The organism is Microbacterium azadirachtae (genome assembly GCF_000956505.1).
Taxonomy (GTDB): domain Bacteria; phylum Actinomycetota; class Actinomycetes; order Actinomycetales; family Microbacteriaceae; genus Microbacterium; species Microbacterium azadirachtae_A.
In genome coordinates this window covers 113,671-169,577 of the sequence record NZ_JYIX01000035.1, presented here as the reverse complement: position 1 = coordinate 169,577, position 55,907 = coordinate 113,671, and the positions used below count along the sequence as shown (strand labels likewise).

General features: G+C 70.9%; 54 protein-coding genes and 1 riboswitch (2 of these 55 only partly in view). Of the genes, 24 read left to right on the top strand and 30 right to left on the bottom strand.

Annotated elements, in window-relative coordinates; genetic code table 11:
- Both RS86_RS10905 and RS86_RS10900 read right to left on the bottom strand, forming a co-directional pair.
- Positions 1-533 carry the 5' portion of an ATP-dependent DNA helicase gene (locus tag RS86_RS10905; RefSeq protein WP_235281758.1) on the bottom strand. The gene continues 2,989 nt to the left of window position 1, outside the view, so only the first 533 of its 3,522 coding nucleotides appear in the window; its start codon is at positions 531-533; the stop codon falls past the left edge of the window.
- Between the two features lie 38 nt (positions 534-571).
- Entirely contained in the window at positions 572-3,796 is a 3,225-nt protein-coding gene (locus RS86_RS10900; RefSeq protein ID WP_045272256.1) for an ATP-dependent DNA helicase, read from the bottom strand.
- A 177-nt stretch (positions 3,797-3,973) separates the two neighbouring features.
- On the opposite strand from RS86_RS10900, the gene RS86_RS10895 reads away from it, so the two are divergent.
- Genes RS86_RS10895 through RS86_RS10885 form a run of 3 tightly spaced genes read left to right on the top strand, consistent with a single transcriptional unit; the run spans position 3,974 to position 5,030 of the window.
- Positions 3,974-4,198 (top strand): DUF3107 domain-containing protein, encoded by a 225-nt coding sequence (locus tag RS86_RS10895; RefSeq protein WP_045272255.1) that lies wholly within the window; start codon positions 3,974-3,976, stop codon positions 4,196-4,198.
- A 15-nt stretch (positions 4,199-4,213) separates the two neighbouring features.
- Positions 4,214-4,501 (top strand): hypothetical protein, encoded by a 288-nt coding sequence (locus RS86_RS10890; RefSeq protein ID WP_045272254.1) that lies wholly within the window; start codon positions 4,214-4,216, stop codon positions 4,499-4,501.
- 7 nt (positions 4,502-4,508) lie between these two features.
- Complete coding sequence (locus RS86_RS10885; protein ID WP_045272253.1) at positions 4,509-5,030, top strand: hypothetical protein; 522 nt, start codon at positions 4,509-4,511, stop codon at positions 5,028-5,030.
- Between the two features lie 35 nt (positions 5,031-5,065).
- Here the strand turns inward: RS86_RS10885 and RS86_RS10880 are convergent, their stop codons facing one another.
- Entirely contained in the window at positions 5,066-5,380 is a 315-nt protein-coding gene (locus tag RS86_RS10880; protein WP_045272362.1) for a metal-sensitive transcriptional regulator, read from the bottom strand.
- Positions 5,381-5,459: 79 nt separating this feature from the next.
- On the opposite strand from RS86_RS10880, the gene RS86_RS10875 reads away from it, so the two are divergent.
- Positions 5,460-5,645, top strand: coding sequence for a hypothetical protein (locus RS86_RS10875; RefSeq protein WP_045272252.1), 186 nt, complete (start codon positions 5,460-5,462; stop codon positions 5,643-5,645).
- The gene (locus RS86_RS10870) at positions 5,642-7,342 is read left to right on the top strand and encodes an FAD-dependent oxidoreductase (RefSeq protein WP_235281746.1); all 1,701 of its coding nucleotides are present in this window, start codon (positions 5,642-5,644) and stop codon (positions 7,340-7,342) included. The genes RS86_RS10875 and RS86_RS10870 overlap by 4 nt, the downstream gene beginning before the upstream one ends.
- Positions 7,343-7,372: 30 nt before the next feature.
- On the opposite strand, the gene RS86_RS10865 is transcribed toward RS86_RS10870, so the two are convergent.
- On the bottom strand, positions 7,373-8,086 hold the full coding sequence (locus RS86_RS10865; RefSeq protein WP_045272251.1) for a ferritin-like fold-containing protein: 714 nt from the start codon (positions 8,084-8,086) through the stop codon (positions 7,373-7,375).
- Positions 8,087-8,296: 210 nt separating this feature from the next.
- Between RS86_RS10865 and RS86_RS10860 the strand changes: the two genes are divergently transcribed.
- Positions 8,297-9,817, top strand: a complete 1,521-nt coding sequence (locus RS86_RS10860) for a DEAD/DEAH box helicase (RefSeq protein WP_045272250.1) — start codon at positions 8,297-8,299, stop codon at positions 9,815-9,817.
- 149 nt (positions 9,818-9,966) lie between these two features.
- Here the strand turns inward: RS86_RS10860 and RS86_RS10855 are convergent, their stop codons facing one another.
- Positions 9,967-10,857 (bottom strand): PHP domain-containing protein, encoded by an 891-nt coding sequence (locus RS86_RS10855; protein WP_045272249.1) that lies wholly within the window; start codon positions 10,855-10,857, stop codon positions 9,967-9,969.
- 169 nt (positions 10,858-11,026) lie between these two features.
- Between RS86_RS10855 and RS86_RS10850 the strand changes: the two genes are divergently transcribed.
- Entirely contained in the window at positions 11,027-12,061 is a 1,035-nt protein-coding gene (locus RS86_RS10850; RefSeq protein WP_045272248.1) for an endonuclease/exonuclease/phosphatase family protein, read from the top strand.
- 36 nt (positions 12,062-12,097) lie between these two features.
- Here RS86_RS10850 and RS86_RS10845 read toward each other — a convergent pair whose 3' ends face one another.
- Positions 12,098-12,493 carry a DUF3054 domain-containing protein gene (locus RS86_RS10845; protein WP_045272247.1) on the bottom strand — a complete coding sequence of 132 codons (396 nt, stop codon included), beginning with the start codon at positions 12,491-12,493 and terminating at the stop codon, positions 12,098-12,100.
- A gap of 188 nt (positions 12,494-12,681) precedes the next feature.
- On the opposite strand from RS86_RS10845, the gene RS86_RS10840 reads away from it, so the two are divergent.
- The gene (locus RS86_RS10840; RefSeq protein WP_045272246.1) at positions 12,682-14,184 is read left to right on the top strand and encodes a S8 family peptidase; all 1,503 of its coding nucleotides are present in this window, start codon (positions 12,682-12,684) and stop codon (positions 14,182-14,184) included.
- A 110-nt stretch (positions 14,185-14,294) separates the two neighbouring features.
- Positions 14,295-15,725, top strand: coding sequence for an aminopeptidase P family protein (locus RS86_RS10835; protein ID WP_045272245.1), 1,431 nt, complete (start codon positions 14,295-14,297; stop codon positions 15,723-15,725).
- Positions 15,726-15,854: 129 nt separating this feature from the next.
- Here the strand turns inward: RS86_RS10835 and RS86_RS10830 are convergent, their stop codons facing one another.
- The 3 genes from RS86_RS10830 to RS86_RS20805 are packed head-to-tail and all read right to left on the bottom strand — an operon-like array spanning position 15,855 to position 18,549.
- On the bottom strand, positions 15,855-17,033 hold the full coding sequence (locus tag RS86_RS10830) for a MalY/PatB family protein (RefSeq protein WP_045272244.1): 1,179 nt from the start codon (positions 17,031-17,033) through the stop codon (positions 15,855-15,857).
- A complete protein-coding gene (locus RS86_RS10825) occupies positions 17,030-17,785 on the bottom strand; it encodes an alpha/beta family hydrolase (RefSeq protein WP_052680207.1) in 756 nt (251 codons plus the stop codon). The genes RS86_RS10830 and RS86_RS10825 overlap by 4 nt, the downstream gene beginning before the upstream one ends.
- Positions 17,782-18,549, bottom strand: coding sequence for a general stress protein (locus RS86_RS20805; protein ID WP_200892790.1), 768 nt, complete (start codon positions 18,547-18,549; stop codon positions 17,782-17,784). Before RS86_RS20805 ends, RS86_RS10825 begins: the two co-directional genes overlap by 4 nt.
- An 88-nt stretch (positions 18,550-18,637) precedes the next feature.
- Between RS86_RS20805 and RS86_RS10815 the strand changes: the two genes are divergently transcribed.
- From RS86_RS10815 to RS86_RS10805, 3 genes are read left to right on the top strand one after another with little or no spacing between them, the layout of a single operon-like run.
- Positions 18,638-19,924 (top strand): magnesium transporter, encoded by a 1,287-nt coding sequence (locus tag RS86_RS10815; protein WP_045272243.1) that lies wholly within the window; start codon positions 18,638-18,640, stop codon positions 19,922-19,924.
- Positions 19,924-20,448 carry a DUF1003 domain-containing protein gene (locus tag RS86_RS10810; protein WP_045272358.1) on the top strand — a complete coding sequence of 175 codons (525 nt, stop codon included), beginning with the start codon at positions 19,924-19,926 and terminating at the stop codon, positions 20,446-20,448. Before RS86_RS10815 ends, RS86_RS10810 begins: the two co-directional genes overlap by 1 nt.
- Complete coding sequence (locus RS86_RS10805) at positions 20,445-21,572, top strand: Mrp/NBP35 family ATP-binding protein (protein ID WP_045272242.1); 1,128 nt, start codon at positions 20,445-20,447, stop codon at positions 21,570-21,572. Before RS86_RS10810 ends, RS86_RS10805 begins: the two co-directional genes overlap by 4 nt.
- A gap of 6 nt (positions 21,573-21,578) precedes the next feature.
- Here RS86_RS10805 and RS86_RS10800 read toward each other — a convergent pair whose 3' ends face one another.
- Positions 21,579-22,040 carry a hypothetical protein gene (locus RS86_RS10800; RefSeq protein WP_045272241.1) on the bottom strand — a complete coding sequence of 154 codons (462 nt, stop codon included), beginning with the start codon at positions 22,038-22,040 and terminating at the stop codon, positions 21,579-21,581.
- Between the two features lie 96 nt (positions 22,041-22,136).
- On the opposite strand from RS86_RS10800, the gene RS86_RS10795 reads away from it, so the two are divergent.
- Positions 22,137-22,769 (top strand): O-methyltransferase, encoded by a 633-nt coding sequence (locus RS86_RS10795; RefSeq protein ID WP_045272240.1) that lies wholly within the window; start codon positions 22,137-22,139, stop codon positions 22,767-22,769.
- A 71-nt stretch (positions 22,770-22,840) separates the two neighbouring features.
- Here the strand turns inward: RS86_RS10795 and RS86_RS20160 are convergent, their stop codons facing one another.
- From RS86_RS20160 to dapE, 3 genes are all read right to left on the bottom strand, one after another.
- Positions 22,841-23,014, bottom strand: a complete 174-nt coding sequence (locus tag RS86_RS20160; RefSeq protein WP_082076728.1) for a DUF3117 domain-containing protein — start codon at positions 23,012-23,014, stop codon at positions 22,841-22,843.
- Between the two features lie 101 nt (positions 23,015-23,115).
- Complete coding sequence (locus tag RS86_RS10790; protein WP_235281743.1) at positions 23,116-24,387, bottom strand: hypothetical protein; 1,272 nt, start codon at positions 24,385-24,387, stop codon at positions 23,116-23,118.
- Positions 24,380-25,453 (bottom strand): succinyl-diaminopimelate desuccinylase, encoded by a 1,074-nt coding sequence (dapE, locus tag RS86_RS10785; protein WP_045272238.1) that lies wholly within the window; start codon positions 25,451-25,453, stop codon positions 24,380-24,382. Before dapE ends, RS86_RS10790 begins: the two co-directional genes overlap by 8 nt.
- Positions 25,454-25,518: 65 nt before the next feature.
- On the opposite strand from dapE, the gene dapD reads away from it, so the two are divergent.
- Positions 25,519-26,472: a 2,3,4,5-tetrahydropyridine-2,6-dicarboxylate N-succinyltransferase gene (gene dapD / locus RS86_RS10780; RefSeq protein WP_045272237.1), complete on the top strand. Its 954-nt coding sequence runs from the start codon at positions 25,519-25,521 to the stop codon at positions 26,470-26,472.
- Here the strand turns inward: dapD and RS86_RS10775 are convergent.
- The gene (locus RS86_RS10775; protein WP_045272236.1) at positions 26,469-27,038 is read right to left on the bottom strand and encodes a TetR/AcrR family transcriptional regulator; all 570 of its coding nucleotides are present in this window, start codon (positions 27,036-27,038) and stop codon (positions 26,469-26,471) included. The genes dapD and RS86_RS10775 overlap by 4 nt on opposite strands.
- A gap of 138 nt (positions 27,039-27,176) precedes the next feature.
- On the opposite strand from RS86_RS10775, the gene RS86_RS10770 reads away from it, so the two are divergent.
- Together RS86_RS10770 and RS86_RS10765 are read left to right on the top strand one after the other, a co-directional pair.
- Positions 27,177-28,574: an MFS transporter gene (locus RS86_RS10770; RefSeq protein ID WP_045272235.1), complete on the top strand. Its 1,398-nt coding sequence runs from the start codon at positions 27,177-27,179 to the stop codon at positions 28,572-28,574.
- Positions 28,575-28,770: 196 nt separating this feature from the next.
- The gene (locus RS86_RS10765) at positions 28,771-30,132 is read left to right on the top strand and encodes a DEAD/DEAH box helicase (RefSeq protein ID WP_045272234.1); all 1,362 of its coding nucleotides are present in this window, start codon (positions 28,771-28,773) and stop codon (positions 30,130-30,132) included.
- Between the two features lie 171 nt (positions 30,133-30,303).
- Here RS86_RS10765 and RS86_RS10760 read toward each other — a convergent pair whose 3' ends face one another.
- The 7 genes from RS86_RS10760 to RS86_RS10730 form a co-directional block, all read right to left on the bottom strand.
- Positions 30,304-30,657, bottom strand: coding sequence for a cupin domain-containing protein (locus tag RS86_RS10760; RefSeq protein WP_045272233.1), 354 nt, complete (start codon positions 30,655-30,657; stop codon positions 30,304-30,306).
- Between the two features lie 331 nt (positions 30,658-30,988).
- Complete coding sequence (locus RS86_RS10755) at positions 30,989-32,284, bottom strand: citrate synthase (protein ID WP_082076727.1); 1,296 nt, start codon at positions 32,282-32,284, stop codon at positions 30,989-30,991.
- A gap of 144 nt (positions 32,285-32,428) precedes the next feature.
- Positions 32,429-33,541, bottom strand: coding sequence for a succinyldiaminopimelate transaminase (dapC, locus tag RS86_RS10750; RefSeq protein ID WP_045272232.1), 1,113 nt, complete (start codon positions 33,539-33,541; stop codon positions 32,429-32,431).
- Positions 33,542-33,549: 8 nt separating this feature from the next.
- Positions 33,550-33,870, bottom strand: a complete 321-nt coding sequence (fdxA, locus tag RS86_RS10745) for a ferredoxin (protein WP_045272231.1) — start codon at positions 33,868-33,870, stop codon at positions 33,550-33,552.
- Between the two features lie 9 nt (positions 33,871-33,879).
- Positions 33,880-34,308 (bottom strand): histidinol dehydrogenase, encoded by a 429-nt coding sequence (locus RS86_RS10740; RefSeq protein ID WP_200892789.1) that lies wholly within the window; start codon positions 34,306-34,308, stop codon positions 33,880-33,882.
- Between the two features lie 9 nt (positions 34,309-34,317).
- Positions 34,318-34,632, bottom strand: a complete 315-nt coding sequence (locus RS86_RS10735) for an AzlD domain-containing protein (RefSeq protein ID WP_045272230.1) — start codon at positions 34,630-34,632, stop codon at positions 34,318-34,320.
- On the bottom strand, positions 34,629-35,384 hold the full coding sequence (locus RS86_RS10730; RefSeq protein WP_045272355.1) for an AzlC family ABC transporter permease: 756 nt from the start codon (positions 35,382-35,384) through the stop codon (positions 34,629-34,631). The genes RS86_RS10735 and RS86_RS10730 overlap by 4 nt, the downstream gene beginning before the upstream one ends.
- A gap of 65 nt (positions 35,385-35,449) precedes the next feature.
- Between RS86_RS10730 and RS86_RS10725 the strand changes: the two genes are divergently transcribed.
- On the top strand, positions 35,450-35,998 hold the full coding sequence (locus tag RS86_RS10725; protein ID WP_045272229.1) for a helix-turn-helix domain-containing protein: 549 nt from the start codon (positions 35,450-35,452) through the stop codon (positions 35,996-35,998).
- A gap of 101 nt (positions 35,999-36,099) precedes the next feature.
- On the opposite strand, the gene typA is transcribed toward RS86_RS10725, so the two are convergent.
- On the bottom strand, positions 36,100-38,010 hold the full coding sequence (gene typA, locus RS86_RS10720) for a translational GTPase TypA (RefSeq protein WP_045272228.1): 1,911 nt from the start codon (positions 38,008-38,010) through the stop codon (positions 36,100-36,102).
- A 103-nt stretch (positions 38,011-38,113) separates the two neighbouring features.
- Between typA and RS86_RS10715 the strand changes: the two genes are divergently transcribed.
- Both RS86_RS10715 and RS86_RS10710 read left to right on the top strand, forming a co-directional pair.
- The gene (locus RS86_RS10715; protein WP_045272227.1) at positions 38,114-38,911 is read left to right on the top strand and encodes a CPBP family intramembrane glutamic endopeptidase; all 798 of its coding nucleotides are present in this window, start codon (positions 38,114-38,116) and stop codon (positions 38,909-38,911) included.
- A 217-nt stretch (positions 38,912-39,128) separates the two neighbouring features.
- Positions 39,129-40,091, top strand: coding sequence for a hypothetical protein (locus RS86_RS10710; RefSeq protein ID WP_052680205.1), 963 nt, complete (start codon positions 39,129-39,131; stop codon positions 40,089-40,091).
- 152 nt (positions 40,092-40,243) lie between these two features.
- Here the strand turns inward: RS86_RS10710 and RS86_RS10705 are convergent, their stop codons facing one another.
- The 8 genes from RS86_RS10705 to gcvT all read right to left on the bottom strand — a co-directional run bounded on the left by RS86_RS10705 (position 40,244) and on the right by gcvT (position 50,711).
- Positions 40,244-40,810 carry a PH domain-containing protein gene (locus RS86_RS10705; protein ID WP_235281757.1) on the bottom strand — a complete coding sequence of 189 codons (567 nt, stop codon included), beginning with the start codon at positions 40,808-40,810 and terminating at the stop codon, positions 40,244-40,246.
- A 14-nt stretch (positions 40,811-40,824) separates the two neighbouring features.
- Positions 40,825-42,498, bottom strand: coding sequence for a dipeptide ABC transporter ATP-binding protein (locus RS86_RS10700; RefSeq protein WP_045272225.1), 1,674 nt, complete (start codon positions 42,496-42,498; stop codon positions 40,825-40,827).
- Entirely contained in the window at positions 42,495-43,439 is a 945-nt protein-coding gene (locus RS86_RS10695; protein ID WP_045272224.1) for an ABC transporter permease, read from the bottom strand. The genes RS86_RS10700 and RS86_RS10695 overlap by 4 nt, the downstream gene beginning before the upstream one ends.
- Positions 43,429-44,358, bottom strand: a complete 930-nt coding sequence (locus tag RS86_RS10690) for an ABC transporter permease (RefSeq protein ID WP_045272223.1) — start codon at positions 44,356-44,358, stop codon at positions 43,429-43,431. The genes RS86_RS10695 and RS86_RS10690 overlap by 11 nt, the downstream gene beginning before the upstream one ends.
- A gap of 174 nt (positions 44,359-44,532) precedes the next feature.
- Entirely contained in the window at positions 44,533-46,161 is a 1,629-nt protein-coding gene (locus RS86_RS10685; RefSeq protein WP_045272222.1) for a peptide ABC transporter substrate-binding protein, read from the bottom strand.
- A 196-nt stretch (positions 46,162-46,357) separates the two neighbouring features.
- Entirely contained in the window at positions 46,358-49,174 is a 2,817-nt protein-coding gene (gcvP, locus tag RS86_RS10680) for an aminomethyl-transferring glycine dehydrogenase (protein ID WP_045272353.1), read from the bottom strand.
- A gap of 56 nt (positions 49,175-49,230) precedes the next feature.
- A complete protein-coding gene (gene gcvH, locus RS86_RS10675; protein WP_045272221.1) occupies positions 49,231-49,608 on the bottom strand; it encodes a glycine cleavage system protein GcvH in 378 nt (125 codons plus the stop codon).
- A complete protein-coding gene (gene gcvT, locus RS86_RS10670) occupies positions 49,605-50,711 on the bottom strand; it encodes a glycine cleavage system aminomethyltransferase GcvT (protein WP_045272220.1) in 1,107 nt (368 codons plus the stop codon). The genes gcvH and gcvT overlap by 4 nt, the downstream gene beginning before the upstream one ends.
- A gap of 254 nt (positions 50,712-50,965) precedes the next feature.
- A riboswitch (glycine riboswitch) is annotated at positions 50,966-51,059 on the bottom strand.
- Positions 51,060-51,212: 153 nt separating this feature from the next.
- On the opposite strand from gcvT, the gene RS86_RS10665 reads away from it, so the two are divergent.
- The 5 genes in view from RS86_RS10665 to RS86_RS10645 are tightly spaced (at most 1 nt apart) and all read left to right on the top strand, a layout consistent with a single transcriptional unit that may run on beyond the window.
- Complete coding sequence (locus RS86_RS10665) at positions 51,213-51,941, top strand: NUDIX hydrolase (protein ID WP_045272219.1); 729 nt, start codon at positions 51,213-51,215, stop codon at positions 51,939-51,941.
- Positions 51,938-53,257 carry a quinolinate synthase NadA gene (gene nadA / locus RS86_RS10660; protein ID WP_045272218.1) on the top strand — a complete coding sequence of 440 codons (1,320 nt, stop codon included), beginning with the start codon at positions 51,938-51,940 and terminating at the stop codon, positions 53,255-53,257. The genes RS86_RS10665 and nadA overlap by 4 nt, the downstream gene beginning before the upstream one ends.
- On the top strand, positions 53,257-54,828 hold the full coding sequence (gene nadB / locus RS86_RS10655) for an L-aspartate oxidase (RefSeq protein WP_045272217.1): 1,572 nt from the start codon (positions 53,257-53,259) through the stop codon (positions 54,826-54,828). The genes nadA and nadB overlap by 1 nt, the downstream gene beginning before the upstream one ends.
- Positions 54,828-55,712 carry a carboxylating nicotinate-nucleotide diphosphorylase gene (nadC, locus tag RS86_RS10650; protein ID WP_045272216.1) on the top strand — a complete coding sequence of 295 codons (885 nt, stop codon included), beginning with the start codon at positions 54,828-54,830 and terminating at the stop codon, positions 55,710-55,712. Before nadB ends, nadC begins: the two co-directional genes overlap by 1 nt.
- A gap of 1 nt (position 55,713) precedes the next feature.
- A protein-coding gene (locus RS86_RS10645) for a cysteine desulfurase family protein (RefSeq protein ID WP_045272215.1) crosses the window boundary here: on the top strand, positions 55,714-55,907 show its 5' portion. It continues 988 nt past the right edge of the window; the window shows 194 of its 1,182 coding nt (coding positions 1-194); the start codon lies at positions 55,714-55,716; its stop codon lies beyond the right edge, outside the window.

Sequence of the window (55,907 nt, the reverse complement as noted above, 5' to 3'; positions counted from 1 at the left end):
CCGTCCGCGAACGCGTTGTACGTCGACACGCGGGGCCGGATGATGAGGTCCTCCGCGGCGCGGGGCGCCGCCGGATCCCAGCCGGTGTCGAATCGCATGGCGAGTTCGTCCAGCACCTCGCGCTGCACGACCGCGCGCTGTGCGGGGGTCGCCGCCGCGGAGACCCGGTCGAGCGCGCCGGTGCGGACGATCTCGGGAAGATGGGGCAGCAGGCCGCGATGGCCGTACTCGTCGATGCGGTCGAGGCGCAGCGCGATCCGCTCGGCGAGCTCGCCGGCGGCCTTGCGGGTGAAGGTGAGACCGAGGATCTCGTCCCGCGCGACGAGCCCGTTCGCGACGAGCCAGACCACGCGGCCCGACATGGTCTCGGTCTTGCCGCTGCCCGCACCCGCGACGACGAGCGCCGGCGTGGGAGGCGCCTCGATCACCCGCTGCTGCGCCAGGGTCGGCGTGGGCAGCCCGAGGGCCGCCGAGATGTCGGTGGCGGCGATGCCGTGGCCGCCCTCCCAGGCGCCGAGCCCGCCGTCATCCACCACCGAGGCGTCTGCGACGGCCTGCTCCCCCGCGCCGCTCACGCGCTCACCGCCGGGATCGTGTGGATACGGCACGGGCTGATCCGCACCTGGGTGTCGGCGCAGTGCGCCTCGACCTGGGCCGTGAAACTCGACGCGGCCATGCCGCGCCCGGCCTCGGCCACGCGCTCCAGGAAGGCGGCCCGCGCGTCATCGCCCAGTCGGTGCTGGTGCGCGACGCGGTAGGGGCTCTGCCCGATGGTCTGCGCGACGAGCACGAGGCGAGCGCCGGCGAGCGCGGCGGGATCCGCGTCCTCGACCTGCCCCTGTTCGACCGCGAGCTGATACGCGGCCAGCTGGGCGTGTTCTGCCACGAGCGCCTCCGTCCCCGGCTCGTACTTGCCCGTCTTCAGATCCACCACCACCACGCGCTCTCCCCCTGCGCCGTCCGCCATCGTGTTCCAGGTGCGCCCGCGGGCGGCCTCGTGCTCCCCACCGCCGGCCGGATAGGACTCGACACGGTCGATGTAGCCGCTGACGACCGCCTGCTGGGCGGGCTTCTCCGCATCGACGGGGTGCGCGGCGGGTTCGGCGGCGAGGTCGACGGCGAACCGGAATCCGCCCTCCGAGGAGACCACCCTTCCGCCCTCGCGTCGCACCTCGACCAGATAGTCGTGCAGTCGCTGCAGGTAGAGGTCGGCCCTGCGGCGCTCCTTGGCATCGATCCACGGCGTCTCGAAGTCGAGCTCGCCCCAGCGCTCGTCGAGGATGCGGCGCATGGCCTCCAGATCGCCGTCCGGCACGTGCTCCATCGCCGCGTGCACGATCGTGCCGATCCCGGCCGACGGCGGTGCGACCGTGTCGCCGCCGAGCGCGGACACGACCCAGTTCACCCCGCACTCCTCGAACGCCTCGAGCCGCGAGGGCGAGACCGGCACGGATCCGGTCTCGAGGTCGCGCAGAGGTCGCTCATCGGACGGAGGGCGCACGCCGAACCACTCGTCCGGATCCGCACCGGGGACATCGGCCTCGGCCAGCAGACGCAACTGTCCCGCCGCCTCGGCACGTGCGACCTGATCCGTCGAGGTGGTCAGCACCCTGCGGTGCTTCGCGACCAGACCGCGCAGTGTCAACGGATGCGCGTGCCGATCCTGAGGCGGCAGCGGATCCGGCAGGAAGCCGAAGAACGCGCTCGGGCTCTGGTCGTCGTCGTCGACCGCCGTGACCAGAAGCCTGTGGCGTGCGCGGGAGAGCGCCCGGACGAAGAGCCGCAGCTCGTCGTGCAGCGCCGCCCGACGCCGGTCGAGCGTGGAGTGCTCGTGCTCCGGCTCGCCCGAGCGGGCAGCGGCGACCGCCTCGCCGAGCCGCCAGGTCTCCAGCAGTCCGCCGCGCAGCCGCACGTTCGGCCAGACGCCGTCCTGCGCGCCGGCGATCACGACGGCGTCGAACTCCGTGCCGAGCGCGGTCGCGGGCGTCATCAGGGTGACCGTGGCCGGACGCTCGGGAGCGGACAGGGAGTCCTCCGGCACCTCGCTGTCGAGGATGTCGTGGATGAACGCCTCAGGACCCTTCTCCGGCGCGCGCTCGACCGAGCGCTTCGCCGCGTCGAACAGGGCGACCAGGGCGTCCAGTGCGCGCGCGGTCTCGGCGCCGGAGGGCGAGCTCGCCGCGTCCTGCCACGCGAGCGCGAGGCGCCGGCCGTCGGCGGCGCGCGAGGAGTCCCACACCCGCCAGAGCAGCTCATGGATCGTCTCCCCGCGCTGCCGGGCTTCGCGCACCTCGTGCAGCACGGTGCCGAACCGGTCTGCGACACGGGCCTCAGCGGTGTCCAGCCGGGCGAGCCTGGCGGGTTCGGCGATGCCGTCGCGCAGCAGCAGTCGTGCCGGGGCGGATCCGCCGGCCTCCAGCTCGAGGTGCCGCAACCGCGCGCGCAGTCGCCGCAGTCCCACGCCGTCGAGCCCGCCGAACGGTGTGCGCAATGCCTCCGCCAGCAGCTGCGGATCCCGCTCCGCCGGCTCGGCGAGCGCCAGCCGCACGATCCCCACGATGTCGCGGACGACCGTCTCGCTGCCGAGCGGGCGCTGCACGCCCGCCGCGCGGGTCGGCACCTCGCGGGCGGCCAGCTCGGCCTCGAGGGCGGCGACCTGGCGGGTGTCGTGCGCGATCACCGCCATGCGCTCCCAGCCGATGCCGTGGAGCAGGTGCCACTCCCGCAGTGTGCGCGCGATGAGGTCGTGCTCCTCGTGCGGCGACGGCGCGATGAACGCCTGCAGCGCGTCGCCGGGGGCATCGGCCGCCGCGGAACCAGGAGCGCGACGATGCTCGATCCGCCCCGAGGCTCCGATCGTCTGCACCACGGTGCGGGTGAGCGCGGTGAGCGGCGGATCCTGCCGGTGCGCTTCGTCGAGCACATGCACGTCGCCGAGCATCGCCACGAGGCTCGCGAACAGTTCGGGGCCTGCGCCGCGGAACGCCCCCGAGGAGATGTCCGGATCCCCGAAGGCGAGAACGGCGATCCCGCGGGTGCGGAGCGCCGCGACGAGGGCCACCCCGCCCGCGGTCAGCTCCTGCGCGTCATCGATGAGCACCACGCGCAGCCGGCCGAGCGGGCCCAGCATCTCCGGCTCTGCAGCGCGCAGGATCGCGGCGGCCTCCGCCAGCAGATCCGCGGCGTCGCGGTGCGCGGCGCGGGCGCGGTCGAGCACGCTCCGATACGACAGGGCGAAGGATCCGACCGCGCGCCAGGCCGGACGCTCCGACCGCTCCAGCTCGGCCGGGGTGACGCCGAGTTCGGTGCACTCGGCGAGGAACGCGCGCAGCTCGGAACGGAACGCCCGCGACGAGCGCACCGCCGCGCCGAGGTTCTCCGGCCAGCGGCTGCGCATCCCCGCACCCTCGTCCTCCACCTCTCCGGCGAGCAGATCCGCGATGATGCGGTCCTGATCCGCGCCGGTCAGCAGCGCGGGTGGCTCCTGCCCCGCGTGCACCATCGTGCCGCGCACCAGCTGGAAGGCGAATGACCCGAGGGACCGCGCGAGCGGGCCCGGCGTCGCCACGCGCACGCGCACGCCTACCCGGTCGCGCAGCGCGGTGGCGGCCTGTCTGTTGGGGGTCAGCGCGAGCACCTGCTCGGGGGCGAGGCCGCTCTCGATGAGCGCCGCGATCCGCTCCACGAGAGCGTGCGTCTTGCCGGTGCCCGGCGCGCCGATCACCGTGCCGACCGCCGCCGAGGGCGCGTCGATCACCGCCGCCTGCGCAGCGGTGGGGGCGGGCTGTGCGGGCATGCTCCCACGCTATCTGGCGCAACCGACATCGCTGTGTGCAGAGGCCGGATGGCGACCCGGATCCGGACTTGTGGTCGCGCTGGCAATCGCCGTCGGCGAACACCGCGGCACACGCGGTCCCGCCCTGCGGACCCCGCGATAGAGTGACGAGACCTCAACCTTTCAAGGAGCATTCCCGTGGAGATCCGCATCGGCATCATCAACACCGGCCGTGAGCTCAACTTCGAGACCTCGGCCTCCGCGGACGAGGTGCGCGCGCAGATCGCCGGCGCCCTCGACCAGGGCGCGAGCCACCTCTCGCTGAGCGACACCAAGGGCAACTCCTACATCGTGCCGACCGCGAACCTCGGCTACGTGGAGCTCGGGACCGAGGAGTCCCGCCGCGTCGGCTTCGTGGCCTGACCCGAGGCCGGCGGCGTGTACATCCTGCTCGCGCTGATCGCCGCCTGCGCGCTCGGCGTCGTGGTGCACTACGCGATCCCTCACCGGGATCTGCGCGGAGTGGCCCTCGTCCCTGCGGTCGCCACCGCCGTCGCGGCCGCGGCCTATGCGCTCGGACAGTGGGCCGGGCTCAAGGAGTCGAGCGTGTGGCTGTGGCTGCTCGCTCTGGGCGGCGCCGTCGTGGTCTCCGCGGCCGTCGGCATGATCCTCACGCGGGTGCGCCGACACGGCGACGCCGTGCGCCGCGCCGAGCTCGGGGTCTGAGCCGAGGGTGGCCGCCTCCTCCGGCGGTGGTCGCGCGCGCACGCTGCGCCGGATCCGAATCTGCCTCGGCATCCTGATCGCCGGGCTCGTGGTCAGCGGCGTCACCGCCTTCCCGCTTCGCGAGGAGCTTCACCTCGCCGCGCAAACCCTCGCCGGCACGCCTCTGCCCTCGATCCTTCCCGACGCGGTCGGCTGGGTGGACCGCGTGGCCGCAGCACTCGCCGACACGGGCGCCCGGTACCCGTTCATCGCCTATGGCACGGACTGGCTGGCATTCGCGCACCTCGTCATCGCCGTGGTGTTCATCGGACCGCTGATCGACCCGGTGCGCAACATCTGGGTTATCCAGTTCGGCGTGATCGCCTGCGCGGGGATCGTTCCGCTCGCGCTCATCGCCGGATCGATCCGCGGCATTCCGCTCGGCTGGCAGCTCATCGACATGTCGTTCGGGATCCTCGGCGTGATCCCCGTCGCGATCGCCTGGCGGCTGACCCGCCGGCTCGAGCGGATGCCGCTCGACGCCCATTGAGCGTCGCCGTGCCCACCCGCGCAGCGTGGCATGGATCACGCGAGCGAGAGGAACAGCTTCTCCAGCTCCTCCGGGTTCGGCGCACCCTCGGCGCCGGGATCCGTCAGGCACTCGCGCAGCGCCGTCGAGATCACAAGGAAGCCGGCGCGATCCAGCGCCTTCGTGACTGCTGAGAGCTGCTGCACGACCGAGCGGCAGTCCTCGCCGGATTCCACGGCGCCGATCACGGCCGCCAGCTGTCCGTGCGCACGGCGCAGGCGGTTCGCGATCTTCCGCACCGCCTCGGGGTCGTGCGCCGCTGCGCGCGCCCTCTCCTCGGCGATCCCCTGGGTCGTGTCGGTGCTGATCATGCCGTCCAGCATACCCCCGGGAGTATGTTACGGTGATACTCCCCGGGGTATCCACGACCGCCCGGGACGAGGAGCAGAGATGTGCCGTGCAGTGAACTGCAAGACGTGCGGGAAGACCACCTGGGCGGGATGCGGCCAGCACGTGTCCGAGGTGAAGCGCACGGTGCCCGCGGCGCAGTGGTGCGACGGCCGGCACACGCAGGCCGAGATCGATGCCGCGGCCCCCGCGAAGGCCGGGCTGCTGTCCCGGATCTTCGGGCGATGAGCGCCGCCATGGCAGACCGGCCGCGGCGGATCGTGATCGTCGGCGGCGTGGCCGCCGGGATGAGCGCAGCCGCGCGCGCCCGCCGCCTGGACGAGCACGCGGAGATCGTCGTGCTCGAGCGCGGCGCGCACGTCTCCTTCGCCAACTGCGGTCTACCGTACTACGTCGGCGGCGAGATCGAGGACCAGAGCAGCCTGCTCGTGCAGACGCCGGCGACCCTGCGCGCGGCACTCGATCTCGATGTGCGCGTGCACCACGACGTGATCGCGCTCGACGCCGCCACCAGGAGCGTGACCGTCCGCGGTCCCGAGGGCGACGAGCAGCTCGCCTACGACGCCCTCGTCCTGGCCCCGGGCGCGGTCGCGGTGCGTCCCCCGCTGCCCGGACTCGACTCACCGCGCGTGAGCACCCTGCGGACCGTCGAGGACGCGGTGCGACTGCGCGAGCGCATCGAGGCCGGCGCCGAGGCCTCCGCGCGGCGTGCCGTCGTGCTCGGCGCCGGGTTCATCGGCGTGGAGGCGGCCGAGGCTCTGCGGCGCCAGGGACTGGAGGTCGAGCTCGTCGAGCTCGCACCCCACGTGCTGCCGCCGCTCGAGGCCGAGATCGCGGCTCCGGTCGCCGCAGAGCTGCGCCGCCTGGGCATCCGGGGGCGCGCAGGCATCGCCGCCGAATCGGTCGAGCACCACGAGGACCACGACACCGTCGTGCTCGCGGACGGAACCCGCCTCGAGGCCGACATCATCCTGCTCTCGGCCGGCGTGCGCCCTGACACCGCCGCCTTCGAGGCCGCGGGAGTCGCCTGCGAACGCGGGGCCATCCTCGTCGATGAGCACGGCCGCACGAACCTGCCGGACGTCTACGCCGCCGGCGACGCAGTACTCTCCGTCGATGCCGTCACCGGTCTGCGCCGACCGGTCGCTCTGGCCGGTCCCGCGAACCGCGCGGGACGCGGCATCGCGGACCACATCCTCCGCCCCGACTCGGCGCGGCCGCTGCCCGCCCCCGTGGGCACCGCGATCGTCCGCGTCGGCGAGCTCACGGCCGCACTCACCGGGGCGAACAGCGCTGCACTGAGCGCCGCAGGCATCGAGACCGACACGCTGCATCTGCACCCCACGCAGCACGCCGGGTACTTCCCCGGCGCCGCCCAGATGGCGCTCGTGGTGCACATCCGCCGCGGGGACGGACTTCTGCTCGGTGCGCAGGCCGTCGGCCGCGAGGGGGTCGACAAGCGGATCGACGTGCTGGCCACGGCGATCAGGGCCGGGCTCACGGCGGCCGATCTCATCGACCTCGATCTCGCTTACTCGCCGGTCTACGGCAGCGCGAAGGATCCGGTGAACCTCGCAGGCATGGTCGGGGTCAACGTCCTCGACGGCACGCTCGCGCTCTGGTACGCGCAGGACTGGGACCGCCTTCGTGCGGAGGCCCTCATCCTCGACGTGCGCAGTGCGGCGGAGTACGCCGTGGGACATCTCCCCGGTACGCTGCACATCCCGCACACCGAGCTCCGCGACCGCCTCGATGAAGTGCACGACGCCGCAGCGGGCCGCCCCGTCCGCGCCCTGTGCGGATCCGGAGTGCGCTCGCACATCGCGCACCGCCTGCTCACGCAGTCGGGTTTCGACTCGGCATCGCTCTCGGGCGGGATGCTCACTGCTCGTGCGGTGCTCGGCGAAGGCGTCCTCGCGCACTGACCGCCACGGCCGGGCGTCGCAGGCCTGTCGTCAGGACGCGAGCCCCATCGCGTCCATGCGGCGGGCGTGCGCGCCCATCAGCTCGGTGAAGACGGGCTCGAGCCGGTCGTTCTCGGCGCCGGGGAGGTGCGGGCGCAGCGCCGCCCTGGCGACCAGGATCGTGTCGCCGACGAGCCGGCGTCCCCACATCGACAGCAGCGAGCGCCACTGCTCGTCGCTCGCGATCGTCGCCTGCACGATCCCGACGATCTCGTGCCGGTCGTCGGCCTCGGAGAGGATCCTGGCGACCTCCGCTCCGATCTCGCCGTAGCTGGACGCGAGCGCGATGTAGAAATCGTCGAGCATCCCGGCCGTCAGATACACCGCGAGCATGGTCTCCGCGATGCGCGGCCCGAGGGTCTTCCGCCGGAATGCATCCAGCTGCTCCCGGAACGGCAGCATCACCTCGGTCGGCCGGTCACCGTGCGCGGCGATGATCGCGACGATCGCGTGGTGCTTGGCGAGTGCGGCGCCGGCCGCGCGGGAGAGGATCTCCTTCTCCGCCAGATCGTCCGTTGCGCGGATGAGGCGGGTGAGCGTCTCGAAGTAGCCCAGCTGCAGGTACGCGGCCTGCCCGAGGAAGGTGTTCAGCTCTGGCGCCAGCTCGGCGAAGTCGACGCGGGTCGCGTCGCCCACGTCGCCCCGGGAGCGGAGCACCAGGGTGCGTCGCGGCGCCTTGTCGCGCTGCCAGAACCACCTCACCACGCGCCCAGCCTAGTGGAGCCGCTCGGCCGCATCGGGGGCGGCGCGCGCCCCGCGCGATCCGATCCCGAGGACGGGGGCCTGCTCCGGTAGGCTGGAACCCGCTCCGGCGACGGATCGGAGCCCCGCGCCTGTGCATACGGATTCGGCGTGGACCCCATCAACGAGGCGGCGCCGCGATCGCAAGGCCCGCCGGACAGGCAATCAAAGACTGTGACTTCTTTCGCCGATCTCGGCATCGATCAGGACATCGTGGACGCCCTCGCGGCGAAGGGCATCGTCGACGCCTTCCCGATCCAGGAGCAGACCATCCCGCTGGGCCTTCCCGGCCAGGACATCATCGGACAGGCCAAGACGGGCACCGGAAAGACCTTCGGCTTCGGCATCCCCGTGGTGCAGCGCCTCGGCGTCGACCCCGAGCACGGCGTCAAGGCGCTCATCGTCGTGCCGACCCGCGAGCTCGCGGTGCAGGTGTACGAGGACATGGATCTGCTGACCAGCAACCGCTCGACGAGCGTGGTGGCGATCTACGGCGGCAAGGCCTACGAGGGGCAGATCGACCAGCTCAAGGCCGGCGCGCAGATCGTCGTCGGCACCCCCGGCCGCCTCATCGACCTCGCGAACCAGCGCCTGCTCGACCTCTCGCACGCGACCGAGGTCGTGCTCGACGAGGCCGACAAGATGCTCGACCTCGGTTTCCTCGCCGACATCGAGAAGATCTTCTCCAAGGTCCCCGCGGTGCGCCACACGCAACTGTTCTCGGCGACCATGCCCGGACCGATCGTGGCGCTGGCGCGCCGGTTCATGACGAACCCGATCCACATCCGCGCGAACGACCCCGACGAAGGCCTCACCCAGGCGAACATCAAGCACCTCGTCTACCGGGCGCACTCGCTCGACAAGGACGAGGTCATCGCCCGCATCCTCCAAGCCGAGGGACGCGGCAAGACGGTGATCTTCACGCGCACGAAGCGCGCGGCGCAGCGCCTGGTCGACGAGCTGAGCGACCGCGGCTTCAACGTCGGCGGCGTGCACGGCGACATGGGCCAGGACCAGCGCGAGCGCTCGATGGCCGCGTTCAAGGCGGGTAAGAGGGACGTGCTCGTCGCGACCGACGTCGCCGCCCGCGGCATCGACGTCGACGACGTCACCCACGTGATCAACCACACGATCCCGGACGAGGACAAGACGTACCTGCACCGCGCTGGCCGCACCGGCCGGGCGGGCAAGACCGGAATCGCGGTCACGTTCGTGGACTGGGAGGACCTGCACAAGTGGGCCCTGATCAACCGCGCGCTCGAGTTCGGCCAGCCCGACCCCATCGAGACCTACTCGTCGAGCCCGCACCTCTACGAGGACCTGAACATCCCGGCCGGCACCAAGGGCCGCCTGGTCACCGCACCGGTGTCCGAGAAGCCCGCCCGCAAGCAGCGCGAGCCGCAGCGCGCCGCCGACGCGGCTGCCGAGGGCACGAGCGACGCCACCACGCGCCGCCGCCGCCGTCGTCGCAACGCGGAGGACGAGGTCGGATCGACGTTCGCCGAGGGTGCGGAGGCTCCCGCCGCCAAGGCCGCCGGATCCGGTGACGCCGATCGCGGCGCCGAGGGTTCCGGAACACACGACGGCCAGGGTGCGGAGCACCACGACGGCAAGCCGGCCGCACAGCGTCGCCGCCGCCGTCGTCGCCCCTCCGGCGGTGCCGCCGCCGGCAGCGCCCCGCAGCCCGGGGCCTGACCCCGCGGGCCTCCCCCGCCCCTGCGCCTGTCCCCGCACTGCGCTCACCTCTGACCGCGAGACTCCAACTGGGCGACGAGACTGCACTTCACATGTGCAGTCTCGTCGCCCAGTTGCAGTTTCGCGGATAGCGCCCCGAACCGGACCGGTTACCGGGTGCGGACCGGGTACACCGGGGCGGAGCCGAAACCGCTGTCGATGATGCGCTGCAGCATCGCCGGATCCGTAGTGTTCTCGCCGGGGACGTTCGGCTTGCCCGCGCCGTGATAATCGCTGGATCCGGTCACGATGAGGTCGTTCTCGGCGGCGATGCCGCGCAGCCAGGCGCGCCCCTCCGCCGTGTTCTCGCGGTGATCGATCTCGAGCCCGGCAAGGCCCGCGTCGATGAGACGCCGCACGGTCGCATCCGTCATGCGCTCGCGTCCCGCGGGGTGCGCGATCACCGGCACTCCCCCGGCCCCGACGACGAGCTCGATCGCCGTGAGCGGATCCGGCGCGTAGTGGGCTTCGTAGTACCCCTGACGCGGGTGCAGGATCCCGTCGAACGCCTCCCCGCGGTCGCGCACGATCCCGCGTGCGACGAGCGCATCCGCGATGTGCGGCCGGCCGACGGTCGCGCCGGGATCCGTCTGCTCCAGCACGTCCTCCCAGCGCAGCGGATAGTCGCGTGCGATGCCCTTCACGATGCGTTCGGCCCTGCCGATGCGGTCCTCGCGGATACGGGCGGTCTCGGCGGACAGATCCGGATCCGTCGGGTCGAACAGATACGCCAGGACGTGCACGCTCCGCCAGCCGTCCTTGGCGGACAGCTCCATACCCGGGATGAACGTCATGCCGTGCGCCGTCGCGGCCTCGGCCGCGTCCACCCATCCGGCCGTCGTGTCGTGGTCGGTGAGCGCGATCGTGCGCAGCCCCTCGTGCGCGGCGCGCTCGACGAGGGTCGCGGGATCCTCCGTGCCGTCGGAGCGGTTCGAATGCAGATGCAGATCGACCGGCCCGTCGAAGAGGGCGGGTCGTGACGTCGGATCGGCATCGGTCATCCTCCGAGCGTAGCGATTCCGCACGCCCGGAGACCGCCCCGCGCCGCCGTGGGCCGCCCCGCGCGCCGTGGACCGCCGCCGACCGCTCCGCGCCGCCGTGCTCGTCCTCTGCGGATCCAGGGCTGCACTCCAGAACCCTCACAGATCCGCTCGCCTAGGCTCGAAGGCGATGTTTCGACTGATCGGGATCCTCCTCACCGTCCTCTTCGCGATCGCCACCGCGGTCGTGACCTGGCCGCAGTTCTTCCACCTCGAGCAGACGTTCCCGATCACGCAGATCGTGGCCTCGCGCGCGGTGCTCGTGCTCGCGTTCGGCGCGATCCTCGTGCTGGCCCTGCTGCTCCTCCTCGCGCGCCCGCTACGCGGCTTCGCGGCGTCGATCGCGCTCGTGGCGCTGCTCGGCGGCGGCGCGTCGGCGGCCATCCTCGCGCTGCGCGGCGTCGACACCGCCGATGCCCTGCCCGAGAAGACCGCGACGAGCGTGCGCGTGCTCGCCTGGAACACCGCGGGCGAAGCCGTCTCCGCCGGCGATATCGCGAACACGATCGTCGCCCAGAAGGCCGACATCGTGGCGCTGCCGGAGACGACCGAGGCCGTGGGCGAGGAGATCGCGCTCACGCTGCGCGAGGCGGGGCACCCGATGTGGGTGCATCACGTGCAGTACCGCCCCGAGGTCACCCAGGGACCGGACTCGTGGCAGACCACGGTGCTCATCTCCCCCTCGCTCGGCGACTACTCGGTCATCCCCTCCTCCGCCGACGGGTCCAGCAACACGTCCTCGGTGCCGAGTGCCGTCGTGATGCCGGTCTCGGGCGACGGGCCCACCGTCGTGGCCGTGCACACGGTCGCCCCGCGCCAGGAGGAGATGGCGGACTGGACACGGGATCTGCGCTGGGTCGCCGACCAGTGCCCTGCCGGGAAGAACGTGATCCTCGCCGGCGACTTCAACGCGACGCTCGACCACATGAGCGGGCTCGGCACGGACGGAGGCGACCTCGGCGCCTGCCGCGACGTGGCATCGCGCTCCGGCTCCGGGGGTGTCGGCACCTGGCCGACGTCGGTGCCGGTGCTCCTCGGTGCCCCGATCGACCATGTCATGGCCACGACGCACTGGCGGGCGACCGGATCCGCCGTCCTCCCCGCGGGCACCGGCGGCAGCGACCACCGCGCGCTCATCACGCAGCTGGAGCGCGCGACCCCCTAGCGCCCGCCCGGAGCCGGCGCGGATCCCGCCGTCGGCTCAGCGGCGAGCGCGCGCCCTGGCGACGAGCGCGGCGATCCCCCGCCAGCCCACGAGGAAGACCAGCAGCGTCACGGTGGCGACGATGATGAACGCGATCGCGGTCGTGCCGCCGCTGACGACCCGCAGGACCATCCCCAGCACGACGGTGATCACGACCAGCCCCGCCCCGGTGCGCAGCGGCGCGGCGGGCGCCCTCCAGGCCCGGAGCGCGAGCCAGCCGACCGCGAGCCCCACAAGGAACGGCCAGGCCGTCTCCAGCACGCCCAGCGCGTCGATGCCGTGCTCGTGGCTCGCGCGTCCGATCGCGGCGAACACGATCACGAGCACGGCGTCGATCCCCACCGCCCACGGCCAGGACAGGGCGGATCGGCGGGCGGGGGCGGCTTCGGTCATGCCTCCACGCTAGCCCGGCGGACTATGCGCCACGGCGCCGCGGGATCCGGATCCGGATCCCGCTCCTACCCTGATACTCCGCTATCAGCAAGCATTGAAATGGCTGGGAGAGGCGGCTAGAAACGATGCAGGGCCATCCGCCCGCGCCGACCTGGTCGGCACCCACCCCCACGAGAGGACCCTCACTGATGAGGATGCCAAACGCCCACCGCTCGTTCCGCACCATCGCCTGCACCGTCGCGGCGCTGGGACTGGTCCTGGCGGGCTCCGTCAGCGCCACCGCGGCGACGAACGAGCCATCGACACCTGTCCCGATCACCCCGCCGGACGGCACAGTGATGAGCTACGTGGTCAACATCGGCCAGGCGAACCCCGGTCAGACCCGCAAGGCGGAGAAGGCCGTGACCGAGGCCGGCGGCGTCGTCGTGCAGAGCTGGCCCGAGATCGGCGTCGTCATCGCGCAGTCCGACCGCGCGGCGTTCCGCGACACCGTGAAGGCCAAGGGCAAGAACGTCGTGGCGTCGGTCGGCGCCACCCGCACGGTCGAGGTCAAGGACAAGGTCACCGGCCCGCAGGCGCCGTGGGGACCTGGCGCCTCCGGCTGGAAGCAGGGCAAGAACAAGCCCGTCAACGGCGACGAGCCCACCGAGCCGGTGCCCGCAGCCGCCTCCGACTCGCTCGAATCCCAGCAGTGGGACATGACGATGATCCAGGCGGATCAGGCGCACCAGGTCACCGACGGCAACCGCAACGTCCTCGTGGGCGTGCTGGACTCCGGCATCGACCCGACGCACCCCGACCTGCAGGCCAACCTCGACGTCGCGGACTCCGTCAACTGCACCACGGGCGGACGGCCAGACCAGGCCGAGGGCGGCTGGTACCCGACCACGTCCGACCACGGCACGCACGTCGCCGGCACGATCGCGGCGGCCCGCAACGACGTGGGCATCGTCGGCGTCGCCCCGAACGTGCGACTGGCGTCGGTCAAGGTCGTCAACGACGACGGTTTCATCTACCCCGAGTACGCGGTCTGCGGCTTCATGTGGGCCGCGCAGCGCGGGATGGACGTGACCAACAACAGCTACTACATCGACCCGTTCGAGTTCTGGTGCGACGACCAGCCCGACCAGGCGGCGGTCCGCGAGGCCGTGGCCCGCGCCGTGAACTGGTCCAACTCGAAGGGTGTCGTGAGCGCTGCGGCGGCCGGCAACTCCGGCCTCGACCTGACGGTGAACACACGCGATGAGGGCAGCCCGGACGACGCCGCCCAGCCGACCCCGCGCACGATCAACCAGGGCTGCAAGGACATCCCCGCGCAGGTCCCCGGTGTCGTGACCGTCTCCTCGCTCACGCAGACCGGCCAGCTGTCGTACTTCTCCAACCGCGGTCTCGGCGAGATCGACGTGGCGGCCCCAGGATCCCGGATCCTCTCCACGATCCCCGGCGGGAAGTACGGCCTCAAGAGCGGCACCTCGATGGCGTCTCCGCACGTCGCCGGCGTGCTCGCGCTCATGAAGTCCGCACACCCCGAGCTGACGCCCGCGCAGATGGTGCAGAAGCTCGAGGATGACGCGACGCCGACCGCATGCTCGGCTCCGCAGTATGACGAGGGCGCCGCGTGCGTGGGCACGCCGGAGCTGAACAGCTACTACGGTCACGGCATCGTGAACGCGCTCAAGGCCGTGCAGTGATCTGATCGGATCGACAGGAGGGGCTCGGATCGCCGAAACCGGCGGTCCGAGCCTCTTCGCCGCCTCCCGCCCCGGATCCTTCTCCCACCCGCCGGTGAGAGGATGGATGCATGACCTCCGAGCACGACACGATCGAGCAGCAGGGCGATGCCGCCACCGCGACGACCTCGACGATCACCAACCGCCGCCAGCCCTTCCCCCAGGGCTTCCTCGACACCATCTCCACGGGCTGGGCCGAGCGCCCTGAGTCCTCGCCCGCTCCGCGCGCGCAGGCGCCGTACGCCGCGGCCCGGCGCGCGGCCGTCTCGGCGGCCTTCCCCGGCAAGCGCCTCGTGATCCCCGCCGGATCCCTCAAGCAGCGCAGCAACGACACCGACTACCCGTTCCGCGCGCACTCCGCGTTCGCGCACCTCACCGGGTGGGCCGCCGACTCCGAGCCCGACTCCCTGCTCGTCTTCGAGCCCACCGCGGACGGTCACGACGTGACCCTGTACTTCCGCGAGCGCGCCGACCGCACCACGAGCGAGTTCTACTCCGACGCGACGATCGGCGAGTTCTGGATCGGACCGCGTCCCGCACTCGCCGGCGTCGCCGCCGACCTGGGCGTGGCCACCGCGCATCTCGACGACTTCGCGGCGGGCGATCACGACCTCGTGGTCGACGAGGACGGCGAACTCACGCAGTTCGTCTCCGAGCTGCGCCTCGTCAAGGACGCCTACGAGGTCGCCGAGATGCGCCGTGCCGTGGAGATCACCGCGAACGGTTTCGACGACATCATCCGCGACCTCCCCCGCGCGATCGCGCATCCGCGCGGCGAGCGCATCGTCGAGGGCGTCTTCCACCAGCGCGCCCGCAGCGACGGCAACTGGGAGGGCTACGACACGATCGCCGCGTCCGGCCCGCACGCCTGCTACCTGCACTGGACCCGCAACGACGGAGCCGTGCTGCCGGGCGACCTGATCCTCGTCGACGCCGGAGCCGAGGCCGACAGCCTCTACACCGCCGACATCACCCGCACCCTGCCGGTGAGCGGCACCTTCAGCGACGTCCAGCGCCGCATCTACGACACCGTGGTCGAGGCCGCGGACGCCGCGTTCGCCGCTGCGAAGGTCGGCGTGCTGTTCCGTGAGGTGCACGCGGCAGCGATGGACGTGATCGCGCGCCGCACCGCCGAGTGGGGCCTGCTGCCCGTCACCGCCGAGGAGGCGCTCGACGCCGACAACGGCGGCCAGCACCGCCGCTACATGGTGCACGGCACGAGCCACCACCTCGGCATCGACGTGCACGACTGCGCGCAGGCCCGCCGCGAGATGTACTACGACGGCACGATCGAGCCCGGCATGGTGTTCACGATCGAGCCCGGCCTGTACTTCCAGATCGACGATCTGACCGTGCCGGAGGAGTATCGCGGCATCGGCGTGCGCATCGAGGACGACATCCTCATCACCGCCAACGGCCCGGTGAACCTCTCGTCCGCCATCCCCCGCACCTCCGCCGAGGTCGAGGCCTGGATCGCCCGCGTGCAGGGATCCGCATCCTGACTGTCACCGGGCGTCGAGACCCCCTCTGAACGCCGAAGCCCCCTCGCAGTTGCGTAACTGCGAGGGGGCTTCGGTGCTGCGAGGGGGCCTCGGCGAAAGTGGGCGCGCGACCGGGAGCGCGCGGCGCGCTCAGCGCGCGGCGTGCTCGCGCAGTGCGGCGGCCATCTGGCGCACGGCCTGCTCGATCACGGGGCGGGGTGTCGCGAGGATGAAGCGCAGGTAGCCCTCCCCTGCGGCGCCGCACGCGATCCCGTCCGTCATGGCGACGCCCGCGTGCTCGCGGAAGAACGCGGCGGGCGAGCCCTCGATGCCGAGCCCGCGCGCGTCCAGCCACGCGATGTAGGTGCCCTCCGGCGCGCGGTAGCCCATGTCAGGGATGTGCTCCGCGAGGAGTTCGCCGAGGATCCGGCGGTTGCCGTCGAGGTAGTCGAGCGTCCCGTCGAGCCACTCCCGGCTCTCGTCGAAGGCCGCCGTGGTCGCGATGACGCCGAGGTTCGCCGTGCCGTGCTCGGCCCAGGCGACCTCGGGCCGCGCCCACGTCTCCGCATCCGCGTCGTTCGTCAGGATCACCTGCGCCGCCTTGAGGCCCGGCAGGTTGAACGCCTTCGAGGCGCTCGCCGCGGTGATCGTATGCCCCGCGGTCACCGCGCTGATGCTCGCATACGGGACGTGGCGGTGCGGCGCGAAGACCAGCGGCGCGTGGATCTCGTCCGAGAACACGCGTGCGCCGTGCCGTGCGACGACCTCCGCGACCGCTTCGAGCTCGGCCCGCTCGAACACGCGCCCGAGCGGGTTGTACGGGTTGCACAGGATCAGCAGGCCGCCGCCGTCCGCGAACGCCCGGTCGATGCCGTCCAGATCGTAGACGTGGCGCCCGTCCTCGACGAGCATCGGCACCTCGATGATCTCGCGATCATGCATCGCCGGGATCGTGAGGAACGGCATGTACGCGGGGGTGGGCAGCACGATCTTGGAACCGGGCGCCGTGAAATAGTCGATGGTCGCGCGCAGCGCGGTGAGCACGTCGGGCACGGGGCGGATCCGCTCCGCCGGCACGTCCCAGCCGTAGCGGTCCCGCTGCCACCGCGCCGTCGCCTCGGTCATGCGCGTGCGCACGGCCGCCGGCAGGTATCCGGTCAGGCCGTCGTCGATCGCGCCCTTCATGGCGGCGGCGATCGCCGGGGCGGGCGGGAAGTCCATCTCGGCGACGAACGCCCCGATCGCCTCGGGGAACACCGACCACTTCAGGCTGCCGATCTCGCGCAGCCTGTCGATCCCGATCGCGTCCAGCTCCTCCGCGGTGCTCATGCGTCTCCCTCTTCGTCCTTCCCTGATGCGCCCGGCACGGACGCATCGATCACGAAACCCGACCGGACGAACCCGGCGACGAGAGGCGCCAGATCCGCCCCGATCTCGTCGGCCGGGCGTTTGCGGCCCTTCACCTCGAACGAGTGCCCGCCGGCGTCGATCCAGAAGATCCGCGCGTCCTGACAGGACGCGACGGCCTCCTCGAGCTGCGAAAGCGGCTGCACGAAGGGGTCGTTCGAGCCTTCCACGAAGAGCTGCGGCTGCCCCACCGCCGGCAGATGCTCGATCCGGGGCTTCTCCGGCTTGCCGGGCTGATGCAGCGGGTAGCCCAGGTAGACCAGCGCGTCCGCGTCGAGGCCGGCCTCCTCGGCGGCGGCCATCGACGCCATCCGTCCGCCATAGGACTTGCCGCACGCGACGACGGATCCGGATCCGCGCTCGCGCACCGCCGCGATCACGGCACGCCAGGTGAGCATCGCGTGCGCGGCGGGGCCCGGCATGCGCCGCCCCGCCTCGAGGTACGGGAAGGTGAACCGCAGCGTGTGCAGGCCCGCGGCCCGCAGCGCGGCGGAGAAGCCGGTGAGGAAGGGATGATCCATCCCCGCTCCTGCCCCGTGCGCGATCACCACGGTCGGCGCGGCGGCCCCGACGTCCGCGCCGCCGCTCGCGGGCCCGAACACCGCAGACACCTCGACGGTCCCGGCGGGGAGCGGGACCGGAATACGGAACCGCTCCTCGGGGAGCGCGGTCATCGCGCGGCGCCGTCGCCCGCCGGGTTCTCGCCCTCGGCGGGGTTCGCACCCTCGGAGGGCTTGTCTGCCACGGCTGCACCTTCGACCGGCTCGCCCTCGACCGGCGGCGTCGCCGCGGGTGCCGGCGACACAGGGACGACAGGCGGGGCCGGCGGCATCGGCGGGCGCTGGGGCACGATGCGCTCGCCGTAGCGGGGCGGCTCCTCGATGCGCTCGCCGTACTGCGGGGGCGCGGCAGCGGGACCGGCAGCCGGGCCGGTGGCCGGTGCGGCAGCCGCCCCGGACGGCGGGACGGGCGTCACGGCGCGGCCGAGCACCTGACGCGCCTTGCCGACGGAATCCGGCAGCACCGTCACCTCGTAGTGGTCGGCCTTGAGCTGCATGACGCTCGCGTAGTCGCGGCGGCGACGCACGATCGAGTACGTGATGAGACTCAGGATCATGCCGATCGCGACGCCGACGAAGAGGATCCCGACGAAGGCCTGCATCGGCACGGAGGGATTGCCCAGCACGAAGATCGCCGAGAGGAAGAGTCCGATGAGCACGCCGTTGACGGCGCCGGAGCGCGCGGCGTTCGCATAGCCGAGGCGGCCGGTAACCCGTTCCACGGTCTGCACGCCGACGCCGACGATGGCGATCGCCCTGGCCGGGATCTCCCCCGCGATCAGCTGCGAGACGAGCTTCTGCGCGGCCTCGTACTCCGAGACGGAGGCGACCGTCTCGCCGATCTCGCCCGCGGGGCCCGACGCGTTCATCATGCTCATCGGTCCATTGTTCCATGCGCCCGCGATGCGGCCGCCGGATGCCGTCACCCGCCCCGGTTCAGAGGGATTCGGACAGTACGCTGGAACCATGAGCACACAGCGGGTTTTCGTCGCGCGCCTGGCCGGGTGCGCCGTGTTCGACCCCGCCGGCGACCGGATCGGGAAAGTCCGTGATGTCGTCGTCGTGTACCGAAGTAGCGCGGCCCCTCGCGTGATCGGCCTGGTGTGCGAGATCCCCGGCCGCAGGCAGGTGTTCCTCTCGATCGGGCGCGTCGGATCCATCAGCACGGGGCAGGTCATCACGTCCGGGCTGATGAACGTGCGCCGCTTCAAGCCGCGCAACGGCGAGGTGCGCATCATGGCCGAGCTCGTCGGCCGGCGGGTCGACTTCTCCGACGCCTCCGGAACCGCGGTGATCGAGGATGTCGCGATCGAGCCGAATCGGCTCGGCGAGTGGTCCGTGAGCCAGCTCTTCCTGCGCAAGCCCAAGACCAGCGCCTCTCCGTTCGCGAAGGGGCCGACCACGTTCGCGACGTGGAACCAGGTGCACGAGCACAACCGTCCCGGTGAAGCGCAGTCGGCGGAGCAGCTCGTCGCCACCTACTCCGAGATGCACCCCGCCGACCTCGCGAACACCCTGCTCGACCTGCCTCAGCAGCGCCGTATCGAGGTCGCAGAGGAGCTGCCGGACGAGCGCCTCGCCGACGCCCTCGAGGAGATGCCGGAGGACGACCAGATGGACATCCTGGATCGTCTCGGCGATGAGCGCGCCGCGGACATCCTCGACCAGATGGAGCCGGACGACGCCGCCGACCTGCTCGCGCAGCTGCCGCAGGGCCGCCTGGAGCACCTCCTCGAGCTCATGGAGCCCGAGGAAGCGGAAGACGTGCGCATGCTGCTCCGCTACAGCCCCGACACCGCGGGCGGTCTGATGACCCCGGAGCCGATCATCCTCTCCGCCGACGCCACGGTCGCCGAGGCGCTGGCCCTGATCCGCCGGCACGAGCTGCACCCCGCCCTGGCCGCCGCGGTGTTCATCACGCTGCCGCCGTTCGAGACGCCCACGGGACGCCTGCTCGGCGTCGTGCACTTCCAGCGCATGCTGCGCTACCCCCCGCACGAACGGCTGGGCGCGATCGTCGACGACACGCTCGAACCGGTGCCCGCGACCGCATCAGCGGCCGAGGTGGCGCGCATGCTCGCCAGCTACGACCTCGTCTCGCTCCCGGTCGTGGATCAGGCGCACCGGCTCGTCGGCGCGATCAGCGTCGACGACGTGCTCGATTACCTGCTCCCCGACGACTGGCGCTCTCACGACGCCGATGACCACAACGGATCCGCGCGGTCCGTCACGACGCCGGGAGCGGCGGGATGATGGCGAAGTCGGGCCGTCGGGGACTGGATCTGCCCCGCGGCCGCTCCGGCATGCTCGGCCGGGGCTCGTCCTCGATGCCGTCGAGCGACACCTTCGGGCGGTTCTCGGAGGCGTTCGCACGGGCCATGGGCACCTCCGGCTTCCTCATCGGGATGTCGGTGTTCGTCATCGTCTGGCTGTGGTGGAACATCGCCATGCCCCGGGACTGGCAGTTCGACCCCGCCGCGACGAACTTCACCCTGCTCACCCTGATCCTCTCGCTGCAGGCCTCCTACGCCGCTCCCCTGATCCTGCTCGCGCAGAACCGGCAGGACGACCGCGACCGCGTGCAGATCGAGCAGGACCGGCAGCGCGCAGAACGCAATCTCGCCGACACCGAGTACCTGGCCCGTGAGATCGTCGCGCTGCGCATGGCACTAGAGGAGCGCTCGGCCCAGGGCGTCACCCGAGAGGTGCTGCGCGCGGAGCTCAGGGCGATGCTGGCGGACCTGCGCGACGAGGATCCTGCGGAGCAGGCTCCGTGACCGGCGAACTCGCCGACGCGGTCCGGCGCGCCGTCGGCGCCGTCACCGACCCCGAGCTGCGCCGCCCGCTGGCCGACCTCGACATGCTCCGCGACATCACGGTGGACGGCACGGTCGCGCACGTCGGGATCGCGCTGACCATCGTCGGCTGCCCCGCGGCGACGCGGATCGAGTCCGACGTGCACGCGGCCGCAGCCGCCGTCCCCGGGATCGAAGCCGTCGAGGTCGCGGTGGGCGTGATGACGCCCGAGGAGCGCCGCGCTCTCACCGAACGCCTTCGCGATGGCAGGGCCCCCCGGCAGATGCCGTTCGGCCCGGACTCGCTCACCCGCGTGATCGCCGTCACGAGCGGCAAGGGCGGAGTCGGCAAGTCCTCGCTCACCGCCAACCTCGCCGTCGCGCTGGCCGCGCGCGGCCGCAGGGTCGGCCTGATCGACGCCGACGTGCACGGCTTCTCGATCCCGGGGCTGCTCGGCATCGCCCCCGGCACCCAGCCCACCCGGATCGACGACCTCATGCTGCCCCCGGTCGCGCACGACGTGAAGGCGATCTCGATCGGGATGTTCCTGCGCGAGGGCGAATCCGTCGTCGCGTGGCGCGGGCCCATGCTGCACCGCACGGTGCAGCAGTTCCTCACCGACGTGTTCTTCGGCGATCTGGATGTGCTGCTCATCGACATGCCGCCCGGGACCGGCGACATCGCGATCACGCTCGGCCAGCTCCTGCCCCACGCCGAGGTGCTCGTCGTGACCACGCCGCAGGAGGCCGCATCCGACGTGGCGATCCGCAGCGGGCTCGTGGCACGGCAGACCGGGCAGCGCGTGATCGGGGTCGTGGAGAACATGGCCGCCTTGACCCTGCCGGACGGGACCGTGCTCGATCTGTTCGGCTCCGGCGGCGGACAGGCCGTGGTGGACGCGCTCTCGCAGGACGCGGACCCCGTCCCGCTGCTGGCCTCCGTTCCGCTGAGCCCCGCACTGCGCACCGGCGGCGACGCCGGCCTGCCTGTGGTGCTCGGGGATCCGCAGGATCCTGCGGCGCGCGCCATCCTCGCGGTCGCGGACGCCATCGATCAGGCGGGCCGCGGCCTCGCCGGGCGGCGCCTGTCCGTCACCCCTCGCTGAACGGGATCAGGTGGCTTCGCTGTCGTAGGGGGGAAGCTCCTCGGAGGAGAACACCTTCGGCCCCTTCGTCGCCGGCACGGTCTCGCCCGAGGCCGAGGCGGCGTTCATCGCGGTCGCGGTGGCCAGCAGTGCCGCGGCGGAACCCGCGGCCGCGGGCGCCGGAGCGGCTTCGACCGCTGCCACGGGGGCGGCGGGAGCCTGCACGGCGGGGGTGTCGTCCAGCAGCGCATCCCGGATGATTCGACGCGGGTCGTACTGCCGCGGGTCGAGCTTGCGCCAGTCGAGCTCATCGATCTCCGGCCCGACCTCCTCGCGCATCCGATCCTTGGCGCCGCGCAGGTAGTCGCCGGCCTTCTTGACCAGGTGCGCGAACGATTCCGCGTACCTCGGAAGGCGCTCGGGGCCCACGAGAAGGGCAGCGATCACGCCGATCACGAGCAGCTTCTCGATGGTGATGCCGAAGAACATGTCACAAGGGTACCGCCGCGCCTCGCTCGCGCAGACACATAGGACGCCTACGCTGAGGGAACATGCGGTGCAGTGAGCGACCGCCAGGGAGTCGAAGTGAGCGAGCAGGACGCCAACGCACGGTACGTGCGAGAAGCCATCATCGAGCCGGATGAGATCGCGCGGGCGCGCGCGCATGCGGTCGAGCTCGGCGCGCAGCCCATCAGCGCCGCCGTCGGAGCCCAGATCGCCGTGCTCGCCGCGGCCACCGGCGCGCGCTCGATCGTCGAGATCGGCACCGGTGCCGGCGTCTCCGGCCTGTGGCTGCTTCGCGGCGCCCCCAAGGCCGTGCTCACCTCGATCGACAACGAGCCGGAGCACCTCGCCGCCGCCCGCAGCGCCTTCCAGGACGCGCGGATCGCCCCGACGCGCGCCCGGTTCATCTCCGGCAGGGCCGCCGACGTGCTCCCCCGCATGAACGAGGCCGCCTACGACATCGTCCTCGTGGACGCGGATCCGGAGAACGTCATCGAGTACGTCGAGCACGGCCTGCGACTCGTGCGCGCCGGCGGGACCGTACTCGTGCCGCGGGTGCTCGCCGGCGGCAGGGTCGCGGATCCGGTGCAGCGCGACGAGGTGACGGTCGCCTACCGCTCGCTCATCCAGGAGACCCAGCAGTCCCCCGCCGTGCTCGCCGCGCTGAGCACCGTCGGAGAGGGCCTGCTGCAGCTGACCGGCATCGCGGAATGACGAAAGGCCCGCAGGATGCGGGCCTTTCGAAGATCTGAGAAGATCTGGATCTGTGCAATCGTGCGGATCGCTCAGGCGGCTGCCACGACGTTGCTCAGCACGTCGTGAAGTTCCTTCGCCTCCGCGTCGTTGACGGAGACGACCAGACGCCCGCCGCCCTCGAGCGGGACGCGCACGATGATCAGCCGGCCCTCCTTCACGGCCTCCATGGGTCCGTCGCCAGTCCTCGGCTTCATCGCTGCCATCGCGGTGCTCCCTTTCCTCGGTGGTCTACGATTCCCATATTAGTGGGTGCTGGGACACCGCTTACCGCGGCGCGGCCGGGCCGGGCCGTGTTCGGACCGGTTCAGGGCACGCGCCAGAAGGTGTTCGCGAAGCCGTACACGTTCGCGATCCACAGCGCCTGCAGGCCGATGCACGCCAGCAGCACGGCGATGCGCAGCCACCAGGAGCGTCGCCACCCGACCGCGCCCCAGAGCGGAGCGATCGGGAACATGAGCCGCAGCGTGCTGGACTGAGGGAAGAACACGGCCAGCAGATACAGTGCGTAGCTCGCCGAGAAGAGGCGGATCTCCGGTCCGAGTCTCCGCACGCCGGGGCCGAAGATCAGCGCCGCGGCGAACAGCAGGACGAGCAGTGCCAGCACCACGAGCCCGAGCCACCCGGGCAGGCCCAGCAGCTGCGCCCAGTACGGCACCGCGCTCAGCCATCCCTCGAACGGCGAGAACACGGTGTGCCCGTCCTGCGGCATCCAGAACCCGCGCCAGCTCAGCTCGGTCTCCAGGTAGGCGTTCGGCACGCCCGTCGCGACCCCCGCGATCACCTGCCAGGCGAAGCCCACGACGACGCCGAGCGCTCCGAGGGCGAGATAGTGAACGACCTCGCGGCCGGTCAGCGGATCCGCCTTCCGGCGCACCCAGCGCAGCACGAGCATGAGGCCGAGCATGAGCGCGAAGGCCAGGACGCCGGGCCGCGTGAAGCCCATCAGCACGATCAGCGGATACAGCCGCACGTAGCGGCGGCGGATCAGGCCGTCCAGCGCGAGCAGCAGGAACAGCATGTTCAGAACCTCGGCGTAGCCCACCTGGAACAGGGCGCCCAGAGGGCCGGAGGCGAAGAAGACGACCGTCCACATGGCCGCCATCCGCCCGATCCGACCGCGCATCATCCGGAACAGCACGAGGCAGCAGAGATAGCCGGCCACGAGGGAGACGAGTGCGGCGCCCACGCCCCAGCCTCCACTGCCGAACGGGAACGCGAAGACCTGCGAGACCCAGGGGTACACCGGCAGGAACGCCCAGGCGTTCTGAGTGATGTGCCCGTCCGGGCCGAGCGGCAGGACGGTCGGATACCCGTACACGACGATGTACCAGTACCACTGCGCATCCCACCCGGTCACGAATGACGCGATCGATGCGCCGTTGCCGAACCGCGAGCCCGGCGCGCCGGACAGCGTGGTCGCCCAGAACATCAGGCCGGTGGTGATCAGGCGGGCGCCGACGTAGACGGCGAGGATTCCCGCCCAGGCGGGCGTGCGGGCGTAGAACCGCGCGGCCCACCGCGGCGCTGCGGCGGCGTTGCGTCGGCGAGGCACCGCCGTGGCGGCGAGCTCAGGCACCGCTGAGCCAGGAACGCAGGCCCCGTTCGGTGGCCGTGATCTGCGAGAGCGGCACCCGCTCTTCGTCATGGTGCGCGAGATGCGGATCCCCTGGTCCGTAGTTGACCGCGGGGATGCCCAGCGCGGAGAATCGCGCCACGTCGGTCCACCCGTACTTCGGCTTCGGGGTCGCGCCGACGGCGGCGACGAACTCCTGCGCGATCGGGGCGTCCAGGCCGGGGCGGGCGCCCTCCGCGACGTCGGTGATCTCGACCGCGAACCCGGCGAACACGTTGCGCACGTGCGCCTCGGCATCGGCGGCGGACTTGTTCGGGGCGAAGCGGTAGTTCACCTCGACCTCGCAGGCGTCGGGGATCACGTTGCCGGCGATGCCGCCGCTGATCCGCACCGCGTTCAGCCCCTCGCGGTACTCCAGGCCGTCGACGGCGACCTCGCGCGGACGGTACTCGGCCAGGCGGGCCAGGATCGGCGCCGCACGGTGGATCGCGTTCTCGCCGATCCAGGCGCGCGCCGAGTGCGCGCGCACACCGGTCGTGCGCACGACTGCGCGGAGCGTGCCGTTGCAGCCGCCCTCGACCTCTCCGTTCGAGGGCTCGCCGAGGATCGCGAAGTCGGCCTCGAACAGATCCGGCCGGTGGTCGGCGAGCAGCTTGAGGCCGTTGCGCGCGGCCTCGACCTCCTCGTTGTCGTACCACATCCAGGTGATGTCGACCACGGGCTCGGTGAGCTCGGCGGCGAGCTTGAGCTGCACCGCGACGCCCGCCTTCATGTCGACCGTGCCGCGACCCCAGATCAGCGCCTCGCCGTCGATCTCCACGTCGCGCGTGGGCACGTTGGCGTTGATCGGCACCGTGTCGATGTGCCCGGCGATCGCGACGCGCTGCGCGCGGCCCAGATTCGTCCGGGCGACGATCGTGTTGCCGTCGCGGAGCACCTCGAGATGGCCGAGTGCGCGCACGGCCTCCTCGATCAGGTCGGCGAGGGGCTTCTCCTCCCCCGAGACGCTGGGGATGTCGCAGATCGCGCGGGTGATGTCCGCCGCGGAGGCGGTGAGATCGAGCGGCATGGTCCCCACCCTAGCGCCGCGTCATGAAGGGGAACCTGGGGGCAGGCGTTCGGTAGCGTGGAGGCATGACCGACGCTCGCATGATCCACGGTTCCGGACTGACCACCATCGCCGGCGACGGAACCGTCCTGGACGCCTGGTTCGCCGAGATCGGCACGGTCGAGCCGTCCGCGGGAGCCCTCGCCGCCTCCGCGATGACCTTCGAGGCGCTCGCCGGTCCGGATGAGCGCCGCAACGTCACCGTCGAAGCGGTGCAGCTGTCGATCGATCTGGATGCCGCCCCGGCGTCGACCGCCGACGCCTACCTGCGCCTGCAGGCCCTCTCGCACCTGCTGGTGCGCCCCAATGAGCTGAACCTCGACGGCATCTTCGGCCACCTGCCGAACGTCGCTTGGACCAGCGCCGGACCGATGCTCCCCGCCGACGCCGCGCGGCTGCGCCCACTGCTGCAGCGCGCGGGGATCCAGATCTCCGGCGTGGACAAGTTCCCGCGGCTCACCGACTACCTGCTCCCGGAGGGCGTGCGGATCGCCGACGCCTCCCGGGTGCGCCTCGGTGCCCACCTGGCGCCCGGCACCACGGTCATGCACGAGGGCTTCGTGAACTTCAACGCGGGGACGCTCGGCGCATCCATGGTCGAGGGCCGGATCTCGCAGGGCGTCGTCGTCGGCGACGGATCCGACATCGGCGGCGGCTCCTCGATCATGGGCACGCTCTCCGGCGGCGGCACGCACCGCGTCTCGATCGGCGCGCGCACGCTGCTGGGCGCGAACGCCGGCATCGGCATCTCCCTCGGCGACGACTGCATCGTCGAGGCGGGGCTCTACGTCACGGCCGGGACGAAGATCGTGCTCGCCGACGGCGCCCCCCTGGCCGACGGCGGCCGCCCCGTCGTCAAGGGCGGCGAACTGAGCGGCGAGAACGGGATCCTGTTCCGCCGCAACTCGCTCTCCGGTGCCGTCGAGGCCGTGCGCCGCGCCGGGGTGGGCGTCACGCTCAACGAGGCGCTGCACGCTTAGGAGCGCAGCGAACCGATCGCGAGGCCGAGCACGCGGCGGCGCTGCTCCTCGTCGTCGTAGGCGACCGCGCTCACACCGGCGATGAGCTTGACGACGTCCGCGATCGCGACGTCCGCCTTGACGGCGCCGTCCTCCTGCGCGCGCCGCAGCAACGGCTCCCCCGCGCCCAGCATCACACCGCGGCACTCCGCGAACACCGTCGACTCCCGGTTCAGGCCGTCGAGCAGCACGTGCTTGGTGCCCACGTACTCGACGAAGCGGTCGAGCCACGCCTCGAACGCCTGCCGCGGCGGCAGGTCGGCCACCTCGTCGGCGGCGTCGGCGAGCGCGGCGACCTCACGGAGGTAGAGCGTCTCGATCAGGTCGTCCCGAGTGGGGAAGTTGCGGTACAGCGTGCCGATTCCCACGCCCGCCCGGCGTGCGATGTCCTCGAGCGAGGCGCCGGAGCCGTCCTCGGCGAACGCCTCGCGCCCTGCGGCGACGAGGGCGTCGAAGTTCCGCGCGGCATCGGCGCGGCGCGGTCGCCGCTCCTCCAGCGTCGTCGTCGCCCGGTTCTGGCCGCCCATCGTGCCGTCCTTCCAAAAAGTCTCGGAAGACCCCTTGCAAACCGGAGGGACCCTCCGGTAATCTCAATCCGGAGGCATCCTCCGTTCGGAGGCCTCCCTCCACTTTACCCCTCTTCTCCAGGCTCCGGAAGGGAACTCATGTCCCGCTCATCCACTTCGATCCTGGTCGCGATCGCCGTGGCGGTCTCCTCCATCGCGCTTCTTCAGAACCTCGTCATCCCGCTCGTGCCCCTCATCCAGGCGGAGTTCGGCGTCACCGCGGATGCGGCCAGTTGGACCATGACCGCGTGGCTGATCGCCGCCGCCGTCGCGACGCCCACACTCGGACGCGTCGGCGATCTGCGCGGCCGGCGCACGACCTTCCTCATCACCCTGGGCGTCACCGCGGCCGGCGACGTGCTCGCCGCGATCGCCCCGACGCTCGAGGTGCTCATCGTCGCCCGTGTGCTGCAGGGCGTCGGCGGCGCGCTGTTCCCCCTCGCCTACGGCCTCCTCCGCGACGCCCTGCCCCGCGAACGCGTGACCGGGGCGATCGGCGTGGTGAGCGCCGTCATCGGCATCGGCGGGGCCGCGGGCACCGTGCTCGCCGGCCCGCTGGCCGATCTCGTCGGCTGGCGCGGCACGTTCGCCGTTCCCTTCCTGGTGGCGGCGCTCGGCGCCTTCCTCACTCTCGCCGCGGTCCGCGACAGCGGCGTGCGTGCACAGGGGCGGGTCAACACGCTCTCCTCCGTGCTGCTCTCCGCCTGGCTCGTGGCGCTGCTCGTGCCGCTCAGCACGGGCTCGCGCTGGGGCTGGACGTCGCCGGCCGTGCTCGCGCTGTTCGCGGTCGCCGTCCTCGCGTTCGCGGCCTGGATCGCCTGCGAGCTCCGCGCGAAGGAGCCCCTCGTGGATCTGCGCCTGCTGACCTCGCCTGCGATCTGGCCGGTGAACGCGGCATCGCTCCTGATCGGAGCCGGCGTCTTCGCGTTCTGGGGCTACCTGCCGCAGTTCCTCGAACTGTCCACGTCCGCCGGCGGTGCGGGCCTCTCTGTGCGTGACGCCGGGCTCATGCTCGTCCCGATGCTCATCGGCATGAGCGGCGTCGGCTTCGCCACCGGTGCGCTCAACCGCGTCCTGTCGCTGCGCACCCTCCTGATCACCGGCTCGGTGCTCATGGGCCTCTCCGGCGCGTCCGCCGCCCTCGCGCACTCGGCGCCGTGGCAGCTCGCCCTGGCCGGCGCGGGCTTCGGGATCGGATGCGGGCTGGCGTACGCGGCCTCCGCGGGAATCGTCGTGCAGAGCGTGCCCGCCGCGGTCACCGGCGTCGCGACCGGCGTGAACGCGAACCTCCGCACGATCGGATCCGCGATCGGCTCGGCCGCGACCGGGGCGATCGTGTTCGGCGCGGCACCGCACGGCACCGGCTCCGGTTTCGCCACCGCGTGGGGGCTCGTCGCCGTCGCGACGCTCCTCGCTGGTGCGATCGTCTGGGTGGTGCGCACCCGCCCCGCGGTCACCACCTCGGCGACCGCGCTTCCCGAGCTCGTCGACGCCTGAACCTAGGATCGGGGGATCCAGGATATGATGGACGGGATGTCGGATCTTCCGGCATCTCGTCGCCATCCCGGATCCCCTGGATTCGATCCCTGGAAGCGGAGCCCTGCTCCCCCTCGCGATCCGGTTCTCGAGCGGCGACCTCTCGCGTCGAACAGACGCCCGTATGCGGCCGGACGATCCGGTCCAGGAGATATCCATGCCTACCTTCCTCGATCTCGGCGTGCCCGCCGAGCTCGCCGCCGTGCTCGAAGCCGACGGCAAGACCGAAGCGTTCCCGATCCAGCAGGGCACCCTGCCCGACTCCCTCGCCGGACGCGACCTGCTCGGCCGTGGCCGCACCGGCAGCGGCAAGACCCTCGCCTTCGCGATCCCGCTCGTGGCGCGCCTGTCCGGAGCCAAGGCCCGGCCGCAGCACCCGCGCGGCCTCGTGCTCGCGCCGACCCGCGAGCTCGCCTCGCAGATCGCCGCGACCATCGCGCCGCTGGCCAAGGCCGCGAACCTGCGCGTGACCACGGTCTTCGGCGGGGTCAGCCAGCGTCCCCAGGAGGAGGCGCTGCGCCGCGGCGTCGACATCGTGGTGGCCTGCCCGGGCCGCCTCGAAGACCTCATGAAGCAGGGCGTCGTGCGCCTCGACGAGGTGCGGATCACCGTGCTCGACGAGGCCGACCACATGGCCGACCTCGGCTTCCTCCCCGGCGTGACCCGCATCCTGAACGCGACGCCGAAGGACGGCCAGCGCCTGCTCTTCAGCGCCACGCTCGACAACGGCATCGACGTGCTCGCGCGCCGCTTCCTGCCCAACCCGGTCAGCCACGAGGTCGACGAGTCCAGCGTTCCGGTGGGCGAGATGACCCACCGCGTGCTCGAGGTCGCCGACGCCGACGTCAAGAAGGTGCTCGTGCAGACGCTCGCCTCCGGCGCGGGCCGACGCATCCTGTTCACCCGCACGAAGCACCAGGCCAAGAAGCTCGCCAAGGTGCTCACCACGGCAGGCATCCCCTCCGTGGACCTGCACGGCAACCTCTCCCAGGGGGCCCGCGAGCGCAACCTCGCGGCGTTCTCCGGTGACCCGGCCGACGGCGGCGTGCGCGTGCTCGTGGCGACCGACGTGGCCGCCCGGGGTGTGCACGTCGATGACGTCGACCTCGTCGTGCACGTGGATCCGCCGGCCGAGCACAAGGCGTACCTGCACCGCTCCGGTCGCACGGCGCGCGCGGGCGCGGCGGGCACGGTCGTCACCGTGCTGCTGCCCGAGCAGCGCCGCGACGTGAAGGACCTGCTGCGCAAGGCGAAGATCAGCGCGGCGATCGAGCCGGTCTCCGCGACCTCCCCCGCCGTGGCCGAGCTCGTCGGCGAGACCGCCGCGTACGTGAAGCCCGCACCGGTCCAGCAGCCGCAGCGTCAGGCGCCGAAGAAGAAGCCCGCCCCGCAGGCGCAGAACCGGCAGCCCCAGGGTCAGCGCCGCGCGGCCGGAGCCGGCGATGCCTCGGCTCCCGCTCCCGCCCGGCGTCGCCGCCGTCGCTCGTCGCGTCCGCAGGGCACGCCGACCGGCCGCTGACCGCTTTCGCCGACCGCTTTCGCTGACCAGCTCCTGACCGCGAGACTCCAACTCCGCGACGAGACTGCAGTAATTAGCCGCATTCTCGTCGCCCAGATGGAGTCTCGCGGTTGGAGGCAGCCGGAGACGCGATGACTGAGCCGGCGTGAGCCGCGATCCACGGATCGTGGCTCACGCCGGCTTTGCGTATCCCTTCACACCGGTGTCGACGAAGACGCAGGCGGTGTCGCCGACCGTCCAGGCATCGTGCCCGGGGCTGAGGTCGACCACATCGCCCGGACCCACGTCGAGCTCGGTGCCGTCATCGAACCGCACGGTCATCTGCCCTTCGAGGCAGATCCCGGTGTGATGCGTCTGGCAGGACTCCGTGCCCGCGATCGGCTTGACGTCGTTCGACCACCGCCAGCCGGGCTCGAAGACGCCTCGTCCCAGCGTGAAGTCGCCCAGGGTCACGACATCCATGTGGCCGTGGGCTTGGAAGGGGCGCCGCTCGTGCGGCGTCGCGATGTTGTGCTTGTCGGACATGAGAGCACCTTCCGCAGGGCGATCGGGTGAGCGGCGTCGGCAGCGCTCGCCCTCGGACGCTCGTGACCCCGCGACGGAGGCGGCCGACGCCGGTCACGCCGCCTGATCCTCATCGTCGTTGCAGCGGTCGCGACCACGAGTCCGCCCTGGTCCGCGACCGTCTCGCGGCGTCGTCAGGTCGACCTCGACCGTCCTCACCGCCCCCAGTCATGTGAGTCATACACCCGCCGGAACCCGCGGTCAAGAGCCTGCGCCCTTCGGCCTCCCGACCGGGAAGACGAAAGGAGGGAGGATCCCATGCGGATCCTCCCTCCTTCGCTTGTGCGCCGGCTCAGTTGCGGCGGAACTCGCGCTCGCGCGACCCCGTGTACAGCTGCTGCGGGCGGCCGATCTTGGTCTGCGGGTCGAGGTTCAGCTCGCGCCACTGCGCCAGCCAGCCGGGCAGGCGGCCGATCGCGAACAGCACCGTGAACATGCGGGTCGGGAAGCCCATCGCCTTGTAGATCACGCCGGTGTAGAAGTCGACGTTCGGGTACAGACGGCGCTCCTGGAAGTAGTCGTCCGCGAGAGCGATCTCCTCGAGCTCCTTCGCCAGGTCGAGAAGCGGATCCGTGACGCCGAGCTCGGTGAGCACCTCGTCGGCGGCGGCCTTGACGAGCTTCGCGCGCGGGTCGTAGTTCTTGTAGACCCGGTGCCCGAAGCCCATGAGCTTCACGCCGTCTTCCTTGTTCTTCACCCGCTCGACGAAGCGCTGCACGCTCTGACCCGAGTCGCGGATCTGGCCGAGCATGGTCAGCACGGCCTCGTTGGCGCCGCCGTGCAGCGGTCCGGAGAGCGCCTGGATCCCGGCGGAGATCGACGCGAACTGGTTCGCCCCGGTGGATCCCACCAGGCGCACCGTGGAGGTGGAGGCGTTCTGCTCGTGGTCCTCGTGCAGGATCAGCAGCAGCTCGAGCGCCCGCGACATGACGGGGTTGATCTCGTAAGGCTCGCTGTGCACGCCGAAGTTGAGCTTGAGGAAGTTGTCCACGAAGCTCAGCGAGTTGTCCGGGTAGAGGAACGCCTGACCGACGCTCTTCTTGTGCGCGTACGCCGCGATCACCGGGAGCTTGGCGAGCATGCGCACCATGTTCAGCTCGACGTGCTCCGGGTTGTTCACGTCCGTCTCGCCCTCGTAGTACGTCGAGAGGGCCGCGACCGCGCTCGACAGCACCGACATGGGGTGCGCCGTGTGCGGCAGTGCGGAGAAGAAGTGCTTGAGGTCCTCGTGCAGCAGCGTGTGCCGACGGATCTTCTCGTCGAACTCCGCCAGCTCCGTGGCGCTCGGCAGCTCGCCGTAGATGAGCAGCCAGGCGACCTCGAGGTAGGAGCAGGAGTTGGCGATCTGCTCGATGGGATAGCCGCGGTAGCGCAGGATCCCCTTGTCGCCGTCGATGAACGTGATCTCCGACTTGGTGGAGGCCGTGTTCACGAAGCCGTAGTCGAGACCGGTGTGGCCGGTCTGCCTGGTCAGGGTGGAGAAGTCGATGCTGGCGTGCCCGTCGGTGCCATGCAGGATCGGGAACTCCGCGGTCTTGTCGCCTACTGTCAGCGTTGCCTTCGTAGGCCGCTCGCCCGCTGCGCTCACGCAGACCTCCTCATGCGTCTGTCTCGTGTGGGGGATGCGCGATCCGTGCCGGTGGGCCCGCGATCGCGTCGCTCATACAGCCTAGTCCGCGCGCAGACCTACTGTGAAAACGACCAAGAGTGACGCCCTCGGCCCTGTGGAAACCTACGAAGCCATTCCGCGCAGGCGCGCCGCGGCCGCCTCGATCCGCTCGAGCGGCGCCGTCAGCGAGAGCCGGACGTGCTGCGGAGAGTGCTCGCCGTAGAACGGCCCTGGACCCGCCAGGATCCCGAGGTCGGCGAGCACGCCCATGGACTCCCAGGCGTCGCGACCCTGGGTGACCCACAGGTACAGGCCCGCCTCCGAGCCGTCGATCCGGAAGCCCGCGTCGAGGAGCGCCGGCCGCAGCACGTCGCGCCGCTGCCGGTAGCGCTCCTTCTGCGCCGCCACGTGCTCGTCGTCGCGCAGGGCGACGGCCATGGCGTGCTGCACGGGCGCGGGCGGCATGAGGCCGAGGTGCTTGCGGGCGGTGAGGATCTCCCCCACCACGCGGGCGCAGCCGGCGACGAACGCGGCCCGATAGCCGGCGAGGTTGGACTGCTTGCTGAGCGAGTACACGCTGAGCAGGCCCGCCCTGGTCCCTCCCGTGACGCGCGGGTCCAGCACGGAGGGCACGGGCTCCGTGGCCCACGGACCGTCCCAGCCGAGTTCGGCGTAGCACTCGTCGCTCGCGAGGATCGCGCCCAGCTCGCGCGCCCGTCCCACCGCCGCGGCGAGCTCGTCGACGCTCCAGGTGCGTCCGTCCGGGTTGCCGGGGGTGTTGATCCAGATGAGCTTGGCGCCCTCGGGCCAGAGCGCCGGATCGTCCTCGCTCACGACCGTGGCGCCGACGACCTGCGCGCCGACCGCGTAGGTCGGATAGGCGACGCGCGGCTGCACCACGATGTCGCCGGCGCCGAGCCCGAGCAGCGTCGGCAGCAGCGCCACGAGCTCCTTGGAGCCGATCGTGGGCATCACGTTGTCCACGCGCAGGTCGGGCACGCCGCGGCGCCGTGCGTACCAGTCCACGATCGCCTCGCGCACGGCCGGGGTGCCGACCGTCTGCGGATAGGAATGCGCGTCGGTCGCCTCGGCGAGCGCATGGCGGATGATCTCGGGCGTCGGATCCACCGGGGAGCCGATCGCGAGGTCGACGATGCCGTCGGGGTGCGCGGCCGCACGCTCACGGAACGGGGTGACCGCGTCCCAGGGGTAGTCGGCGAGATCGCGGACGGACATGGCGGTGGCTACTCGCCCTGCGGCGGCAGCACGGCGATGACCGGGTGGTCGTGGTGGATCACGCCGACCTTGGCGGCCCCACCAGGGGATCCGATCTCGTCGAAGAACTCGACGTTCGCCTTGTAGTAGTCCGCCCACTCCTCGGGGAGGTCGTCCTCGTAGTAGATCGCCTCCACCGGGCAGACGGGCTCGCACGCGCCGCAGTCGACGCACTCGTCGGGGTGGATGTACAACGATCGCTCACCCTCGTAGATGCAGTCCACGGGGCACTCGTCGACGCAGGCACGATCCTTCACGTCGACGCAGGGAAGAGCGATCACATATGTCACGGATCCAGTCTACGACCCGTCGGCGGACGCTTCTCCCGCCACCCGCCCTCGGGCCGCCTGCTCCTGCTGGAGACGGCGGATCCGCGAGAAGTCCGGCCAGGCGGCGACCAGGAGCACCATCACGGCGACGGTCCAGGTCCAGGTCACGCCCAGCAGATCATTCGGAACGATGACCGAGCCGCCGGGTCCGCGACCCGAGATCACGACCATGCCCAGGAGCATTCCGAGACCCGTCGCGAGCGCACCCCAGCGGTCGTGCAGCAGCAGCCGCACGGCGAGGAGCATCCCGCCGCACGCGATGGCGCCGAGCACCAGGCCGGCCCAGGGCAGCCCCCACACCGAGGTCGCGTGCGTGACCGTCGTCGCGAGGCCGAACACCGCCCCCACCACGAACAGGGCCACCCACGACAGCGCTCTGCCGAGCCAGGATCCACGCACGGTCCGAGCTTACGCGGCCCACCCTAGGAGCCGCAGGAGAGCCGCGACGACCGCGGCGGCGATCACCACGACCAGGAACGACTGCCGCAGCAGCAGAAGGCCCGCCGCGACGAGCACTGCGGGCACCCTCGCGTCCACGACGATGTGCGGACCGGCCGCGAGCGTCTGCACCGCCACGAGGGCGGCCAGCAGCGCAACCGTCAGCAGGTCGGTGATCCGCGCCGGCCGCGGCGCCTCGAGCACCGACGCCGGCACGAGATAGCCCGCGCCCTTGAGCGCCAGGCAGCCGATGGCGGCCAGCAGCACCGCGTTCCACAGGGTCATGCCGCATCCTCCCCCGGCGTCCGGACGACGCTCTTCGGCGCGAACCAGTTGAACCAGCCGACGAGGATCGCGACGAACGCCGCGACGAGCACCGGAAGGCCGGGGATCAGCACGGGGGTGAGCACCGTGGCGACGGCGGCGGCCGCGATGCCGACCGCGATGGCCTGACGCTTGCGCAGGCGCGGCCACAGCAGCGCGAGGAATGCCGCGGCGGCGGCCGCATCCAGTCCGTACGTCTTCGGATCCCCCAGCACGTCGCCCAGCAGCGCGCCGAGCAGGGTCGTCAGATTCCAGCCGAGATAGATCCCGACACCGGTGATCCAGAACCCGACGCGGCGCGCCCGCGGCGAGCGCTGCGCGAGCGACACAGCGGTGGACTCGTCGATCGTGAACGGAGCAGCGAGACCGCGCCGGAAGGCCCCTCGTCCGATCACCGGCGACATCCGCATGCCGTACGCGACGTTGCGGACGCCCAGCAGCAGCGCCGAGGCGATCGCGGCAGGTGCGGCGGCGAGCCCGCCCGCACCGATCACGCCCACGAAGGCGAACTGCGATCCACCGGTGAACATCAACAGGCTCAGCACGCACGTCTGCCAGACGTCGAAGCCGCTGGCGACCGCGAGCGCGCCGAAGGAGATCCCGTAGGCGCTCGTGGCGAGGGCGACGCCGAACGCCTCCCGGCGCGCGATGCGCACCTCGGTGGCGACGTCGTCCTCGTGGCCGCTCTCGATCGTTCGCTCCTCTGAACGCATGACGATCATTGTGAACAAGAGCAAATCGTTTGTCAAGGTGAACGATCGTTTGGAATACTGGCCTCATGGACGATCTCCGCGAGCGCATCTCCCGGTCCCTGCGTCGAGAGCGCGAGGCGGCGGGGATCTCCGTCTCCGAGCTCGCCCGCCGCGCGGGCATCTCGAAGGCGACGGTGTCGCAGCTGGAGAACGGATCCTCGGGCCCCAGCGTGGAGACGCTGTGGGCGATCGCCGACGCGCTCGGGGTCCCGTTCGCCGCGTTCGTCGAGGAGCGCACCAACGCCCCGACACTGATCCGCGCCGGTGACCATGCCGGCGTGCCCTCGGCTGCGGCGCCGTATCTGGCGACCCTCATCGCGGCCTGTCCCCCGGGCGCCCGCCGCGACCTGTACATCATCCAGGCGGAGCCGGGCGAACCGCGCCGCTCGCAGCCGCACCACGTGGGCACCACGGAGCATGTGGTCCTGATCAGCGGACGCGCCCAGATCGGGCCTGCGGACGCCTCCGAGGAGCTCCACCCCGGCGACTACCTCTCCTACCCCGGAGACGCCTCCCACGTGTTCGAGGCCCTCGAGCCCGGCACATCCGCGGTGCTCATCTCCGAGCTGCGCTGAGCCGCGTTGCGCGCCGCACCCCAAGGGCACGGCGCGCGAACGCCCGGCACGCGAAACGGCCCGCCTGCCGGAGCAGACGGGCCGTTTCGAGTATCGAAGACTCAGGCGTTGGCGTCCTGGCGCTTCAGGCGCGCGGTCTCACGGGCACGGGTGGTCTGATCCAGCGCCACCTTGCGAATGCGCACCACCTCGGGGGTGACTTCCACGCACTCGTCGTCACGGGCGAACTCGAGGCTCTCCTCGAGCGTCAGCAGGCGCGGGGGCGTCATCGACTCGAAGGTGTCGGAGCTCGCGGCACGCATGTTCGTGAGCTTCTTCTCCTTGGTGATGTTCACGTCCATGTCGTCGGCGCGCGAGTTCTCGCCGATCACCATGCCCTCGTAGACCTCCTGGGTCGGCTGGACGAAGAACGACATCCGCTCCTGCAGGGCGATCATCGCGAACGGCGTGACGACGCCCATGCGGTCGGCGACGATCGAGCCGTTCTGACGGGTCGTGATCTGGCCGGCCCACGGCTCGTAGCCGTGCGAGATCGCGTTGGCGATACCCGTGCCGCGGGTCGTGGTGAGGAACTCGGTGCGGAAGCCGATCAGGCCGCGCGACGGGACGACGAACTCCATGCGCACCCATCCGGTGCCGTGGTTCGACATGCCCTCCATGCGGCCCTTCCGGGCCGCGAGCAGCTGGGTGATCGCGCCGAGGTACTCCTCGGGCGCGTCGATCGTGAGGTGCTCGAACGGCTCGTGGGTCTTGCCGTTCACCTGCTTCGTGACCACCTGGGGCTTGCCGACGGTGAGCTCGAAGCCCTCACGGCGCATGTTCTCGACGAGGATGGCCAGCGCCAGCTCACCGCGGCCCTGCACCTCCCAGGCGTCCGGACGTCCGATGTCGACGACCTTGAGCGAGACGTTTCCGATCAGCTCGCGGTCGAGGCGATCCTTCACCATGCGCGCGGTGAGCTTGTGCCCCTTGACCTTGCCCATGAGCGGCGAGGTGTTGGTGCCGATCGTCATCGAGATGGCGGGGTCGTCGACGTGGATCTGCGGCAGCGGACGGACATCCTCCGGGTCGGCGATGGTCTCGCCGATCGTGATGTCCTCGAAACCGGCGATCGCGACGATGTCGCCGGGGCCGGCCTCTTCCGCGGGGTAGCGCTCGAGCGCGCGGGTCTTCAGCAGCTCCGTGACGCGGGCGTTGCTGGTGGAGCCGTCTGCGCGCACCCAGGCGACGGTCTGACCCTTCTTGAGGGTGCCGTTGAAGACGCGCAGCAGCGCGAGGCGGCCGAGGAACGGCGAGGAGTCGAGGTTCGTGACCCACGCCTGCAGCGGCGCCTCGTCGTCGTAGGCCGGGGCCGGCACGTGCTCGAGGATCGCCTCGAACAGCGGCTCGAGGTCCTCGTTGTCCGGCAGCGCGCCGTTCTCCGGGCGGTTGTGCGACGCAGCGCCGGCGCGGCCGGAGGCGTACACCACGGGCACGTCGAGCAGCGCGTCGACGTCGAGGTCGGGGACGTCGTCGACGAGGTCGGACGCGAGGCCCAGCAGCAGGTCGTGCGCCTCCTCCTCGACCTCGGCGATGCGCGCGTCGGGACGGTCGGTCTTGTTCACCAGCAGGATCACCGGGAGCTTCGCCTCGAGCGCCTTGCGCAGCACGAAGCGGGTCTGCGGAAGCGGGCCCTCGCTCGCGTCAACGAGCAGCACCACGCCGTCGACCATCGACAGACCGCGCTCGACCTCGCCGCCGAAGTCGGCGTGGCCCGGGGTGTCGATCACGTTGATCGTGATCGGGCTCTCGGCGTGGATGCCGTTGTAGGTGATCGCCGTGTTCTTGGCGAGGATCGTGATGCCCTTCTCACGCTCCAGGTCGTTGGAGTCCATCGCGCGCTCTTCGACGTGCGCGTGCTCCCCGAAGGAACCGGTCTGGCGGAGCATGGCGTCCACGAGCGTGGTCTTGCCGTGGTCGACGTGCGCGACGATGGCGACGTTGCGGAGATCGGAACGGAGGGCGTGCGCCATGAAGGAATCCAATGCAGCTGGGGTTTCGCCCGGGATTCCGGACTCTTCAAGATACATCACCGCTCCTGGACGTCCTCTGCGCGGTGACGCGTACGCTCATCGCATGAGGATCGCCCTGCCGCTCGACCCGCCGGACTCCCCGTCCAGGAAGCGCCTCGGATGGGAGATCGCGATCGTGCTCGGCCTCGGGCTCGGGCAATCCGCCGTGTACGCGATCGTCCAGCTCCTGGACCGTCTGTCCCTCTCGACGCCTCTCGCGGACCAGACGGCGACGCTGAATCCGTCGCAGTCCAGCCGCGAGCTGTTCGACTTCCTCTATCAGGTGCTCGGGATCGGGTTCTCCGTCGTCCCGGTTCTGCTGGTGTGCTTCCTGCTCTGGCGACCGGCACGCCCGCACCTCGGCGCGCTGGGCCTCGACGGCGCGCGCATCGGCCGCGACACGGGCGGAGGTCTCCTGCTGGTGCTCGCGATCGGGATCCCCGGGCTCGCGCTCTACCTCGCGGGACGCGCGATGGGTCTGTTCGTCGCGGTGGATCCTGGGGCGCAGAGCGCGTACTGGTGGACGATCCCCGTGCTGCTGCTGTCCGCCGCACGCGCCTCCGTGCAGGAGGAGTTCGTGGTGCTGGGATACCTCTTCGCCCGGCTGCGCCAGCTCGGCTGGGGCCCGTGGACGATCATCCTCGCCACCTCTGTGCTGCGCGCGAGTTATCACCTGTACCAGGGCCCCGGCGCGTTCATCGGGAACCTGGGCATGGGGCTGCTGTTCGGCTTCCTGTTCCTGCGCACCGGCCGACTCTTGCCGTTCCTCGTCGCGCACTTCCTCATCGACGCGGCGGTGTTCGTCGGCTACCCCTGGGCCGCTTCGACCTGGCCGGCCCTGTTCGGCCTGCCCGCGCACTGACGTGCGCCCGCCCCCGTCCCGGGCTCTCTTGACCGCGAGACTCCAACTGGGCGACGAGAATGCGCTGCCGACGCGCAGTCTCGTCGCGGAGTTGGAGTCTCGCGGTCAGATACGGCTGGCGCTCGCATCGGTCCGCACAGACGGGTCGGGAGGGAGGTTCTGCACGGGTCTCGCGATGTGGGAACCGTGCCGCACCCGTGTCGCGGAGGATCGGCGCATGCCGAAATCGACTCTCGCGCCAGGGCTCGCACCTTCTCCGACCGAGCTGATGCGTTCGCACGGTGCCGCGAACACGACCGTCCTCGACCGGGCCTGGCGGCAGGGCGATCTCGTCCGGGTCGTCCCGGGCGTCTACGCACCGACCGGAGGATGGGAAGCGATGGCGCCCTGGGACCGCTATCTTGCCCGAGTGCATGCCGTGAGCCTCGCCAACCCGGGGTTCGTGTTCTGCGGCGCGACCGCGGCGGCTCTCCGCGGCGTGTTCCTCGGGCGGCAACACGATCCCGTTCTCATCCTGGATCCTGATCGGACCAGCCGCGTCTCGGGCGTCGTCCGCGTTCTCACCTCCGCCGACCGGCGCGCGATCGACGAGATCGACGGGATCCGGCTGACATCGGCTGCCGACACCGCCGTCGATGTCGCCCGCGCGTCGTCTCCCGGCACCGGCCTCGCCTACGTCGACGCGCTGATGCGCCGTACGCCCCGACTCAGCGCCGCGCAGCTCCGCGCGATCAACGAGTCACGCCTGTCGTCACGCAACCGGCGCAGGGCCCGATGGGCTCTCGACCGGGCGACCGGCGTTCCCGAGAGCGTGCTCGAATCGCTGAGCCTTGCGGCGATGGAGTTCGCGGGCTTCGAGCTGCCGGAGACCCAGGTGACGTTCCTCATCGATGGCGCCGAAGACAGGGTCGACTTCTTCTGGCGTTCGCGCGACCTCATCGGCGAGGCGGACGGCACCGTCAAATACACCGGCGAACTCGGTGACCCGACGAAGGCGATCGTCAAGGAGAAGCGCCGAGAAGCCAGGCTCCTGCGCCGAGCCTCGCGCCGGATCCGATGGGGTTGGCCCGAGTTGCGAGAGGTGGATCCGCTCATCGACATCCTCCGCACGGCGCGCGTACCGCGCCCGCTCCCGGCCGACCCGTTCCTGCTGGCCTCACTCCGCGACGCCCTGCACTGACCGCGACTCCCCGCGTTGACCGCGAGACTCCAACTGGGCGACGAGACTGCGCTCAAACAGCGCAGTCTCGTCGCGGAGTTGGAGTCTCGCGGTCAGAGCGCTCGCGGTCAGAGCGCTCCCGGTCGGAGCGAGGGCGGTCAGAGAAAGGGCAGTCAGCGGGTGACGGCGACGGAGATCGCGGCCCAGGAGAGGATCGCGACCAGGGCGCCGATCGCGGGCCAGTCCCAACTGCGGCGGATCGGGGCGTCGACGCCCTCCCCCGCGGCACGGGCGGGCCGCTCCACCGCGTTCTCCCAGCGGGTGCGCACCTCGGTGAGCGCCTGCAGGCTCGGCGGCACTTTGAGCTCGCCGGAGCGCTTGCCGAGCCGCGGCGACTGGATGCGGCCAGGACCGCCCCAGCACGCGAGCTTCTTGCCGTCATCGAGGGTGAAGTCCAGCTGCCAGCGCAGGTCGAGCTCGGTCACGCGGTGCCAGCCGAATGCGGTGCGGCGCAGGAAGTTCTGCACCCTCGCGCCGTCCTCGTCCACGCGCACCTTCGAGACCACGCTGATCGCGTAGATCAGCCACAGCACGAGCAGCACCCACGGCGCGTACAGCAGCATCTGCGCCCAGCTGCCGCGCACGACAGCGTCGCCGAGCAGGAAGACGGCCAGAGCCGCGCACACCACCAGAACGGCGATGCCCGTGGACGCGCGGTAAGTCCGCGCGCCCACGGGCATCTGATCCATCGAACTCACGCGCCGCGACCACCCAGGGTGATCGAGACGCCGGGGATGGCCTGGAGCAGACGCTCCGTGTACTCCTCCTGCGGGTTGGCGAAGATCTCGTCCACCGTTCCCTGCTCGACGAGCTTGCCCTTCTCCATCACGCAGACCATGTCGGCCGCGACGCGCACGACGGCGAGGTCGTGCGTGATGAACAGGTAGGTGAGGTCGAGCTCGTTCTGCAGCTCGGCGAGCAGCTTCAGGATCTGATCCTGCACCAGCACGTCGAGCGCGGAGACCGCCTCGTCGAGGACGACGATGTCGGGCTTGAGCGCCAGAGCACGCGCGATCGCGACGCGCTGGCGCTGACCGCCGGACAGCTCGTTCGGGTACCGCGTGGCCAGCTCGCTCGGCAGCGAGACCTGGTCGAGCAGCTCCAGGACACGCGCATGCCGCGAGGCCTTGTCCCCGACGCCGTGGATGTCCAGCGGCTCCGAGATCGTGTTGCCGATGTTGCGCAGCGGATCCATGGATCCGTACGGGTCCTGGAACACGGGCTGCATGCGGCGGCGCAGCGCGAGCGTCTCCCGCCCCGACAGGCCGGACACGTCCGAGCCGTCGATGTGGATGGACCCGGAGGTCTGCTCCTCGAGCTTCAGCACCATCTTCGCCACGGTCGACTTGCCCGAGCCGGACTCGCCGACGAGCGCCAGCGTCTTGCCCTTCGGGATGTCGAACGAGACGTTGTCGACGGCACGGAACGGAACGCTGCGGAACTGGCCCTGACGGATCTTGTAGTCCTTGGTGAGGTCCCGCACGGAGACCGTCGGCGGGATGCCGGCGATGTCGTCGCTCGTCTCGATGCCCCGGCGCTCCGCGACCGCCTGGATGCGCTGCGACGCGATGCTGGGGGCCGCGGCCACCAGCTTCTTCGTGTACGGGTGCAGCGGGTTCTCCAGGATCTCGCGGCTCGGCCCCGCCTCGACGATCTCGCCGTTCTGCATGACGATGATCTTCTCCGCGCGCTCGGCCGCGAGGCCGAGGTCGTGCGTGATCAGCAGGACCGAAGTGCCCTTCTCCTTCGTCAGCGACGCCAGGTGATCGAGGATCACGCGCTGCACGGTCACGTCGAGCGCCGACGTGGGCTCGTCCGCGATGAGCAGCTTCGGGTCGGCCGCGAGGCCGATGCCGATCAGCGCGCGCTGACGCATGCCTCCGGAGAACTGGTGCGGGTACTGGTGCAGACGCTTGGCCGCGTCGGCAAGACCGGCCTGCTGCAGCACCTCGATCGCACGGGCCTCGATCTCCTTGCGCCCGGATGCGAGGCCGTTCGCACGGATCGCCTCCTTGACCTGGAAGCCGATCGACCACACCGGATTGAGGTTGGACATCGGGTCCTGGGGCACGTAGCCGATCTCGCGACCGCGGATCTTCTCCATCTGCGCCTCGTTGAGCCCGGTCAGCTCCTGGCCGTCGAGCGTGATGCTGCCCGCGGTGACGTGTCCGGTGCCGGGCAGCAGGTTGACGATCGCGGACGCGGTCGTCGACTTGCCGGATCCGGACTCGCCCACGATCGCGAGCGTCTCGCCCGCGTACAGCTCCAGGTTGATCCCGTGCAGGACCTCTCTCGAGCCCTTCTGGGTGTCGAACGCGACCCTGAGGTCACGGATCCGCAGCAGCGGCGTGTCGGCGGTCGCGCTCATCGACGAGCCCTCGCTCTCGGGTCGAGGGCGTCTCGCACGAGCTCGCCCAGCATGATGAACGCGAGCACCGTGACGGTCAGCGCGATCGACGGGTAGATGAGGGCCATCGGCGCCACGCGCAGGGACTGCTGCGCCTGGCTGATGTCGTTGCCCCAGCTCATCGTGTCGCTGCCGAGCCCGACCCCGAGGAAGGACAGTGTCGCCTCGGCCACGATCGCCGCCGCGAGGCTCAGCGTCGTGACGACGAGCAGCGGAGCGATCGCGTTCGGGATGACGTGCCCGATCATGGTGCCGAACCGGGACTTGCCCAGCGCACGCGACGCCATGACGAAGTCGGCCTGGCGCACCCTCAGCACTTCGGCGCGGACCACGCGGGCCGTGGAGGCCCAGGCGAACCCGCCGATCGCCAACGCGAGCGTGAACACGTTGCGGAACTGCGCGAACACGCTCATCACGACGACGGCCGCGAGGATGTAGGGGATCGAGAAGAAGATGTCGCCGATGCGGGACAGCAGACCATCCAGCCACCCGCCGTAGAAGCCGGCCAGGGCGCCCATGATGAGGCCGATGACCGATCCGATGAGCGTCGCGATGATGCCGACGGAGACCGAGGTCCGCGCGCCCCATACGGTCCGCGCGTAGATGTCGCAGCCCTGGAACGTGAAGCCGAGCGGGTGCCCGGCGGTCGGACCTCCGTTGGAGTCGGACAGCTGGCAGTTGCTGTTCGGCGGGGTCTGCGTGAACAGCGTCGGCCAGACCGCCATCAGCAGCACGATGAGCACGATGACCACGGAGACCCAGAACATCGGCCGGCGCCGCATGTCCGCCCAGGCGTCGCGCCACAGGTTCGAGGGCTTCTCCGCGATCTTGACCACGTCGACGGCGATCGTGCCGTCCTGGATGGGAGCGACGTAATGCGTCGCGCTGGTGTCACCGGACATAGCGGATCCTCGGGTCGAGCAGGCCGTAGAGCATATCGACGACCAGGTTGACGAGCACGTAGATGATCACGAACACCGTCACGAAGGAAACGACCGTCGAGCCCTCGTGCTGTCGAATGGCTTGGAAGAGAGTGTTGCCGACGCCGGGGATGTTGAAGATGCCCTCGGTGACGGTCGCGCCCACCAGCAGCACGCCGAAGTTGGTCGCGGAGTTGGTGATGACCGGGATCAGCGAGTTGCGCAGCACGTGCACCGGGATGACCCGGCGCCGCGGCAGGCCCTTGCTGTACGCGGTGCGCACCCAGTCCTGGTTGAGCGTGTCGATGACGGAACCGCGCATCAGGCGCATGCTCACCGCGTAGAGGCTGAGGCCCAGCACGATCGCGGGCAACCACATGTCGCCCCAGTCGTTCGTCGCGCCGACCGTGGGACTGAACCACTGCAGTTTGACGGCGAGGAAGTACTGCGCCAGGAACGCGATGACGAAGATCGGCAGCGAGATGAAGAACAGCGACAGCACCAGCATCGAGTTGTCGAAGATCTTGCCCTTGCGCAGCGCCGAGAACGTCCCGATGATGATCGCGAGCGTGAACTCGATCCCGATCGCCATGACCGCGAGTCGACCCGTCACCGGCAGCGTCGCCGCGAGCACGTCGTTCACGGAGCGTCCGGAGAACGTGGTCCCCATGTCGCCGCGGAAGATCCCGGTCAGGTAGTACCAGTACTGCACGATGAACGGCTGATCGAGGTGGTACTGCGCGACGAGCGCGTCATGCAGCTGCTTGCTCGGCTGCTTGTCGCCGAAGAGCGCCGCGATGGGGTCGCCAGGCATGGCGAACACCAGAAAGTAGATGAGCAGGGTGGCCCCGATGAAGACGGGGATCACCTGCAAGAGGCGTTTGAGGATGTAACCGACCACATTCGCCCTCCCTCCAGATGAGGAGGCGTCTCGGGTACCCGCACGATCGGTGCGGGCGTGACGCCTCGTTGAGAGAATCGTGTCACGTGTTCGACGTGCACGACACTGTTTTCGACAGCGCGCGAGGCGGTGACGTGGTCGTCACCGCCTCGCGGGTGTGATCCCTGGGGCTGATCAGCCCTTGGTGATCTCGTAGTACAGCGGAACCGAGTTCCATCCGAACTGGACGTTGTTCACGCCCTTGGCGAAGCCGCCGTTCACGTTCGAGTACCAGAGCGGGATCGCCGGGAGGTCCTTGAGCAGCAGCTCCTGGGCCTGGGCGTAGTCCTTCGTGGCCTCGGACTGGTCGGTCGCCGAGGCGCCCTTCGCGACCAGCTTGTCGAACTCGGGGTTCGAGTAGTCGGTGTCGTTCGACGACGCCTTGGTGCCGTAGATCGGCTGCAGGAAGTTGTACTGCGCCGGGTAGTCGGCCTGCCAGCCGGTGCGGAACGCGGTCTGGATGGTGCGCGCGTTCACGTCCTTGCGGAGAGCAGCGAAGTCGACGTAGGGGTTGCCCGATGCGTCGATGCCGAGGTTGTTCTTCAGCTGGTTGGAGACCGCGTCGACCCAGGCCTGGTGCGAGGAGTCGGAGTTGTAGGCGATCTGGAACTTGCCCTCCCACGGCGAGATCTTGTCGGCCTGAGCCCACAGGTCCTTCGCCTTCTTCGCGTCGAACTTCAGCACGTCGGCGCCCTGGAGGGAGTCGGACCAGCCCGCGATGACCGGCGAGGTGAAGTCGCTGGCTGGGGTGCGGGTGTTGTTGAAGATCGTCTTCGTGATCGCGGCGCGGTCGATGGCCATGGAGATGGCCTCGCGACGCAGCTTGCCCTCGTCACCGGTGAAGTGCGCGGCGTTGCCCGGGATCGAGAACGACTGGAAGATCGCGGCCGGCTGGTTGACGGCACGGTCGCCCAGGTCGGACTCGAACGTCTGCTGCGCGGACGCCGGGATCAGGTCGATCACGTCGACCTTGTCGCTCTGCAGGTCGGCGTACGCCGCGTCGGCCGTCGCGTAGAAGATGAAGTTCACGCCGCCGTTCTTGGCCTGACGTCCACCCTTGTAGGAGTCGCTCTTCACGAGGTCGAGCTCGACCTTGTGCTGCCACGCGCCCGCCTTGGCGAACTTGTAGGGTCCGTTGCCGATCGGGTTCTCGCCGGCCGTCGCCATGTCCTTGAGGGACGCCTCGGGCAGCGGGTAGTAGGCCGAGTAGCCGAGACGCTGCGAGAAGTCCGCGGCGACGGGGTTGGCCAGCTTGATCGTGAACGTGTAGTCGTCCACCTTCTTCAGGCCGGTCAGCTCGGAGTCGGCGGAGTCGCTGAAGCCCTCGATGTCGCTGAACCAGGACTGGTTGAGCTGCTTGTTGGAGAACTTGGCGCCGTACTGCCAGGCGTTGATGAAGCTGTCGGCCGTGACCTTCTCGCCGTTGGAGAACGTGTTGCCCTGCTTCACCTTGACCGTCAGGTTGTTGGCGTCGTCGACCTTGATCGAGTCGGCCATGTCGTTGACGAGCTTGCCCTTGGCGTCGTAGTAGGCGAGTCCCGCGAAGAGGGAGTCGAGGATCTTTCCGCCGCCGACCTCATTCGTGTTGGTCGGGATCAGCGGGTTCTCGGGTTCGCTTCCGCTGACCTTGATGACGGCGGTCGAGTTGCCGCCGGCCGACGCGGTGGCGTCTCCGCCACCCGACTTGCTGGAGCAGCCGGCGAGGGCGAGTGCGCCCACCGCAAGCAGCCCGATGCCCGCGAGGGCGATCTTGTTGCGCTTCACGTTGTGTCCTCCTGTGGACAGTTGACAGCAAACTGCGCACTCGTCGTCGAGTGCTCAGGGATAACTGAGCCTAACCGCCGATCCGCCGATCGCACGAATGCGTACCGTTAACCGTTACTTACTGGTGACCTGACACGACGAGGCGCCCTGGGACCGTTCCCAGGGCGCCTCGTCGTACTTCCGGCTCGCGCGGTTCCTACAGCGCGAACGCCTCCACCGGCGGGCACGCGCAGACCAGGTTGCGGTCTCCGTATGCGTTGTCGATGCGGCGCACGGGCGGCCAGTACTTGCCCGCGATGAGCGCGTGCGTGGGGTACGCGGCCTTCTCGCGGGTGTAGGCGTGGTTCCACTCGCCCATCAGCAGCGATGCCGCGGTGTGCGGTGCGTGCACGAGCGGGTTGTCGTCGGCCGGCCAGACGCCCGCGGCGACCTCGTCGGCCTCCGCCCTGATCTGGATCATGGCCTCCACGAAGCGCTCGAGCTCTCCGAGATCCTCCGACTCCGTGGGCTCCACCATGAGCGTGCCCGCCACCGGGAACGACATGGTCGGCGCGTGGAAGCCGTAGTCGATGAGTCGCTTTGCCACGTCGTCGACCGTGATCCCGGTCGCCTCCTTGAGCGGACGCAGGTCGAGGATGCACTCGTGCGCCACCCGGCCCTGCTCCCCCGAGTACAGCACGGGGTAGTGGTCGCCGAGGCGCGCGGCGACGTAATTCGCCGCGAGCACCGCGGCCGCCGTCGCGTCGCGCAGGCCGTCGGCGCCCATCATCCGCACGTACGCCCACGAGATCGGCAGCACGCCGGCGGATCCGTACGGCGCCGCGGAGACCGGTCCTCCCTCGAAGACGTGGCCGCCCGCGTGCGCGGTGCGCTGCGCCTGCGGGTGTCCCGGAAGGTACGGCGCGAGGTGCGCCTTGGCCCCCACGGGCCCGACACCGGGGCCGCCGCCGCCGTGCGGGATCGCGAAGGTCTTGTGCAGGTTGAGGTGCGAGACGTCGCCGCCCAGGTCGCCGAACCGGGAGTAGCCGAGCAGCGCGTTCAGGTTCGCGCCGTCGATGTAGACCTGGCCGCCGGCCGCGTGCACCGCCGCCGTGATGTCGAGCACGTCGTGCTCGTACACGCCGTGCGTGGACGGGTAGGTGATCATGAGCGCGGCGATCTCGTCGGCGTGCTGCGCGATCTTGGCGCGCAGGTCGTCGAGGTCGACGTTGCCCAGCTCATCGGTCGCGACGACGACCACCTTCATGCCGGCGAGCACCGCGGAGGCCGCGTTGGTGCCGTGCGCGGAGGACGGGATCAGGCACACGGTGCGGTGATCGTCGCCGTTCGCGAGGTGGTAGCCGCGGATCGCGAGCAGGCCGGCGAGCTCACCCTGCGATCCGGCGTTCGGCTGCAGGGAGACCGCGTCGTAGCCGGTGACGTCGGCGAGCCAGGCCTCGAGCTGGTCGATGAGCTCGAGCGAGCCCTGGACGTCGGCCTCGGGGGCGAACGGGTGCAGCTGCGCGAACTCGGGCCAGGTGATCGCGGCCATCTCGGTCGCGGCGTTGAGCTTCATCGTGCAGGATCCGAGCGGGATCATGCCGCGGTCGAGCGCGTAGTCGCGGTCGGCGAGGCTCTTCATGTACCGCATCATGGCGGTCTCCGAGCGGTGCGCGTGGAACACGGGGTGCGTGAGGTACTCGTCCTGGCGCGCAAGGGCCGCGGGCACGCTCGTGACAGGGATGTAGGCGAACGAGCCCTCCCCCGCGCCGAACACCGTGGCCACGGCGAGGATGTCCTCGTAGGTCGTGGTCTCGTCGGCGGCGATGCTCACCGTGTCCGCGTCCACCGGGTTCAGCAGGATCCCCGCCGCGTGGGCGTCCGCGACGACCGCGTCGGCCCGGCCGGGGATGCGCACCGTGATCGTGTCGAAGTAGTCCGCGTGCACGATCTCGGCGCCGGCCTTCTCCAGCTGCGTGGCGAGGAAGCGCGCCTTCGATGCGACGCCGGACGCGATCTCCTTCAGCCCCTCCGGGCCGTGGTACACCGCGTACATCGACGCCATGACGGCCAGCAGCACCTGCGCGGTGCAGATGTTCGACGTCGCCTTCTCGCGCCGGATGTGCTGTTCGCGGGTCTGCAGCGCGAGGCGGTAGGCCGGGTGGCCGTCCGCGTCCTGCGAGACGCCGACGAGGCGACCAGGCAGCTGACGCTCCAGCCCCGAGCGCACGGCCATGTAGCCGGCATGCGGGCCGCCGAAGCCCATCGGCACGCCGAAGCGCTGCGTGGTGCCCACGGCGACGTCCGCACCGAGCGAACCCGGCGAGGCGATCAGGGTGAGCGCGAGCAGGTCGGCCGCGACGACCGCGAGGCCGCCGGCGAGGTGCGCCGCGTCGATGACCGCGGAGGGATCCCAGATCCGTCCCGAGGCGCCCGGGTACTGCACGAACACGCCGAACAGGTCCTCGGGCAGCGTCTCGCCGCCGGCGAGATCGCGCTCGACGAGCTCGATCCCGAGCGCCGACGCGCGAGTGGCGAGGAGCGCCTTGGTCTGCGGCAGCGCGTCGGCGTCGACCACGAACGTGTGGGACGCGGCCTTGGATCCGCGCCGCGCGAGCAGCATTCCCTCCGCGACGGCGGAGGACTCGTCGAGCATGGACGCGTTCGCCGTGTCGAGGCCCGTGAGGTCGGACACCATGGTCTGGAAGTTGATCAGCGCCTCCAGGCGGCCCTGCGAGATCTCCGGCTGGTACGGCGTGTACGCCGTGTACCAGGACGGGTTCTCCAGGACGTTGCGCTGGATCACGCTCGGCGTGAGCGTGCCGTAGTAGCCCAGGCCGATCATGGGGCGGTTCACCGTGTTGCGGTTCGCGAGCACGCGCAGCTCGGCGAGGGCCTCTGCCTCGCTCGCCGCGGCCGGCAGCACGCTGACACGGTCGGCGGCCGAGCGGATCGAGGCGGGGACGGCCTCGCGCATGAGGGCGTCGACGGGACGCTCGTCGGCGCCGTACGCGATGCCGATCGCGTCGAGCATCGCCCGCTGGGCGTCGGCGGTGGTGCCGATGTGACGGTCGAGGAACGCGGTCACTCTCAGCCCTCCGTGTGGGCGACGTAGGCGTCGCGGTCGAGGAGACCGTCGACCGCGCCCGCCGCGACCGAGATCTTGACCAGCCAGCCGCCCTCGAACGGGGCGGAGTTGACGAGCGACGGGTCGTCGATGACGGCGTCGTTGATCTCGAGGACCGTGCCGTCGACCGGCGCGTAGAGCTCGGAGACGGACTTCGTCGACTCGGCCTCGCCGAAGACGTCTCCGCGGCTGAACGAGGTGCCGACGGCGGGCAGCTCGACGAAGACGATGTCGCCGAGGGCGTCGGCGGCGAAGTCGGTGATGCCGATGGTCGCGGACTCGCCGTCCACGGCGACCCACTCGTGCTCTTCGCTGTAGCGCAGGGTGTTCAGATCGGTCATTTCTTCCTCCGGTAGAAAGGCAGGGCGGTGATGGTCGCGGGGATCTTCGTTCCGCGGACATCGAGGAACAGGGGGACGGAGCCCTCGGCGACCGCGGGGTCGACGAAGGCCATGGCGATGGGGTGGCCGAGCGTGGGGCTCAGGGCGCCACTGGTGATCTCGCCGATCACCGCACCGTCCTCGGTCACGACCGCGTACTCGGCGCGACCGGCACGGCGGCCCTCCGCGGCCAGGCCGACCAGCACGCGCGCACCCTCGGCGGGGGTGGTGCCGCTCTTGCCGACGAAGCTCTCCTTGTCGGAGACGACGACGCGGCCGAGCCCGGCCTGGGCCGGCTTCGTGTCGCGGTTCAGCTCGTGACCGTAGAGCGGCATTCCGGCCTCGAGGCGCAGCGTGTCGCGCGCGGCGAGGCCCGCGGGGACGAGTCCGTGCTCCGCGCCGGCGACGACGACCGCATCCCAGAGCGCGGCGGCATCCTCCGCGGCGACGAGGAGCTCGAAGCCGTCCTCGCCCGTGTAGCCCGTGCGCGCGAGCAGCAGCGGCTTGCCGTTGTAGACCGCGGTCGCCCAGGCGTAGTACTTCTGCTCCGCCCAGGGGATCGAGACGTCGTCGATGCCGGGGGTGCCGGCGAGGATCGCTTCGGCGTTCGGTCCCTGCACCGCGATGAGGGCGTAGTCGTCGGAGACGTCCTCGACGGCGACCTCGCGGTCCGTCGTGCGGGTCAGGAGCGCCTCGCGCACGGCGTCGCGGTTGCCCGCGTTGCTGATGATGAGGAAGTCGTCGTCGCCGAGACGGTAGACGATGACGTCGTCGATGATCCCGCCGTCCTCGGCGAGCAGCAGCGAGTACTTCGCCTTGCCCACCGCGAGCGCGGACAGCCGGCCGGCCAGTGCGTAGTCGAGGTACTCCCCCGCGTCGGCGCCGATGATCGTGAACTCCGCCATGTGCGAGATGTCGAAGATACCCGCGCTCGCGCGCACCGCGTGGTGCTCGGCGAGGTCGGACGTGTAGCGGACCGGCATCTGCCAGCCGCCGAAGTCGGTGAACGATGCTCCCAGCGCCTCGTGGCGCTCCCGGAGCGGGGTGTAGCGGGGGTCTGTCATGGAGCTCTCCCGTGCGGATCGGTGAGAACCCGCGCGGCGCGCGGATCCGAGAACTCCCCCTCTGTCATAGGCCTGAGAGCTTCGCCCTGGCACCTCGAGGGGGCGCTGGGCTTTCACCGTCGGCGGATCCGTCGTGAGGCAAGAAGAGGTGGAGATCCGCGAGGGTCTGATCACCGGGGTTTCGGCTCGGGCGCCTTCGGCGGCCTCGCTCAACCTGATTTCTTGCTTCGCTCGAAATCACTTTCCAGAGCGGCCGGGTCAGCGCGGTGCGGTTACCTGAGAGATTGGCGGGGAGGCTTGCTCCTTCGGTGTCCGGCCACGATCACCGGACTCTCCCGCACAGACCATGCGGCCACGTGTTCAATTGTGCGCGCTCATCCTATCGCGACGAGGGCCTGCCGCGGCAGCACCGCGAAGACCTGCGTCCGCACTTCGTTACGTCATGGACTCGCCTTCTGGTCGGAATGACTCTAAGATCGGACCCCGGAGGTTAAAGTCACGGTGACCAGAAGCGAAGGATCCGAGGACGGCATCCGCCTCGCCGTCTCGACGGTGATCCTCACGATGCGCCGCGACGGCAGCGCCGCCCCGCGCATCGCCCTGCCTCTGGTGCGCCGCACGCGCGCCCCGCATGCCGGCGACTGGGCGCTCCCCGGCGGATGGCTCGACGTGCGCGAGGGCCTCGCGGCAGCGGCCGCGCGCACGCTCGCCGAGACCACGGGCCTCGCCCCCAGCTACCTCGAGCAGCTCTACGCGTTCGGCGCCGTGGACCGCGCCCCCGGCCGGGTGATCTCGGTCGTGTACTGGGCGCTGCTGCGCGAGGATCTCGTCGACCAGCAGCTGGCGGAGCGCCGGTCGGCCGGTGTGGAGATCGAGAACGTCGAGTGGTTCGACGCCTCCGACCTGCCCACCCTCGCCTTCGATCACGCGCGCATCGTCGAGTACGCGGCATGGCGACTGCGCAACAAAGCCGGATACAGCCGCGTGGCACAGGGATTCCTGCCTCCGGAGTTCACGCTGGCCGACCTGCGTGAGGCGTACGAGACGATCCTCGGTCGCAAGCTGGATCCCGCGAACTTCCGCCGCCAGGTCGACGCGACGCGGACCCTGATCCCCACCAACGCGTTCCGCACGGGCAGCCATCGGCCGGCCCGGCTGTACCGCGATGCCACCGACGTCGAGCTCGCCGATCGCGGCCCGCTCGCCTCCGACGAGACGAGGACCTCATGAGCACCACCTCTCTGCACTCACCGATCGATCCGTCCGTCGACCACGCACTGCGCCTGATCGTCACGGGAGCTTCCACCGAGTCGACCTGCACGACCGATCTCGCCGCGGGTCCGTGGAACTTCGACACGATCCCCGGCTACGGCCCCGGATCCTCCATGGGCGACGTGATCCCGACCGGTGCGCCCCGCCAGGGAGAGCTCCCCTCCTCCTACCGAGAGGCGGACGAGGACGAGCTGCACGACCGGATCCGCGCGGCCAAGGCGACCCTCGGCGAGCGCGTCGTCGTGCTCGGGCACTTCTATCAGCGCGAGGAGGTCGTGCGGCACGCCGATCACGTGGGCGACTCGTTCCAGCTCGCAGGGTTCGCGAAGCAGCACCCTGACGCGGAGGCCATCGTCTTCTGCGGCGTGCACTTCATGGCCGAGACGGCGGATCTGCTCTCCGGAGAGGACCAGGCCGTGATCCTGCCGAACCTCGCGGCGGGCTGCTCGATGGCGGACATGGCCGACATCGACCAGGTCGAGGACTGCTGGGAGCAGCTCGCCGATGTCCTCGGCCCGCTCGACGAGCCGGATGCCGACGGGCTCGTACCTGTGATCCCGGTCACCTACATGAACTCCTCGGCCGCCATCAAGGGTTTCGTGGGCCGGCACGGCGGCATCGTGTGCACCTCCTCGAACGCCCGGACCGTCCTGGAGTGGGCGTTCGCCCGCGGACGCCGTGTGCTGTTCTTCCCGGACCAGCACCTGGGCCGCAACACGGCGAAGGCGATGGGTGTTCCGCTCGCGCAGATGCCGATGTGGAACCCGCGCCGCCCCCTCGGCGGATCCACCGCGGAGGAGCTGCAGGATTCCCGCGTCATCCTCTGGCACGGCTTCTGCTCGGTGCACCGCCGCTTCACGGTCGCCCAGATCGACCAGGCCCGCGCCGAGCACCCCGGGGCGCGCGTGATCGTGCACCCCGAGTGCCCGATGGAGGTCGTCGACGCCGCGGACGAGGCCGGCTCCACCGACTTCATCCGCAAGGCCATCGCCGCCGCGACAGAACCGACGACCTTCGCGGTCGGCACCGAGATCAACCTCGTCCGACGGCTCGCGGCGGAGTATCCGCAGCATGAGATCTTCTGCCTGGATCCGGTGGTCTGCCCGTGCTCGACCATGTACCGGATCCACCCTGGCTACCTCGCCTGGGTGCTCGAAGAACTCGTGGCAGGGCGCACCCCGAACCGGATCACGGTACCCGCGGACGTGGCGGACCCGGCGCGGGTCGCGCTCGAGCGCATGCTGGCGGCGCGCCCTCCGGTGGCGGTGGCCTGATGACGGCCTCCCGCGAGCGCCGCGCCGCCGAGGCGCTGCACGTGCTCGTGATCGGCGGCGGGATCGCGGGCCTCACCGCGGCGCTGCACGCGCACGAGGCCGGGCACCGCGTCGACGTCGTGGTGAAGGACGCCCTCGGTGACGGCGCGACCGCGCTCGCTCAGGGAGGCATCGCCGGGGTGTACGGCGTGGACGCCGACGGCGTGGCCGACTCCCCCGCCGCGCACGCCGCGGACACGCTCGCCGCAGGGGCCGGCCTCTCGGATGCTGCGGTGGTCGACGTGCTCGTGGGCGAGGCGCCGGCACGGATCGCCGAGCTGGTCGCCCGGGGCGTGCCCTTCGATCGCGACCCCCAGGGGCGGCTCCTGCGCGGGCTCGAGGCCGCGCACTCCGCGGCGCGGATCGCGCATGCCGGCGGCGACGCGACGGGAGCGGCGATCTCCGCCGCGCTCGTGCGCGCCGTGCGGGATGCGGGCATCGCGGTGCGCGAGCACACGATGCTCGTGGACCTGATCGTCGAGGATGCGGCGGTGCGCGGAGCGCGCCTCCTCGCCGCCGGAAGGATCGTGGAGGTCTCGGCGGACGCCGTGATCCTCGCGACGGGCGGTGCGGGCCGGTTGTTCCGGCACACCACGGCCCCGGCGGTCTGCACGGGCGACGGCATCGCGGCCGCCCTGCGCGCGGGCGCCGCCGTCGCCGACCTGGAGTTCATGCAGTTCCACCCCACGATCCTGGCCGCGCCTGGGCCCGCGTTCCTGATCTCCGAGGCGGTGCGCGGAGAGGGGGCGACGCTCATCGACGACGACGGAACGCGCTTCGCGTTCGACGCGCACCCCGACGGCGAACTCGCCCCGCGAGACGTGGTGACGCGGGCCGTCGTGCGCCGCGCACGCGAACAGGGTCATCCGGTGCGTCTCGATGCCACGGCGTTGGGCGCGGAACGTCTCGCCCGGCGCTTCCCCACGATCGACCGGGTGACGCGGGAGCGCGGCTTCGACTGGGCCCGAGAGCCCATTCCGGTCACACCCGCCGCGCACTACCTCATGGGCGGCGTGGTCACCGACGCCGAGGGTCGCAGCACGCTGCCCGGCCTCTACGCGGTCGGCGAGACCGCACGGACGGGCGTGCACGGCGCCAACCGGCTCGCCTCGAACTCACTGCTCGAGGGAGCCGTGTTCGGCGCACGCGCCGCGGCGGCGCTGGGAACGGTCGCACCGGGGCCCCGCGTCGCCGCCGATGTCCCGGAGCGGACGCCCCTGGCCGGCGATGCCGATCGGGCTGCGACAGCGGATCCGTTCTCCCGCACCGCCCTGCAGGACCTCATGTGGGATCTCGTCGGCCCCCTGCGCTCCGTCGAGGGCCTGGAGGAGGCGCGGGCGACCGTGCGCTCCTGGCGGCCGTCGGAGGATCTGACCCGCACCGCGGTCGAGGACCGCAACCTGCTCCAGGTCGCCCGGGCCATGATCGACGCCGCGCTCGCCCGGCCGGTCTCGGTCGGCGCGCACCACCTCCTCGCCTCTTCCCGTCCGGTCTCCATCGCGGATCCGGCCCCCGCCCTGATCGGAGTCTGATGCTCACTTCCGCTCTCCTCACCCGCGTCGTCGGTGCCGCCCTCGAAGAGGACGCCCCGTGGGGCGATCTGACGAGCACGGCGCTGCTGCCCGCCGACGCGACCGCGACCGCCGACCTCGTCGCGCGCGAGCCCGGCGTGCTGGCCGGCGGCGACGTCTTCGCCGAGGCGTTCACGCTCACGGATCCGACGACTGTCGTCGACCTGCACGTCGCGGACGGCGACGCCTTCGCGGCCGGCGACGTGCTCGCGACGGTCACCGGATCCGCCCGCAGCCTGCTCACAGCCGAGCGCGTGGCGCTGAACTTCACGCAGCGCCTCAGCGGCATCGCGACGCTGACCGCCGCCTACGTCGCCGCGGTCGAGGGTGCCGGCCCCGACGGCAAGCGGGTGCGCATCGCGGACACCCGCAAGACCACCCCCGGCCTGCGCGCGTTCGAGCGGCACGCCGTGCTCGCCGGCGGCGGGCGCAACCACCGGTTCTCGCTGTCCGATGCCGTGATGGCCAAGGACAACCACCTCGCCGTGCTGAGTCGCGGCGGACGCGACCTCGCCACCGCGCTGCGCGAGGCGATCGAGACGCTGCCGCACACCACCCACGTCGTGGTCGAGGTGGACCGGCTCGACCAGATCCCTGCGGTCCTGGAGGGCGGCGCGCACACCGTGCTGCTGGACAACTTCTCCCTCGAGGATCTGCGCACCGGCGTCGCGCAGATCGACGGCCGCGCGACCGCGGAGGCCTCGGGCGGCGTCAACCTCGACACCGTGCGCGCGATCGCGGGCACGGGGGTCGACGTGATCTCGGTGGGCGCCCTCACCCACTCCGCGCGCGCTCTCGACCTCGGCCTCGACGTGCGGATCGACGCCGGTCCGCGGATCGACTGAGATGACCGGTCCGCTCTACCTCGATCACGCGGCGACCTCGCCCGTACGGCCCGAGGTGCTCGAGGCGATGGCCCCGTTCCTGACTCGGACGTTCGGGAACCCGTCGAGCCACCACACCGTGGGCGAGGCGGCGAGCGCGGCGCTGGAGGACGCCCGAGCACGGGTGGCCCGCGTGCTCGGGATGCGCACGGGCGA

Bases quoted from the DNA above. Each gene is read 5' to 3' on its own strand.
- RS86_RS10900 (WP_045272256.1), bottom strand. From the start codon at position 3,796: ATGCCCGCACAGCCCGCCCCCACCGCTGCGCAGGCGGCGGTGATCGAC.
- RS86_RS10880 (WP_045272362.1), bottom strand. From the start codon at position 5,380: ATGATCAGCACCGACACGACCCAGGGGATCGCCGAGGAGAGGGCGCGC.
- RS86_RS10875 (WP_045272252.1), top strand. From the start codon at position 5,460: ATGTGCCGTGCAGTGAACTGCAAGACGTGCGGGAAGACCACCTGGGCG.
- RS86_RS10870 (WP_235281746.1), top strand. From the start codon at position 5,642: ATGAGCGCCGCCATGGCAGACCGGCCGCGGCGGATCGTGATCGTCGGC.
- RS86_RS10855 (WP_045272249.1), bottom strand. From the start codon at position 10,857: ATGACCGATGCCGATCCGACGTCACGACCCGCCCTCTTCGACGGGCCG.
- RS86_RS10850 (WP_045272248.1), top strand. From the start codon at position 11,027: ATGTTTCGACTGATCGGGATCCTCCTCACCGTCCTCTTCGCGATCGCC.
- RS86_RS10845 (WP_045272247.1), bottom strand. From the start codon at position 12,493: ATGACCGAAGCCGCCCCCGCCCGCCGATCCGCCCTGTCCTGGCCGTGG.
- RS86_RS10840 (WP_045272246.1), top strand. From the start codon at position 12,682: ATGAGGATGCCAAACGCCCACCGCTCGTTCCGCACCATCGCCTGCACC.
- RS86_RS10835 (WP_045272245.1), top strand. From the start codon at position 14,295: ATGACCTCCGAGCACGACACGATCGAGCAGCAGGGCGATGCCGCCACC.
- RS86_RS10830 (WP_045272244.1), bottom strand. From the start codon at position 17,033: ATGAGCACCGCGGAGGAGCTGGACGCGATCGGGATCGACAGGCTGCGC.
- RS86_RS10825 (WP_052680207.1), bottom strand. From the start codon at position 17,785: ATGACCGCGCTCCCCGAGGAGCGGTTCCGTATTCCGGTCCCGCTCCCC.
- RS86_RS20805 (WP_200892790.1), bottom strand. From the start codon at position 18,549: ATGAGCATGATGAACGCGTCGGGCCCCGCGGGCGAGATCGGCGAGACG.
- RS86_RS10815 (WP_045272243.1), top strand. From the start codon at position 18,638: ATGAGCACACAGCGGGTTTTCGTCGCGCGCCTGGCCGGGTGCGCCGTG.
- RS86_RS10810 (WP_045272358.1), top strand. From the start codon at position 19,924: ATGGCGAAGTCGGGCCGTCGGGGACTGGATCTGCCCCGCGGCCGCTCC.
- RS86_RS10800 (WP_045272241.1), bottom strand. From the start codon at position 22,040: ATGTTCTTCGGCATCACCATCGAGAAGCTGCTCGTGATCGGCGTGATC.
- RS86_RS20160 (WP_082076728.1), bottom strand. From the start codon at position 23,014: ATGGCAGCGATGAAGCCGAGGACTGGCGACGGACCCATGGAGGCCGTG.
- dapE (WP_045272238.1), bottom strand. From the start codon at position 25,453: ATGCCGCTCGATCTCACCGCCTCCGCGGCGGACATCACCCGCGCGATC.
- dapD (WP_045272237.1), top strand. From the start codon at position 25,519: ATGACCGACGCTCGCATGATCCACGGTTCCGGACTGACCACCATCGCC.
- RS86_RS10775 (WP_045272236.1), bottom strand. From the start codon at position 27,038: ATGGGCGGCCAGAACCGGGCGACGACGACGCTGGAGGAGCGGCGACCG.
- RS86_RS10770 (WP_045272235.1), top strand. From the start codon at position 27,177: ATGTCCCGCTCATCCACTTCGATCCTGGTCGCGATCGCCGTGGCGGTC.
- RS86_RS10765 (WP_045272234.1), top strand. From the start codon at position 28,771: ATGCCTACCTTCCTCGATCTCGGCGTGCCCGCCGAGCTCGCCGCCGTG.
- RS86_RS10760 (WP_045272233.1), bottom strand. From the start codon at position 30,657: ATGTCCGACAAGCACAACATCGCGACGCCGCACGAGCGGCGCCCCTTC.
- dapC (WP_045272232.1), bottom strand. From the start codon at position 33,541: ATGTCCGTCCGCGATCTCGCCGACTACCCCTGGGACGCGGTCACCCCG.
- RS86_RS10735 (WP_045272230.1), bottom strand. From the start codon at position 34,632: ATGACCCTGTGGAACGCGGTGCTGCTGGCCGCCATCGGCTGCCTGGCG.
- RS86_RS10730 (WP_045272355.1), bottom strand. From the start codon at position 35,384: ATGCGTTCAGAGGAGCGAACGATCGAGAGCGGCCACGAGGACGACGTC.
- RS86_RS10725 (WP_045272229.1), top strand. From the start codon at position 35,450: ATGGACGATCTCCGCGAGCGCATCTCCCGGTCCCTGCGTCGAGAGCGC.
- typA (WP_045272228.1), bottom strand. From the start codon at position 38,010: ATGGCGCACGCCCTCCGTTCCGATCTCCGCAACGTCGCCATCGTCGCG.
- RS86_RS10715 (WP_045272227.1), top strand. From the start codon at position 38,114: ATGAGGATCGCCCTGCCGCTCGACCCGCCGGACTCCCCGTCCAGGAAG.
- RS86_RS10710 (WP_052680205.1), top strand. From the start codon at position 39,129: ATGCCGAAATCGACTCTCGCGCCAGGGCTCGCACCTTCTCCGACCGAG.
- RS86_RS10705 (WP_235281757.1), bottom strand. From the start codon at position 40,810: ATGCCCGTGGGCGCGCGGACTTACCGCGCGTCCACGGGCATCGCCGTT.
- RS86_RS10700 (WP_045272225.1), bottom strand. From the start codon at position 42,498: ATGAGCGCGACCGCCGACACGCCGCTGCTGCGGATCCGTGACCTCAGG.
- RS86_RS10695 (WP_045272224.1), bottom strand. From the start codon at position 43,439: ATGTCCGGTGACACCAGCGCGACGCATTACGTCGCTCCCATCCAGGAC.
- gcvP (WP_045272353.1), bottom strand. From the start codon at position 49,174: ATGCTCGACGCGATCGGCATCGCGTACGGCGCCGACGAGCGTCCCGTC.
- gcvH (WP_045272221.1), bottom strand. From the start codon at position 49,608: ATGACCGATCTGAACACCCTGCGCTACAGCGAAGAGCACGAGTGGGTC.
- gcvT (WP_045272220.1), bottom strand. From the start codon at position 50,711: ATGACAGACCCCCGCTACACCCCGCTCCGGGAGCGCCACGAGGCGCTG.
- nadA (WP_045272218.1), top strand. From the start codon at position 51,938: ATGAGCACCACCTCTCTGCACTCACCGATCGATCCGTCCGTCGACCAC.
- nadB (WP_045272217.1), top strand. From the start codon at position 53,257: ATGACGGCCTCCCGCGAGCGCCGCGCCGCCGAGGCGCTGCACGTGCTC.
- nadC (WP_045272216.1), top strand. From the start codon at position 54,828: ATGCTCACTTCCGCTCTCCTCACCCGCGTCGTCGGTGCCGCCCTCGAA.